Consider the following 44,157-nt stretch of genomic DNA (forward strand, 5'->3'; position numbering starts at 1 on the left):
GAGCGTCCCGTTGCGCCCGCTCGCCATAATGTAGGTCGCGATGAAGGCGCGATGGGTCGCCATACCGCCACGCTAACCCGCCCTCTCCCTTCCGTCATCCACGCCCCGCCCCTTGCTTTCGTCATCCTCCGGCGCAGCGAAGCGGAGACCGGGGGACCCAGCGGCGCCGAAGGCGATCTTCGGGCGGCCGCCGAGCGTGGATCTTTCGCGCTCCCGCGCGCCGCTGGGTCCCCCGGTCTGCGCCGCTGACGCGGCTTGCCGGAGGATGACGGAAGTCACTCGCCTAGCTTTCTATTGGGCACACCGTATTTCTAGGAACATCAACAGTAGCAAGAGCTGAGCATACACAGCTATCGAACTGCCGGGTCGCAGTCTCCCACTTACCATTTAGGTCGTCCTGGTATCTTGTATAATTTTTCCTAAATTCTTGAGATTTTTGCTCAATATCAAGACGCCAGATTGTCATGGACTCCTCCCGATCCGCAGCACTTTGGAGAAGCCGAGATGGAGGAGCGCTATAGTCCACGTCAGCTGGAGGGTTTGGAAATGTGATACTCATGGAACGGAAGGCCGGGCAAACCTCATCAAATCTTGACTGCAAATCGGGCAAATACCGCAGAAGGCGTTTATCAGTCAGATGCAAAGTCATCAGCGCTTGTCGGAATTCTGCCCCTAGCATCCGAACCCCCGGGGTCGAACGTTCAAAGCCTGCCAACGCATTCATCCTCAAGAAAAAAGCGCGACTTGAAACCATCCCGTATAACTCTTGGCGCGACATAACCTCCAAGCTTCTTATTTGTTCATTGAGCTCAGCCTCTACACGACGCTTATCGGAAATTGCGCCTTCCAATTGCTCATTTATGTTATGGGCCTCCAATCTCAACACAGCCAAATCTGCTGTCGCTTTCGAGAAAGCCAGCCTCTGCTCCTCGTTCAGAAGATTTAATTGTTCAGCCGAGGAAGAGATCTGATCCATTCGAGTCTCTCGAGCAGACAAGCGAATTTCCGCCATCCTAGAACGGGCTGACAAGTCACCTATTTCTTCGTTTCGACGAGAAATTTCAGAGCGAAAATAATCTTCAAGCCCAGACACCTGAATAGTTGTCCAAAGACTAACAACGCCAAGACATAGCGTTGCTACTGGCAAGACAACGTCTATCCAGTCCTTGAACGTCCGCCGCGATCTCGCAGACTGGCTCTTCCTTCGAATGATAGGCCGCATACTCCCCCTTTTAGCTTTCATACTCCCCCCTTTTAGCCTCAGTGCACCCGCGCCTTCCCGATCTCCAGCCCTTCGCTACCCGCTGACACGCCCACCACGCTGCCGTCTTCGATCTCTCCGGCCAGCAGTTTCTTGGCCATCGGGTCGACCAGCTCCTTCTGGATGACGCGCTTCAGCGGCCGCGCGCCGTAGACCGGGTCGTAGCCCTTGTCGGCGAGCCAGTTGAGGGCGGTGTCGTCCAGGGCCAGGCTCAGGCGACGGTCGGCCATCAGCTTTTCGAGACGCGCCAGCTGGATGCGGACAATGCTGCCCATCTGTTCGCGGCCGAGGCGGTGGAACAAGATGATCTCGTCGATGCGGTTCAGGAACTCAGGCCGGAAGTGGGCGCGGACCTGTTCCATGACCAGAGGACGCACGGCCTCGACGTCCTCGCCCTCAGGCTGGTCGGCCAGATACTGGCTGCCGAGGTTGGAGGTCATGATGATCAGGGTGTTCTTGAAGTCGATGGTCCTTCCTTGCCCATCAGTGAGACGGCCGTCGTCCAGCACCTGAAGCAGGACGTTGAAGACGTCCGGGTGGGCCTTCTCGACTTCGTCGAACAGGACGACCTGATAGGGGCGGCGACGCACGGCCTCGGTCAGGGCGCCGCCCTCGTCATAGCCGACGTAGCCCGGAGGGGCGCCGATCAGGCGGCTGACCGAGTGCTTCTCCATGTATTCGCTCATGTCGATGCGGGTGATGGCGTTGTCGTCGTCGAACAGATAGCCGGCGAGCGCCTTGGTCAGCTCGGTCTTGCCCACGCCCGTGGGGCCGAGGAAGAGGAAGCTGCCCAGCGGCTTGTTGGGGTCGTTCAGACCGGCGCGGGCGCGGCGCACGGCGTCGGAGACGGCGGCCAGGGCCTCGTCCTGACCGACCACGCGGCGACCCAGTTCGTCCTCCATCTTGAGCAGCTTCTCGCGCTCGCCTTCCAGCATCTTGTCGACGGGCACGCCGGTCCAGCGGCTGACGACGGCGGCGATCTGTTCGGCGTCCACGACCTCAGGCGTCAGGGGGGCGGCGACCGCCGCCGGGGCTTCGTCTTCGGCGAGCTGCTTCTCCAGCTGCGGGATCTGGCCGTAGGCGATCTCTGACGCGCGGCCGAGGTCGCCGGCGCGCTGGGCGGCGGCCAGTTCGGCGCGCAGGCGGTCTAGGGTCTCACGCAGCTGGGCGCCCTGCCCCACCTTGTCCTTCTCGGACTTCCAGCGGGCGGTCATCTCGTCCGACTGGCCCTGCAGGTCGTCGATCTCGTCTTCCAGTCTCTCAAGACGGTGCTGGGAGGCCTGATCGCTCTCCTTCTTCAGGGCCTCGCGCTCAATCTTCAGCTGGACCAGGCGGCGGTCGATCTCGTCCAGCGCCTCGGGCTTGGAGTCGACGGCCATGCGCACGCGGCTTGCGGCCTCGTCGATCAGGTCGATGGCCTTGTCCGGCAGGAAGCGGTCGGTGATGTAGCGGTTCGACAGGGTGGCGGCGGCGACGATGGCGCTGTCGGAGATGCGCACCCCGTGGTGGACCTCATACTTCTCCTTCAGGCCGCGCAGGATCGACACCGTGTCCTCGACGGTGGGTTCAGCGACGAAGACCGGCTGGAAGCGACGGGCCAGGGCCGCGTCCTTTTCGACGTGCTTGCGGTATTCATCCAGCGTGGTGGCGCCGACGCAGTGCAGTTCGCCGCGCGCCAGGGCGGGCTTGAGCAGGTTGGAGGCGTCCATCGCGCCGTCGCCCTTGCCCGCCCCGACCAGGGTGTGCATCTCGTCGATGAAGAGGACGATCTGGCCCTCGGCGGCGGCGACCTCGTTCAGCACGGCCTTCAGCCGCTCCTCGAACTCGCCGCGGTATTTGGCCCCGGCGATCAGGGCGCCCATGTCGAGCGCCAGCACCTTCTTGTCCTTCAGGCTTTCCGGCACGTCGCCGTTGACGATCCTCAATGCGAGTCCTTCGACGATGGCGGTCTTGCCGACGCCTGGTTCGCCGATCAGGACGGGGTTGTTCTTGGTGCGACGGGCCAGCACCTGGATGGTGCGGCGGATCTCCTCGTCGCGGCCGATGACGGGGTCGACCTTGCCGTCGCGCGCCGCCTCGGTCAGGTCGCGGGCGTAGCGTTTCAGAGCGTCGAAGCTGTCCTCGGCGCCCGCGCTGTCGGCGGTCTTGCCCTTGCGGATTTCGGCGACGGCGTCGTCCAGTTTCCTGGCCGTGACCCCGGCGGATTTCAGCGCCTCGGCGGCGGCCCCGCCCTCCTTGGCGATGGCGGCCAGCAGGCGTTCGGTGGTGACGAAGGCGTCGCCCGCCTTCTTGGCGGCCTCTTCGGCGGCGCTGAAGACGCGCGCGGTGTCGCCGTCCAGATAGAGCTGGCCCGAGCCGCCCTCGACCTGAGGCCGCTTCTTCAGCAGGCCTTCGGTGACCAGCTCAACGGCGGACGGATCGCCGCCCGCCTGATCAATCAGCTTACGCGCCAGGCCGTCGCGCTCCTCAAGCAGCACCTTGAGCAGGTGCTCGGGCGCGAACTGCTGGTGGCGGCGAGCCAGGGCCAGAGACTGGGCGGACTGGACGGCCTGTTTGGCGCGGTCGGAATAGACGTCGAGATTCATGGTGTTCGGTTTCCCCTCAGGAGGCGGAGTTGAACTCAATGCGCCCTTATCTGAAGCGACGCCTTGAGCTGTCGCAAAACAGGTGGGTGTGGCCGATCAGACACGCAAGGGCCCAAGCGAGAACGCCCGCCGCCACAGGGGCGACGGGCGTCGGGCGCAGCCTGACGACAGGGCTCAGCCGCCCGTCGGTCCGGTGGAGAAGTCGAACTGTTCGGGCTGACGGCGCGGCCCGCCGAAGGACCAGCTCAGCCCCAGATAGAAGGCTCGCAGGTTCAGGTCCTGACTGGAACGGTCGCGGAACAGGGGCGTGTCGTAGACGGTGTCGCCGCCGAAGGAGTTGAGGATGTCGCGGGCGGTGAACTGCAGCGACAGGGTGTCGTTCAGCTTGCGCCGATAGCCGAAGTTCACCATGCCGCCGCCCTCGCGCTTGCCTTGCGCCAGCAGTTGATCGCCCTGCCAGAAGCCCATCAGCTGGACGAAGTCCTTGGGCGTGGCCTGCCAGTTCAGGCTGAGGCGACCGCTCACCATCTCGCCCTCGCGGTCGCGCCCGCCGGGGATGCCCGCCGCGTCGATCTCCTGACGGAAGGCGTTGACGCTGGCGTTGTAGCGCAGGGTCGGGTGCAGGCGGCCGCTGGCGGTCAGCTCGATCCCCAGATCGCGGCGGGCGCCCAGATTCTCGGGCCGGGTCAAAAGCACGCCGCCGCCCACGTCCGTCGCTACGTCGGTAAAGGCCTTGGTCGTGTCGCGGTAGTAGGCCGTGGCCTGATAGAAGCTCTGGCCGCGCCGCATCTGCCACATGGCCTCGAAGCTGTCGGTCTCCTGCGGTTCAAGGTCCGGGTTGCCCGAGCGCAGGTTCAGCGGATCGCCATAGATGATGAAGGGGTTCAGCTGCGACGGCTGGGGCCGCTGGATGCGCCGCGAATAGCTGCCGCGCAGGGTCTGGGTCTCGGTCAGCTGATACTGCAGGTGGAAGGTCGGATAGGCGCGGAAATAATCCTGAGACGCGCGCACGGCGTTGGTCACGTCCTCGACCTCGATGTCGGCCTGTTCCAGCCGCAGACCGAACTGGCCGGACAGCTTCTCGCCGAACGGGCGTTCATAGGTGGCGTAAAGGGCATGAACCGTCTGCTCCGCCTCGAAGCGGTTGCTCTGCGACGGCACGAGCGCCAGGGCGTTCTCGGCGGGACCGCGCCGGACCTCATTGTCCTGATCCGGCCGGGTGAGGCTCAGCTCATAGCCCGCGCGCAGCTTGGCGCCCTCGCCTATCGGCCGGGTGTAGGCGCTGGTGAAGCCGATGGTCTCCTGCGCGGTCAGGCCTTGTTGGGCCTCATATACCGTCGGCTCCGTCGGTATGCGGAAGACGTTGGCGGCCAGGGAGTCGTTCTCCTGATCGTTGCGATCATAGCGCAGCTCGTTCGACCATTCGTGCCCGGACGTATCGAACTGGTGCAGCACCCGACCGGTGACGCCCCAGCCCTTCATGGCGAAGCCGCCCGAGCCGTCGCGGGTATAGGCGCGCGTCAGGGCGCCCGAGGCGTCGCGCGTTTCGAACACGCCGCGCACATCGCTGTCGATGTCGAAGCGATTGGCGCGCGCCTCGCCGGTCAGCATGGTTTTTTCAGTCAGCCGGTATTCAGCGGCGACGCGGCCGAAGAAGCCGTCCTGAGTCGATTCAATGTCCTGAATCGTCGTCGTGGCGCCGGTAGTCGCACCGGTGGCGTCCAGCTGTTCGCGCAGACGCCCGAAGCTCAGGCTCTGCTCGTCGTGGCGATAGCTGAGATCACCGGTCAGGGTCAGCTTGCCCTGCTGGCGCGAGCCGCTGGCGCCGACATTCCAGCGTCCGTGATCGCCCACATTGGCGCGCAGCGATCCGGTCGTGACAGCCGCGCCCGGCGTCCCTGCGGCCGCAGCGGCGGCGACCGCCGCCGGAACCGGCTTGGTGATCAGATTGATGACCCCGCCCGAGCCCTCTGGGCTGTAGGCGGCGGACGGATTGGTCATCACCTCGATACGGGCGTAGCGGTCGGCGGGCAGTTGCAGCACCGCATCGGCACGGTTCGGTCCCGACAGTATGGCCGACGCGCGGCCATCCACCAGCAGCGTGACATTGCCGTCGCCGCGCAGGGAGACGTTGCCCTGAGGATCGACATCGACGGAGGGCACATTGCGCAGGGCCTCGGCCAGCGTCCCGGTCGCCGCCTGAAGATCGTCGGCCAGACTATAGCTGATGGAGTCGATCGAGGTCCGCACATCATTGGCGCGGGCGCTGACGACGACATCGCCCACGGCGGCGGGCTGATCGTCCTTGTCCGCCTTCTGCGGCGGAGTCTGAACAGGAGCGCTCTGGGACGGCTGCGTTCCAGGCGAAGGCGTCTGCGCCAGAACCCCGGCTGCGGGCAGGGCCAGAACCACCCCCAGAAGGGGCGCGAACTTATATTTTGTCATGATGGGCGTCCTCGCACGGACGTCCCTCAACGTCCTGTTTCGCTGATATCAGCGTCCCGACGCATAACCGAGTTACATCTTTTTCATCCCCGAGGCGGGTCTGTGGCCAAGCCTGATTTCATTACAGCTCCGTAAGGTGCGCGGCGGCGCTTCGTCCTGTTAGGTTTTCAGCGCCCGTTTCTTCGACTGCGGGTGTTGGAAAGCCGCCCTCATGAAGAATCGTCTGATCCTGACCGCCTGCGCCTCGGCGCTGCTGCTCGGCCTGCCCGCCGCCGCCCCCGCCTGGGCCAAGGCTCCGCCCGCGAGCGCAACCGCGATCCAGGGCGGCGTCCAGGTGCCGCCGCTGGGCTTCCACAAGCGGGTGCTGGCCAACGGAATGGAGGTCTATACAGCGCGCGACGCCTCGACCTCGAACGTCACGGTGCAGGTCTGGTATCGCGTGGGATCAAAGGACGATCCGGCGGGCCGCTCGGGCTTCGCCCACCTGTTCGAGCACCTGCTGTTCAAGGCGACGAAGAACATGCCGTCCGAGACGTTCGACCGTCTGACCGAGGACGTCGGCGGCATGAACAACGCCTTCACCGCCGACGACGTGACCGCCTATTACGAGGTCGTTCCGGCCAACCACCTGCAGCGCATCCTGTTCGCCGAGGCGGACCGCATGGGGTCTCTGGTCGTCGACCAGAAGACCTTTGAATCCGAGCGCGACGTGGTGAAGGAGGAATACCGCCAACGGATTCTGGCCAGCCCCTACGGTCGCCTGTTCGGCCTGTTCGCGCCCGAGACCATCTATCAGGACCACCCCTATCGCCGTCCGGGCATCGGCTCGATCGAGGAACTGGACGCCTCGACGCTGGACGACGTGCTGCGCTTCCACGCCACCTACTACCGGCCGGACAACGCCATGCTGATCGTGGCGGGCAATTTTGATCAGGCGCAGTTGGACGGCTGGGTCGACGAGTATTTCGCCCCGCTGAAGCGGCCATCGACGCCCATGCCCGCCAATGACGTGAAGGAGCCCGAGCCCGCCGGCCCGCGCACCGCCACCTTCTATGCGCCCAACGTGCCCCTGCCCGCCGTGGCGCTGGCGTGGAACACCGTGGCCTATAAGGACGCCGACCGCGCGGCCCTGACGGTGCTGGACGGCATCCTGTCGACCGGCGAGAGCAGCCGCCTGTACCGTTCGCTGGTCTACGACAAGCAGATCGCCGCCTCGGCGGGCTCCAACCCTGATTTCGCCCAGCAGGCGGGCAATCTGGCCGCCTACGCCATCATGGCCGACGGCCAGACGGTCGAGACCGGCAAGGCCGCGCTTGAGGTCGAGATCGCGCGCCTGCGCGACGAGCCCGTCACCGCCGCCGAACTGGCCGAAGCCAAGAACGAACTGGTCGCCGACGCCCTGCGCGGCCGTGAAAGCATCGACGACCGCGCGACGACCCTGGGCATGGCGCTGATCATGACCGGAGACGCGACCGCCGCCGACCGCGAGATCGCCGAGATCCAGGCCGTCACCGCCGCTGACGTGCAGCGTGTGGCCCGCCGCTATCTGACGCCGCAGCGCCAGATCACCATCAACTACCTGCCCGCCGACGAGGCCAACGCGCCCAGCGAGCAGAAGAAGAACGTCGACGCCCCGGTCACAGTGGCGTCTCTGGCGCCAGCCGGTCCGGTCGCCGTCCTGCTGCCCGAAGCCGAACGCGCCCGCCTGCCTCAGCCGGGACCTGAGGTGTCGCCCGCCACGCCCGCCATCGCCGACTTCCGTCTGGACAACGGCCTGCGCGTCCTGGTCGCCCCGACCAAGGGCCTGCCGCTGGTTTCGGCGCGCCTGAACTTCAACGCCGGCTCGGCCCACGATCCGGCAGGCAAGCCGGGCGTCGCCTCCATGACCGCCAGCCTGCTGACTCAAGGGACAACGACCCAGTCGGCGCCGGAAATCGCCACCGCCATCGAACAGCTGGGCGCCAACATCGGCGCGGGCGCGGGCGCCGATTTCACCAATGTCTACGCCAATGCGCCCAAGGACGTGTTCGGCCGGACCCTGACCCTGATGGCCGATCTGGTGCGCAATCCGGCCTTCGCCCAGGAAGAGCTGGAGCGGCAGCAGTCCCAGACCCTGGACGGCCTGCGCGTGGCGCTCAGCCAGCCGGGGGCCATCGCCGGCCAGTCGGTCGGCCGCGTGATGTACGGCGCGGCGCCCTATGGCGCACCCGGCTCAGGCACGGTGAACAGCATCCCCGGCCTGACGCGCGACGACATGGCCGCCTTCCACGCCGAGCGGTTCCGGCCCTCGCAGGCGACCCTCGTCTTCTCGGGCGACGTGACCCCGGCCGAGGCGCGCGCCCTGGCGGATCAGGCCTTCGGCGACTGGCGCGACGCCGGTCCCGCCCCGGCCGCCATCGACAAGGCCGGTCAGGCGCTGGCGCCGCGCGTCGTCGTCATCGACCAGCCTGGCGCAGGTCAGGCCGCCGTGGTCGCCGCCATTCGCGGGATCAGCCGCACCGACGCCGACTACTTCCCGCTGACGCTGGGCAACACCCTGCTGGGCGGCGGCTTCTCGTCGCGCCTGAACCAGGAGATCCGCATCAAGCGCGGCCTCAGCTACGGCGCCCGCTCCTCGGTCGGCGCCCAACAGCAGACCGGCGTCTTCTCCGCCTCGACCCAGACCAAGAACGAGACGGCGACCGAGGTGGCCGACCTGATCCTTGAAGAGATCGGCAAGCTGGGGACCACGGCGGCGACCGAGGCCGAGCTGGCGCCCCGCCGCGCCACCCTGATCGGCGGCTTCGGACGCTCGCTGGAAACGGTGGACGGTCTGGGCGGCCTGGTCGCCAACCTGGCCCTCTATGACCTGCCGATGAGCGACCTGGCCGACTACGCCGGGCGGGTTCGCGCCGTCACCGCCGAACAGGTTGAAAACGCCTTCGCTCGGCATCTGCCGACCGACCGGGCCAGCCTCGTCATCGTCGGCGACGCTTCCAAGTTCATCGACGGCCTGCGAGCGAAATACCCCAACGTCGAGGTCATCCCCCTGACCGAACTCAACCTGGACAGCGCGACGCTGAAGTAGGGGCGGCTTGCCACGGGCTCCGATTTCCGGCCAAGCTGGAAATCGGAGAACCGTATTATGCTGAAGACCGGATACGCCACCCTGCTGGCGGTCGGAACGATCTGGCTGGCCGGGTCGCCCGTACAGGCGCTCTCGCCCGCGCAGAACCCTCTGGACGACGCCTTGGCGCTGCTCCAGACCGATCCCTCTGCAGCCATCGCCGCACTGGAGCCTCTGGTCGCCGCTGGCGATCCCGAGGCGGCTGCTTCCCTGGCTTCCGCGCTGGAAATCACGGGAGGCGACCCCGAACGGTCAGAACGCCTCTGGGCGCAGGCTCTGCGGGACGGATCGCAGAACGCCCGCCTGAACATCGGCATGCGGCGATTGATGAACGATGACCCTGCCGACGATGCGGAAGCCATAGCCTGGCTCAATGGTCTGGACGCGAAGTATCAGCCGGCCGCCGCCTATCCCCTGGGCCGGGCCTATCTCTTCGGCGCGGGCGTCCAACAGGATCTGAAAAAGGGAACCCGGCTGATACAGACAGCCGTCAGGACGGACCCCGGCAATGTCGACGCCCAGTTCCTATTAGGACGCGCCTATCAGAACAGCTGGGGCGTGCCGGTCGACGTCGACGCCGCCCGCACCCACCTGACCCTTGCTGCGGACAGCGGCGATCCGCGCGCCCAATGGAACCTCGGCATGCTGCTGCTGGACGGCGGAGCGCCCTCCGAGCTTGCGACAGCGTACCGCTACGTTCGTCAGGCTGCGGAACAGAATTTCGAAAGCGGCATGATCTCATTGGCGGTCATGCTGGCCGTGGGACAGGGCGTGACGCCCGATCCCGCCGAGGCTCGTCTCTGGTATGCGCGGGCGGCGCAGAACGGCTCGGCCCACGCCCTGCGTGCTCTGGGCATGATGATCCTCGTCGGCGAGGGCGGCGCCAGCGACCCGGTCCAGGGCGCAGCCTATGTCGAGTTGGCCGCAGAAGGCGGCGACGCCAACGCCGCGATCCTTCTGAGGCAGTTCGCCAAGCCCCTGTCTCAACTTCCCCGTGCCGACATCGACGCCGCCAAGGCGAAATGGGTCAAGGATCACGGCGCGCCGCGCTAGGCTCCATTCACGTCGTCAGACACACCACCTGGGCGACGCGCAGGTCGCGGCGCAGGCGGTCAGACACGGCGCCGTAGTTCTGGGTCGTCACCGCCTGACCCAGGGCCGCTTCGTCGGCGCGCTGCTGGGCGCCGACCGCAGGGACGAAGGTGTCGGGCGCCGTGGTGTAGATGCGGCCTCGCCGGGGCGACTCGGCGATGGTCACGCCCAGCACCCGGCCGCGCCGGTCCAGCACCGGCGCGCCCGACAGGCCCGACAGCGTGCCCTTCAGTCCCCGCGTGCGACCGGCCTCGGCCCAGGCCAGGACCGGCTCGTCATAGGAGCGATGGCCGCGGATCTTCAGCGTTTCGCGACCGATCAGGCGCGAGGCGACCTCGCCCGGCTGGCCCTGCGGGAACCCCGGATGGAAGGCGCGCTGGCCCTTGTACAACGGCGCCTCGGCCGCGATCGGCAATGCGGGCGGTCCGCCGTCGGTCAGCAACAGGGCCACATCCGCCCGCGCCGCCAGCCGCACGTCAGCCGCCAGAGCCCGAGTCTTGTCGATCACCAAAGCGGGCTTGCGGCACCCTTCAACCACATGGCGAGCGGTGATCCAGCGACCATCCCCGGCGATGGAGAAGGCCGTGCCGGACACCGGCTCATGCTCGTCGGACGTGTCGACGGTGACGGAAGGATCGAAAGGCGTGATTGGTCCCAGCAGGGGACCGGACGCCTCATCTGCGTGTTGATCATGAGGGGCGTCGGCGCGCTCGCCCCGGTTCAGAGAGGCGATCAGGATCACCGCGATGACGGCTGCGTAGATCGTCCAGTCGGGAAGGTGGGGAAAGCGCAAAGCCGCCCCCTCAGCCCGTCAGGGCGGCCGCCAGGATCAGGGCGGTCGACAGCTTGGCCCCGGCCAGGACCACGGCGGCGGAGACTTCGCCCTTCTCTATCCGTTGCGGCAGGCCGTGCAGCAGGAAATCGACGACGCGGAAGGCCAGCAGTTGCAGCACCACCGTCGCTACCCCCCATATGGCGATGTCGCGGATCGAGTTCGACACCGAAAGGGACACCGCCAGCGGGACCGCCAGCCCGACCAGCACCCCGGCAAAGGCCACGGCGGCGGCCGGGTTGCCCTGGCGGATCAGGGCGATCTCGCGCCACGGCGTCAGCAGGGCGTAGACCGCCGCCCCTGCCGCCAGAAGGCCGAAGGTCACGGCCAGATGCAGCATCAGGATCGGAAAGCCCGTCGCAAAGGCCTGGAGTTCAGGCGTCGACAGCACGCCCGGCAACGACGAGGTCTCCATCACGACGAACCCTAGCCTCCCGATCTGAAGAGGAACGAAACCAAAACATCCTTGCCCGAAAGCTTGACCCTTCCGCTAGGGCGCCCGCGCCACAGTCGGCGGACAAAGCGTCTGGGCGGGCGATGACCTCAAGCCGCGTCGACCGCGTCGCGTTCGGCCTTCAGACGCGCCGAGGCCCGCAGCTTCTCGCTCTCGGACTTCAGCTGGCCGCAGGCGGCCAGGATGTCGCGGCCGCGCGGCGTGCGGATGGGCGAAGCGTAACCCGCCTTGTTCAGGATGGCGGCGAAGGTCTCGATCGTCTTCCAGTCCGAGCACTGATAATCCGTGCCCGGCCATGGGTTGAACGGGATCAGATTGACCTTGGACGGGATGCCCTCGATCAGCTTGATCAGGGCGCGCGCCTCGGCTGGGCTGTCATTGACGCCCTTCAGCATGACGTATTCGAACGTCACCCGGCGCGCGTTGGACAGGCCGGGATAGGCGCGGATGGCGGCCATCAGCTGGTCCAGCGGATACTTTTTGTTCAGCGGCACCAGCTGGTCGCGCAAGGGGTCGTTGGTGGCGTGCAGACTGATCGCCAGCATGGCCGCCGTGCGTTCGCCCAAGGCGTTCAGTTGCGGCACCACGCCCGAGGTCGACACCGTGATCCGCCGCCGGGACAGGGCGATGCCCTCATTGTCGGAGATGATGTCGATGGCGTTGGCGACGTGATCCAGATTGTAGAGCGGCTCGCCCATGCCCATGAAGACGATGTTGGACAGGCGACGGTCTTCCTTGGGCGAGGGCCACTCGTCCAGATCGTCTCGCGCCACCTGGACCTGGGCCACGATCTCGGCCGTCGTCAGGTTACGGACCAGCTTCTGCGTGCCCGTGTGGCAGAAGGTGCAGTTCAGGGTGCAGCCGACCTGGGACGAGACGCACAGGGCGCCCGCCCGGCCCACGTCGGGGATGTAGACGGTCTCGATCTCGATGCCCGGCGCCGTGCGGATCAGCCATTTGCGCGTGCCGTCCTTGGACACCTGACGCTCGACGATCTCGGGGCGGGCCAGGGTGAAGGCCTCAGCCAGCGCCGCGCGGGTGTCCTTGCCGATATCGCTCATCAGGGCGAAGTCGGTGGCGCCGTAGTGGTGAATCCAGCGCCACACCTGTGAGGCGCGCATCCGTGCCTTCTCCGGCGGACAGATTCCGGCGTCGATCAGGGCCTGGCGCAGTTCGTCACGCGTCAGACCGCTGAGGTTGACGGGCGTCTTGGCTGAAGCGCTGGCGCGCGAAAGATCGAGCGTGATGCTCAAGGGCGGATGTCCTGCGGCGAAGAGTTGAGGCGGCGGCGTCTATCACAGATGGGGCGTCTTGTCGCCTTTGGCCATTCGGGGCCATGTGCGGGTTGATAGACGGCGAACGAGGCGCTAGAGGGGCGGCCGTTGGGGAGTAGCTTCCGACATATCCCAGTCGGGATCGCGTCAACATACTTGCCTTAGGGCATGGCGCGATCAGCGGATTTTGTTTCCGCCTAGCGAGACCAGCATGCTGCACCCGTGGGGCCGGCCCGCGCGTGGAGCGTGCTGTCATACGCCCGGCCGAGTTCCCGTCTCCATCATGATGTCCCCGTTCGCTATCGCCGTGCTGTCGCTCAGCATGTCCGCCGACGCCTTCGCCGCCGCCATCGGTCGCGGCGCCCAGCATCGCCCAACCCTGCCCCAAGCCCTGCGGTCCGGCCTGGTGTTCGGCGTAGTCGAAGCGATCACCCCCCTGATCGGCTTCGCCCTGGGCGTGGCCGCCGCAGGCTTCGTCGAGGCGGTCGACCACTGGATCGCCTTCGGCCTGCTGGGCGCGGTCGGCGCCCGGATGATCTGGGAGGCGCTGAAGCGCGACGAGGATGCGACAGAGGCGACCGCTCCCGTCGGCAAGGCGGCGTCGCGCGGCCTGCTGGCCTTGGTCGCCACCGCTGTAGGCACGTCGATCGACGCGGGCGCCGTAGGCGTGGGCCTGGCCCTGCTGGAAGCCAATATCTGGCTGATCGCCTTCTGCATCGGCTTCACCACATTCGTCATGGCGAGTATCGGCCTGTTGATCGGCAAAGCGGCGGGAACGCGGCTGGGCAAGGTCGCCGAACTGCTCGGCGGCCTGGCCCTGATCGCCCTGGGCAGCAAGATTCTGTTGGAACATCTCGGCGTTCTGGCTGGTTAGATCAGCCAGGAACCGGCTTTGCGCTTGCCGCCCGCAGACATTAGCGGAACCATCGGCCCTGACGCCCCAAGGCCGCACCAAAGGAGACGCCCATGCGCCCGCCCCTTTTGCTCATCGCCGCCATCGCAGCGCCTCTGGCTCTGGCCGGATGCGCGACCGGCCGTGGCCTGCCGACCTATCAGGAAGAAATGACCAAGCTCGACGCTGAATGCGTGGCGCGCGGCGGCATCCTGACCCCCAGCGGCATGCAGACGGGTCGCCCTCAGACCGACTATCTGTGCAAGATCACCGGCGGCGCATCGAGGCTTCCACATAACTGAACCCCGGCCTTGAAGCCCGCACGCGCGGCACGCCAGACCAGCCGCAATCCAATATCCTGAAGATGAAGAATCCGTGGTGGTTGGAGGCGGGATCGAACCGCCGACCTGTGGGTTATGAATCCACCGCTCTAACCATCTGAGCTACCCAACCCCATACGGAGCATCTCGCCGGATCGAAACGACCCTGAGCGCGAGAGGGGTGCGTATATCGCCGCCTTTCGTCCGGTTCAAGCCGCTTCGACATGGATTTCGAGCGGGACCATCGGTCGCGGCGTCTTTCGGCTCGCGTAATGCGTTGCGAGCCTGCATCTTCGCCGTCCAAAGCCACGCTGTTCAGGAGCCGCCATGCGCCCCGCCCTCTTCGCCGTTTCCGCCGCCGTCCTGCTTCTCGCCGCCTGCGGCGCCAATGGACAGAGCGAGGCGCAACCCGCCGCCACCGGCGCCCCGGTCGAGACGCGCCCGCCCAACAACCCGGATCAGAAGCCCGCGCACGAAGGCCAGACGCGCGCGCCGTCGGTCAGCACCGCCATCGCCATGCAACACGCCGTCGTCGCAGAGGGGCTGGAGCATCCCTGGGGCCTGGCCCTGCTGCCGGACGGCCAGTGGCTGGTGACCGAACGGCCCGGCCGCCTGCGCGTCGTCAGCGTTGAAGGCCAGATCGGGTCTCCGATCAGCGGCCTGCCTGCCGTGGCGGCGCGCGGACAGGGCGGTCTGCTGGACGTGATCCTGAGCCCGACCTTCGCTCAGGATCGCACGATCTACTGGTCCTACGCCCAGCCGCGGAACGGCGGCAATGGCACGGCCGTAGCGCGCGGCCGCCTGTCGGACGACCTGAGCCGGGTCGAGAACGTGCAGGTCGTCTTCCAGGTCAAGGACACCTACGACGGCGACAAGCATTTCGGCTCCTCCCTGGTCTTCGGCCCGGACGGCAAGCTGTACATCACCATCGGCGAGCGTTCGGACAAGCCGATGCGGCCGACCGCCCAGAGCCTGGCCTCGCACCACGGCAAGGTCATCCGCATCAACGCCGATGGCTCGGTCCCGTCCGACAACCCCTTCGTCGGCCGCGAGGGCGCCCTGCCCGAGATCTGGTCCTACGGCCACCGCAACCCGCAGGGCATCGCCGTCCAGCCGGGAACTGGCGCGGTCTGGAGCATCGAGCACGGCACGCGCGGCGGCGACGAACTGAACCTGGAAAAGGCGGGCGCCAATTTCGGCTGGCCCGGCGCGGCCTACGGCATCGAATACAACGGCGACGCCATCCCCGGCGCTGCGACGACGCAGGAAGGCACTGTCCAGCCCATATACTACTGGGACCCGGTGATCGCGCCGGGCGGCATGGTCTTCTACGACGGCGCCATGTTCCCGGATTGGAAGGGCAACGCCCTGATCGGCGGTCTGGGCAGCAAGCACCTGGTCCGGCTGGTGCTGCGCGACGGCCGCGTGGTCGGCGAGGAGCGCCTGCTGACCGGTCTGGGCGAACGCATCCGCGACGTGGCGGTCGGGCCCGATGGCGCCGTCTGGGTCGTGACAGACGAGGAGAACGGCAAGCTGGTGCGGCTGGCGCGCCGCTGAGGCTGAAATGACAGGGCGGGCCGCATGAAGCGGCCCGCCCTTTTCACATCTGGCGACCTCACGCGCCTTGTTACTTGACGTTGACGTAAACGTCGGCTTTCTAGCGACCTGAGTTTCAATTCCAGACGCGATGATCGGACCCGTCCGCCCACCGCCTCCCAACCAAGACCCAACCGTCCCTACCGTTCGCTGCCGCGCAGCGAACGGTAGGGACATCAAAGAAGAGAGACGCTCCATGGCCGACGCCTATATCTACGACGCCGTGCGCACCCCGCGCGGCAAGGGCAAGAAGGACGGCAGCCTGCACGAGATCACGGCCCTGAGCCTGGCGGCGCAGGTCCTTGAAGCGCTGCGCGACCGCAACGGGCTGGACACCTCCAAGGTCGACGACGTCATGCTGGGCGTGGTCTCTCCGGTCGGCGAACAGGGCGCGGACATCGCCCGCACCGCCGTTCTGACGGCGGGCTGGAGCCAGGAAACGGCGGGCTATCAGTTGAACCGCTTCTGCGCCTCGGGTCTGGAGGCCGTGAACGTGGCCGCCGCCAAGGTGAAGTCGGGCGAGGCGAACATGGCCGTCGGCGGCGGCGTCGAGGCCATGAGCCGGGTGCCGATGGGTTCCGACGGCGGCGCCTGGCCGACCGACCCGTCCTCGGCCTTCCCGACCTATTTCGTGCCGCAGGGCGTCTCGGCCGACATGATCGCCACCAAATACGGCTTCAGCCGCGATGACGTGGACGCCTATTCGGTCGAAAGCCACAAGCGCGCCGCCAAGTCGTGGGCCGAAGGCCGCTTCGGCAAGTCAGTGATCGCGGTGAAAAACCAGCTCGGCCTCGTCCAGCTGGATCGTGACGAAACCGTTCGTCCGAACACGGACATGCAGACGCTGGCGGGCCTGAACCCCTCGTTCGCCATGATGGGCGGCATGGGCTTCGACGCCGTGATCGGCCAGCGCTACCCCGAGGTCGCCAGCGTCAACCACGTCCACACCCCCGGCAACTCGTCCGGCATCGTCGACGGCGCCGCGGGCGTGCTGATCGGCACCAAGGAAATGGGCGAAGCGCTGGGACTGAAACCCCGCGCGAAAATCCTGGGCGGCGCCTCGATCGGCTCTGAGCCGTCGATCATGCTGACCGGCCCCGAGCCCGTCACCCGCAAACTGCTGGGCAAGCTGGGCATGCAGCCGGGCGACATCGACCTGTATGAACTGAACGAGGCCTTTGCGGCCGTAGTGCTGCGGTACATGCAGGCGCTCGACATCCCGCACGACAAGATCAACGTCTGCGGCGGCGCCATCGCCATGGGCCACCCGCTGGGCGCCACCGGCGCCATGATCCTGGGCACGGTGCTGGACGAGCTGGAGCGCTCGAACAAGTCCACCGCCCTGGCCACCCTCTGCATCGGCGCCGGCATGGGCACCGCCACCGTCATCGAACGCGTCTGATCCGGGAGCATATGACCATGGAAAACTTCAAGATCGACATCGACGCTGACGGCATCGCCACAGTCGCCTTCGACGTGCCGGGCCGTTCGATGAACACCCTGACCAGCGCCGTCATCGCCGAGATCCCGGCTCTGGTGGAGAAGATCAAGACCGACGACGCCATCAAGGGCGTGGTCATCACCTCAGGCAAGCCGACCGGCTTCTGCGCCGGTGCGGATCTGGGCGACATGGCCTCGGGCATGCTGGCCGGCGGCGGCGACCTGCAGAAGGCGTTCGACACCGGCTGGGCGCTGAACGGCGCCTTCCGCGCGCTTGAAACCTCGGGCAAGCCGGTGGCGGCGGCCATCAACGGCCTGGCGCTGGGCGGCGGGCTGGAGTTCACCCTGGCCTGCCACTATCGCGTCGTCGAGAACGACCCGAAGATCCAGCTGGGTCTGCCCGAGATCAAGGTCGGCCTCTTCCCCGGCGGCGGGGGCACCCAACGTCTGACGCGCCTGATCGGGGTGCAGAACGCCCTGATGCAGATGGCCGAGGGCAAGTCCTGGCGCCCGAACGACGCCAAGGGCGCCGGCGTCGTCCATGAGGTCGTCGAAAAGGGTCAGTCGGTCGCGGCCGCCAAGGCCTGGATCAAGAACGGCGGCAAAGCTGTTCAGCCGTGGGACGATGCCAAGTTCAAGATTCCTGGCGGCGGCCCGCACCATCCGGCGGGGATGCAGGTCTTCGTCATGGGCAACGCCATCCTGCGCAAGCAGTCCTATGGCAACTACCCGGCTGTGCTGAACATGATGAAGGCCGTCTATGAAGGCGTTCAGGTGCCGATCGAGGCGGGCCTGCGCATCGAGACGCGCTACTTCATCAAGACCCTGATGACGCCGCAGGCCCAGGCCATGATCCGCAGCCTGTTCCTGTCCAAGCAGGAACTGGACAAGGGCGCCGTGCGCCCGGCGGGCGTGCCCAAGTCCGACCCCAAGAAAGTCAGCGTCCTGGGCGCCGGCATGATGGGCGCGGGCATCGCCTATGTTCAGGTCATGGCCGGCATCGAGACCGTGCTGATCGACCAGACGCAGGAAGCCGCCGACAAGGGCAAGGCCCACGTCGAGGAACTGCTGAAGAAGCGGCTGTCTCGCGGTCAGATGACGCAGGAGAAGTATGACGCCACCCTGGCCCTGGTCACGGCGACGACGGACTATGACCTGATCAAGGGCTCGGACCTGGTCATCGAGGCCGTCTTCGAAAACCGCGAGATCAAGGCCGACGTCACCAAGCGCGCCGAGGCCCAACTGGCTGAGGGCGCCGTGTTCGGCTCCAACACCTCGACCCTGCCCATCTCGGGTCTGGCCGAGGCCAGCGTGCGCCCCGAGGACTTCATCGGCATCCACTTCTTCTCGCCCGTCGACAAGATGATGCTGGTCGAGATCATCATGGGCGAAAAGACCGGCGACGCGGCTCTGGCCAAGGCGCTGGACTATGTCCTGAAGATCAAGAAGACGCCGATCGTCGTCAATGACTCGCGCGGCTTCTACACCTCGCGCTGCTTCTCCACCTTCCTGATGGAAGGCATGGCCATGCTGGAAGAGGGCTATTCGCCCGTGCTGATCGACAACGTCGGCCGCATGACCGGCATGCCGCGCGGCCCGCTGGAGATGCACGACGACGTGGCGCTCGACCTGTCGTACAAGATCGCCAAGCAGACCCGCGAGGATCTGGGCGACAAATACGTCCCGACCGAGGGCGAGCAGATCGTCGCCACCATGGTCGAACAGGGCCGCTATGGCCGTAAGAACGGCAAGGGCTTCTACGACTATGATCAGAAGCCCAAGGTCATCTGGCCGGGTCTGGCCGAACTGGCCCCGACCACCAAGGGCGACGCCTTCGGCGAAAGCCCCGAGGCCCTGGCCGCCATCGACGAACTGAAGACCCGCCTGCTGTATCGTCAGGCGGTGGAAGTGGCCCGTTGCTGGGAAGAGGGCGTCATCGACGACCCGCGCGAAGGCGACCTAGGCGCCATCCTGGGCTGGGGCTTCGCGCCCTGGACCGGCGGCCCCATCACCTTCATCGACCAGACGGGCCTGAAGGCCTTCGTGGCCAAGGCCGACGAACTGGCCGCCAAATACGGCGACCGCTTCAAGGTTCCGCAGCTTCTGCGCGACATGGCCGCCAAGGACGAAACCTTCTACGGCCGCTTCGCGCCGGAGAAGAAGGCGGCCTGAGGCTCAGGCACAGACTGAAACGACAAAGGGCGGCCTTCGCGGGCCGCCCTTTTTTGTTGGCGCTCTCAAAGCCCTCCCTTGCGAGGGGAAGGGAGATGCGTCGCTCAAGCAGCGAGCCGCCGCGCGGCGAGCGATAGCGACACTAACGACTCCGAAACACCCGCGACGCCGCATAACCCGTCATCGCCGCCAGGATCACGCACAGCACGCCATAACTCCACGGGCGGCGGTGGGCGAACTCATAGATGTCGCGCTCCAGTCCCACCTTCTCGACCGTCAGGGTCAGGTTGGACACCGACACCGGCGCCCCTTCCTGAAACAGCCAGACCTCGGCGTAATACTTCCCCGTCGGAGCCACGGCGGGCAGTTTGACCTCGGCGCGGAACAGGCCCCGGTCAACGAACTCCACCCCCTTGGGGTCGGTGTCGTAAAGGGCCGCCGCCTCCTTCAGCCGGATGACGGCGCGGCGCCAGTCCAGATAGTCTTCGCCCAGACGGCTGACGACCACGTCGCGCACGCCGTAGCGGGTGACGGTGCGGGCCTCTTCCGGCGCGTCGATGCGCAGGTGGTCGACGCCCACGCCCAGGCGGCGCAGCTGGCCGAAATCGGCGATGTCGCTCAGCGGCCGCGTCGAGGCGGTCATGTAGAAGCCGGGCGCCCCCTCGAACAACACCGGGCGGCTGTTCAACCAGACCCCCATGTTGCGCGCCTTCTTGACCAGACGCACCGGCGCGTCGGGCCCGCGCACCACCACCACCACGTCGGCGGGCGTGTCGGTCGGGTTGAACACGGCGCCGTAGAGGACGATGGACGCCCCCCGGAAACCAGAGTCCACATCCACCCGTGCGTCGGTCAGGGCGGCGGCGACGCGCACCTCCTCGGTCGTGGCGGCCGAGCGTTCGATGATGATCTCGGGCGCCGCAATCTGGGGCGGCGGTTCTGGCGGCAGAACCTGAAACATCAGTCCGCCACCCCCGGCGCCAGCAGGAACAGATCGCTGGGCCGCACGAACAGTTCCAGCCCCATCTGAATGCCGACCAGCAGAACGATCAGACCCAGGGCCGCACGCATCTCTTCGGCGCGGAACCGGCCCGACAGGCGCGCGCCGTACTGAGCCCCGACGACACCGCCCAGCAGCAGGATGGTCGACAGGACGATGTCCACCGTCTGGTTGCGCCCGGCCTGAAGCACGGTGGTGATGGCGGTCGTGATGATGATCTGGAACAGGCTGGTGCCGACCACCACGCTGGCCTTCATCCGCAGGACATAGAGCATGGCCGGCACCAGGATGAAGCCGCCGCCCACCCCCATGATGGCCGACAGGATCCCGGCGAACACGCCCAGTCCAAACGGCGGAATGGCGCTGATATAGAGGCCCGAGCGCGGGAAGCGCATCCTGAACGGCAGGCCGTACAGCCACATGGGGCGGCGGCGTTCCTTGCGCGGCGGGGTCTCGCCCCGGACGCGATGCAGGATCTGCGTCAGGCTCTCGTACAGCATCATGCCGCCGATGGAGCCGAGGAACAGCAGGTAGGACAGCGACACCACCAGGTCGGCCTGACCCAGCAGACGCAGGTAGCGGAACAGTTCGACTCCGGCGAGCGCGCCCAGCGCCCCGCCCACCGCCATGATGCCGCCGATGCGGTAATCGACCGCCTTCATGCCGGAATAGCGGATGACGCCCGAGGTCGAGGAGGCGACGACGTGGCTGGCCTGGCTGGCCACCGCCACCGTCGGCGGAATCCCCAGAAACACCAGCACCGGCGCCATCAGGAAACCGCCGCCGATGCCGAACAGGCCGGACACGAATCCGACCAGCGCCCCCAGCATGACCAGAAGCGGCCAGTTCACCGAGACTTCGGCGATCGGCAGGTAAATATCCACGGCACGCGCCTTCGGCTGGAAGGACAGGCAATCGGCGCCGGAAAGGCGACTAGGCCTCTGGTCTTAGCGGCCCCTGCGGCGAACCGCCACCCCCGGCCGCGCCTGTTTGCGCGCGGCCTCTACGCCAGCGGCGGCGCGGTGAAGGCGTCGGCGGCCTCGCGGGCCTTGCGGCGTTCGACAGCCGACAGGGCGGGCGTCAGGCGCTGCACCGAGGCCAAGGCCTGCTGATCGCCGCGACGGGCCGCGATCATGTACCATTTGAAGGCTTCGGTGCGGTTGGCGGCGACGCCCTGATCGCCCTGCTCCAGCATCTTGGCGACGTTGTACTGGCTGTCGACGCGTCCGGCCTCGGCGGCCTTCTTCAGCCAGGTCAGGGCGTCCGGCCCGCTCTTGGCGCCGCCCACCCCGTCATAAAGCTGCATGGCGTAATGGTGCATGGCCTTGGCGTCGCCGCCCTCGGCCGCACGACGGGCCCAGGCGCGCGCCTCGGCGTCATCGACCGCCAGCCCGGCCTGACCTTCCTGATAGAGCATGGCCAGACGCAGTTGCGCCGGCGCATAGCCCAGATTGGCCGCACGCGTCAGCGGTTCGACGCCCGCCTCGTCGCCGTTGTTCAGCATCAGACTGGCGCGAGCGAACAAAGAGGCCCCCTCCGTCGCAGCCGCCTCGGGCGACGGCACGGCCTCGGTCGGCACGGCGTCCAGCGCCACAGCGGCGATAGGCGCATCCAGCCCGGCTTCCGCATCCGCTGTACCCGCCGCAACGCCGGGCACGCTCACGCCGGGGAAGCGCAGGCCCGCGCCTTCGGCCACCTGCAGGCTGGCGTAGCCGCCGCCGACCACCAGGGCCGCCACGGCCGAGGCGCCCATGGCCTTGCGCATGGTCGAGCCCTGACGGCCCGCCTGCTTGTCCAGACGCTCCTGCAGCTTGGACTTGCCGCCGCGCTTCTTGAGACCGAAGCCGGAGCGGGCGCCGTCATCGGCGGCCTCAGGCGCCATCGCGGCGCGCGCCGCGTCCAGCACGTCGCGCGTCGTCGTCGGCTCCTCGGCGACCGTCGCACGCGGCGCGGGATCGACGAACTCCAGTTCCGCCGCAAAACCGTCGTCATCGTCCAGCGTCAACGGACGGTCACCCGCCGTCGCGGCGCCCGTTTCGGGACGGGCGAAGACATCGGCCGCCGGGTCTTCGAACGCCGCCAGAATGTCGCTGATGTCAGCGCCGCCAAAGGCGTCCGGCGCATGGAGCGAAGATGAGTCCGATGCGGTCTCGGCGGGCGCTCGTCCGAACGGCGCCGCGCTCTGTCCCGGCTCCAGGAAATCGGCTTCGAACGGGTCGGCGAAGACGCCGTCGTCCGGATGGCGTTCAGTCTGGGTCGGGAAGGGTTCGGCCTGAACGGCGCCCGCCAGCGGGTCCTGCGACCAGGGCTCGACCGGGTCGGAGAAAGCGGCCGCGCGCCAGTCGCCGCTGGGGCTCTCAGCGGGGGTCCAGGGCGCGGGTTCAGCGCTTTCCAACGGAACGTCGCGGCGTTCGGTGCGACCGGCGCGCTGCTCGATGCTGTCGCGAGCCTCGGCCAGCAGGCGCGCCGTGCGCTCCTCGCTCTGACGCATCCGTTCAGCCAGGTCGCCCGAGGCGCGCTCGTGGCGCTGATGCATCTTGTCGGTGCTTTCGGCCAGACGGCGGCCGATGTCGTCCAGCGCCTGGGCCGAGCGACGTTCCGACTGGGCGATGCGTTCGCCGAGCCTGTCGGAAATACGGGCGATCTCTCCGCCCAGACGTTCCAGCGCCAGAGCGTGCTGATCGTCAGCCTGGGTCAGGCGCTGATCAACCGCCTGGGCGTGGCGGGCCAGATCGCGCTCCAGCTTCTGCTCCAGCGCGGCGACGCGCGTGTCGGACGCCCCTGCGCCTCCCGCCTCTACCTTCTCGACCCGACCGTTGAGGTTGCGGGCGATGCGCATGATCTCGCGGCCCATGCCCTCGACGGCGACGACCGAGCGCTGCTCGGCGGCGCGGGCCTGATCGCCAATGGCGGCCAGTGCGCGCTCGATCCGTTCGACGCGTCCTTCGGTCTCGGCCGCATCCAGACGGCGCATCATCTCGGCGCGGCTGGACTCGACCTGTCGGCTCAGGCTCTCGGCCAGCTTTTCAAAGCGCGAGCCTTCGCGCGCATGATCCGGCTCGATGCGGCGCTCGGCGTCGCGCATCCGCAGGTCCAGCGCGGCGAACGACCGCTCCAGCCCCTTCAGGGCTTCGGAGGTCTGCGACTGGGCGTCGTCCAGACGCGCGCCGACCTGCGACAGCAGCGAGGTTCCAGCGCCCGGCCCTGCCGCCTTCTCGACGGCCTCGATGCGGTCGCGCAGTTCGCTGACGCCCGCTCGCTGGCGCTCGTCCATTTCATACAGGCGGGTGGAGACGGCGGTCAGGGCCGCGTCCAGCCTGTCCAGCCCCTCGCGCGCCTCGGTTCCGGCGTCCTGCTCCAGACGGCGCAGACGACGATGACCTTCGCGCAATTCCTCGGCGATGTCGTCGATGCGGCGCGCCTTGACCGCCTCGGCCTCGTCCTGCGTCTCCAGCCGACGCACCAGACCGGCCACAGCCTGATCAATGCCCTGGATGGCCAGCGTCGAGCGGCGTTCGGCCGCCTCCAGACGCTCGGCGATCACTTCCAGCGAAGCGCCCATCCTGCCCATGCTTTCATGGCGGCCTTCATCGCCATAGACGTCGTCCAGACGGCGCGAGCGGCTGCGGCGGTCGTAAGGGTCCGGAATGGGCGACCGGCGCGGCAGGGTGGCGACCCCGTCGTCCTCGTCCGGCTCGTCCATGATCATGGAATTCAGCCACTCGCCCAGGGTCATGCCCGAGCGACGCGCCAGATCCTTGGCGATCTCGCGCGCCTTGGGGTCGATGCCCTTCACGCTCCACGGCGCCGCTGCGGTCACTGATTCGCCTCCCGACCCATGGCGCGAACGGTATCCTTCCAGATAAAGCGTGTAAACGTGTCGTTAACCGCAAGATGTGGCGCCTCGTTACGAAACGCCGACGGCAGCCGACACGGCGCTGATGCGCCTGACATGGTTAATGCCGCGTTTAGATTAACCGCGCATCAAGAAATACGGCCAAGCTGCAGATCGTGGACAGCGGGACGCTTGCATCCCGCCCTCGGGCGCCCCAACTGCCGCGGTCATGGACGCCACGCTCACCCTGATCCTGCTGATCGCCTCCTTGGCGGTCGTCGTCTTCGCCGGATGGCGCGGAGCGCGACCGACAGACATCACGCGCGGCCCGCGCATGATGCCGTGGCGATTCATCATGCTGCTGGCGGCTGCGCTGGTCTTCTTCCTGCTGATTCATCTGATGGCGGAGCTCAGCGGGCGTCCCCTACCCGCCGCGCCGCCTTTCTAGCGGAACGCTACGACCCCTGGCTGGTTGTCTTGTCTCCCCCGCCGACAGACAGGAGACGAGCGTGACCGACAGGGAACTGACGCCCCACGAAGCCGAAGAGGCCTTCTGGAAAAGCCTGAAGTCCAGCAATACGGGCATGCTGGGGCTGGACCGTCCCGGCTATCACAGCCAGCCGATGACCGCCTTTCGCGAAGCCGAAACCGGGACCATCTGGTTCTTCACCCGCGACGACACGGACCTGGCGCGCGACGCGGCCGCGCCGGGACAGACGGCCATGTTCAGCTATGGCGCGAAAGACCAGAAGGTCTGGGCCTGCATTCACGGCGCCCTCTCGGTGCACGGCCACGACCGCGAGGTCATCGAACGGCATTGGAACCCGGTGCTGGCGGCTTGGTATCCCGAGGGCAAGGATGATCCGCGCCTGACGCTTCTGCGCTTCGACGCGGACGACGGCCGTATCTGGGTCAGCGACGGCGGCCTGATGAAGTTCGCCTTCGAAATCGCAAAGGCCAATCTGACCAAATCCTTGCCAGACGCTGGAGACGTGGTCGACGTCAACCTGAGCTAGGCGCCGGGCCCGCCCTCAAGCAGCGCGAAGCGCGTTAAGGCTTCCTAAAAAGCTCCGAAACACCAGGCCAGGACCGCCTTCTGGGCGTGGAGGCGGTTCTCGGCCTCGTCCCAGATCAGCGACTGCGGACCGTCGATGACGGCGTCTGTCACCTCTTCGCCCCGGTGGGCGGGCAGGCAGTGCAGGAAGACGGCGTCGTCGGCAGCCTCGGCCATCAGGGCTTCGTCGACGCTATAGGGCTCGAAGGCCGCCAGCCGGGCCTCATAGTCCTGATCCCCCATCGACACCCAGGTGTCGGTGACGATGACGTCGGCGCCCTTGACCGCCTCGCGCGGGTCGCTGGTCAGGTGGACGCGGGCGCCGCCCTTTTCCAGATCGCGCAGGTCGGGGTGGTATTCCGCCGGGCAGGCGACGTGCAGGTGGAAGCCGAACCTGGGCGCGGCGTGCATGAAGCTGTGGCAGACGTTGTTGCCATCGCCGATCCAGGCGATCGTCTTGCCCTCGATCGGGCCGCGATGCTCCTCGATGGTCATCAGGTCGGCCAGGATCTGGCACGGGTGGCTGCGGTCGGTCAGGCCGTTGACGACCGGCACGGTCGAGACGCGGGCGAAGCGCTCGACGTCCTCATGGTCGTTGGCGCGGATCATAACGGCGTCGACCATGCGCGACAGGACGCGGGCGGTGTCCTCGACCGGCTCGCCCCGGCCCAGTTGCATGTCCGAGGCGGTGGCGATGATGGACGCGCCGCCCAGTTGGCGGATGGCGGCGTCAAAGCTGAAGCGGGTGCGCGTCGAGTTCTTCTCGAAGATCATGGCCAGCACGCGATCCTTGCCCGGCGCGTCGGCGTCGGCGCGGCCCTGAGGCCAGCCCTTGCGCGCGCGCTTGCGGGCGTGGGCGTCGTCCAGAATGGCGCGCAGATCAGCCGCGTCCAGGCGGTGGATGTCGAGGAAGTGACGAACCATGACCAAGCCTTCTCCCTCCCCGTCATGGGGAGGGTGGTCCCGCAGGGACCGGGTGGGGGCGGCCCTGCGGAAATCTGGATGTAGAATAAAACGGCCCCACCGGCCCTCCCCATGAAGGGGAGGGAGAAGCAACGTCAGCCCGAGACCTTGGTGCGGGCGAACTCGCAGGCCTTCTCGAACTTCTCGACCGCCTCGCGGGCTTCTTCGAGGGTGATGTTCAGCGGCGGCAGGACACGGACCAGATTGTCCCCGCCGCCCGCGACCAGCAGCTTGGCCTCGTCGCGCGCCCAGCCCATGAACTCGCGGTTGTTCGGGACCAGTTTGACGCCCAGCAGCAGACCCTTGCCGCGCACCTCGACGATCACGTCGGGGAAGCGTTCAGCCAGACCATGAAGCTGCTGCTTCAGATAGCCGGCGACCTCATTGACGTTGTTCAGGATGGCGTCCGACGACACCTCGTCGAAGGCCGCCTTGCCGACCGCCATCGCCAGCGGGTTGCCGCCGAAGGTCGAGCCGTGAACGCCGACCGTCATGCCCTTGGCCGCCTCGGCCGTAGCCAGGCAGGCGCCGATGGGGAAGCCGCCGCCCAGAGCCTTGGCGATCGCCATGATGTCCGGGGTCATGCCGGCCCATTCGTGGGCCCACAGCTTGCCGGTCCGGCCCATGCCGCACTGGACTTCGTCGAAGATGATCAGGACGCCGTGCTTGTCCGCCATCTCGCGCATCCAGCGCAGATCTTCCTCAGGCGTGGCGCGGCACCCGCCTTCGCCCTGAACCGGCTCAAGAACGATGGCGGCGGCGTTCGGGTTCTCGAAGGCGGCGGTCAGGGCGGCCTTGTCGCCCCACTTCAGCTGATGGAAACCCTCCATCTTGGGGCCGAAGCCTTCGGTATAGCTGGGGTTGGCGGCGGCGTTGATGGCGCCATAGGTGCGGCCGTGGAACGAGCCGTCGAAGCCGTAGATGTCGATACGCTCAGGCTGGCCGTTGGTGACGTGATATTTGCGCGCCGTCTTCAGGGCGCACTCGATCGCCTCGGTGCCCGAGTTGGTGAAGAAGACGACGTCTGCGAACGACTTGGCGCACAGATCGTCGGCCAGGGCGTCCTGCCCCGGAATCTTGAAGATGTTGGAGACGTGCCACAGCTTCTCGGCCTGATCCTTGACCGCCTGCACCAGCTTGGGGTGGGCGTGGCCCAGGGCATTGGTCGAGATGCCCGAGACGCAGTCCAGATATTCGGTCCCGTCAGTGGACCACAGGCGGACGCCCTGGCCGCGCTCCACTTCCAGCGGCGCGCGATTGTAGACACCCATCAGATGACCGGACACTTGGCAGACTCCATAAAGCGAGACGGCCCCGGCACGACAGCGACGGGACCGCTTCAGAAAAGGGCGACGAACTTGTCAGGCTCTATTTCCCCTTAGTCAACACCGCGAGCGGCGCGAATTCAGCGCAGATGCGCATCCAGTTTCTGGATCAGGGCCGCATAGGTCCGGCCCGCCAGGTCGACAGCCTCGCCCTCGACCGCCTCCATGGCGTCGTCCTTGGAGTGGATCAGGCGGAAAACCTGCGGGACGAAGCCTTCGGCCAGGCCGTTGGCCTCGCCGCCGTTGAAGGCCAGCCACATCTGATGGGCGCCGACCTCGTCCTGAAAGCCCAATGAGACCACCGGCGCGCCCGCCGCCGAGAAGGCCCGGTCGTCCGACGGCGGATAGACGGGGAAGCCCACGCACTGCATGGCCCGCTCGGCGCACAATTCCTGCACCGCGCGGGTGACGAAGGCCGACTGCGGCCCGTTGTTCTGACCGTACATCATGGTGTCGCCATAGGCGGCGATATCGGAGTTCACCACGGCGGCGACGTTGGCGATCCCGTGCGCCTCGATCCACTTCCTGGCGCCGATCAGGCCCAGCTCTTCCTGATCGAAGAAGATGATGCGGATGCGGTGCGACAGAGGCGCCTCGCGCAGGATCTTGGCCGCCTCGATCAAGGCGACCACCGAACCGGCGTTGTCGATCACGCCCTGCGACATCGTCCCATCCCGCAGCTTCACCGCGTCATAGTGGGCGGTCAGCAGGATTTCCTTCGGCCCTTCGCCCAGGGTGACGACGACGTTTGAGCCCTGTATCGGCTCGCCCCGCCCGCCGCCTTCAAAGGTCTCGACGCTGGGCGTGAAACCCTCATCGCGCAACTGGCGCAGCAGCACCTCCAGCCGCGCAGCGTTCGAGGGCTTGACATAGGCGCCGACCTGCTCGCGCAGATCAGCGGCCCGGTTCTGCGCCAGCGACGGCGCGGCGCTCAGGCAGGCAGCGGCCAGGCAGGCGCCGCTGACAGCGGCTTTCAGACGAAGATGAAACGACATGGCGGGGCCCCTTTCGCGAAGCCCCTCGCCTCGCGCTGAACGCCCTGCTTAAAACGTCAGCTCTTCAGCCGCCAGCCCGAACGGAACACCAGCCAGCAGGCCGCGCCCATGACCACGGTCAGCACGGCGCTCATGACCACGCCGACCATCAGACTGCCTTCCGCGTGGCCGATGAACCCCGCCCTGAAGCCGTCGATCAGGTAGAAGAAGGGGTTGAACTTGCTGATGCTGGCGAAGGGCTCGGGCAGGCTGTCGATCAGGTAGAAGGTGCCCGACAGGAAGGTCATCGGCATGACCACGAAGTTCTGCACCGCCGACAGATGGTCGAACTTCTCCGACCACAGACCCGCCAGCACCCCCATCATGCCCATCAGCAGGGAGGCGATCAGGCCGAACCAGACGATCAGGGCGATGTTGGCCAGACCCAGCTTGGCAAACGGCATGACGCAGATCGCCGTCACCAGGCCGACCGCCACCCCGCGCGTCGCCGCCCCCAGGGTGAAGCCGATGGTCAGTTCCAGCGGGCTGAGCGGCGGGGTCAGGAAGTCGGTCGCCGTACCCATGATCTTGGCCTGAATCAGGCTCGACGAGGCGTTGGCGAAGGCGTTCTGAAGGATGGCCATCATGATCAGGCCCGGCGCCACGAACTCGGCGAAGGGCGTGCCGTGCAGCGGCGGCCGGGCGCCCTTCAGCGCCACCACGAAGACCATCATGTAGAGCAGGGTCGTCACCACCGGCGCCGCCACCGTCTGGGCGCCCACTTTCCAGAAACGGCGGACCTCCTTCAGGTAGAGGGTGCGCAAGCCCACCCAGTTGATCCCGTCGTAGCGGCGGGGCTGGGGGAGGCCATGAGGGGCGTCGGAACCGGCGGTCAGGTGCGTCATGCGGCCTCAGATGCGACAGGCGAAGCCGTTTCGCAAGGCGCCCGCCCTGTGGATGAAGGCCAAGAAACTGATTCAAATCGGGACATTAACCATACTACATATAGTTTCTGTGGACAGGTGAATTCCCACATATTGCGTGTTTTAAGAGGTGATTTACGATTAGAGGCGTGATGAGGGGCCGAAATTCGGACTCCGACACAAGATATTGAATCTGACGTCTCCGCAGGAGGACGACATGAACCCAGGTTGGACCGAAGACCGCGTCGGCGCGCTGAAGAAGCTGTGGCTGGAAGGCCAGTCAGCGAGCCAGATCGCCAAGGCCTTGGGCGGCGGCGTGACCCGCAACGCCGTGATCGGCAAGGTGCACCGCCTGGGCCTGTCGGGCCGGGCCGCTCCGTCGCAGCCCGCGCGCACGACCTTCCGCCCCGCCCGTCCCCGCGCCGCCGCCCCGGCCGCGCCGGTGCAGGCCCCGTCGGCCCCGCGCCGCATCGAGGCCGTCGCCCCGCGCCCGATCGCCGCCGCCGCTCCGCAGGCGCCGGCCCCGACGCCCACGCCGGAACTGCCCGGCACCGCCACCGTGCTGACCCTGGGCGCACACATGTGCAAATGGCCGATCGGCGATCCCTCGACCAGCGACTTCAGCTTCTGCGGCCGTCGCGCCTCGGAAGGCGTCTATTGCGTCGAACACGCCCGCGTCGCCTACCAGCCCCAGGTCCGCAAGAGCGCCAGCAAGGACGCCTCCTCCGACCTGGCCCGCAGCCTGCGCAGGTACATCTAAGTTCGCTATCGCTCGCGACGCGGTCGCTCGCTGCTTGAGCTCATTAAGCACGCTATCGCTTGCGACGCGGTCGCTCGCTGCTTGAGCTTTTAGGCCTGCTACCGCTCACCGCGCGGTGGTTCGCTACCTGAGCAGCCGCCGCGTCGTCGCCTTTCGGCCCCACGGCCGACACGAACGCCCCCTAGAGGGGCCGCCGTCCGCCCCGCCGGTTTCCTGCGGGCTCCGGGGCGGGACTGCGGTTCTCCGGGTTGACGCAGTCCCATCCCCCTCGCCTCTGGCGAGGGGTTTTTTGTTTGGCCCTACCGCGCTTCGCGCTGCTTGAGGGCTTGATAGCGCCCTACCGCGCTTCGCGCTGCTTGAGGGCCCAGTTAGGCGCCCCTGCCGCGCCCCTCGCTCTAGTTCAGCACCCTTCGCGCATCGGGCACGTCCAGACTGAAGGCGGGAATGGCGGCCTCAAACATCCGCCCCTCTGCGTCCTGCATGAAATAGGCGCCGACCATAGAGCCGGATGGCGTCGTCAGCGGACAACCCGAAGCATAGGCGTAGCTGTCGCCCGGCTCGATCACCGGCTGTTCGCCGACCACGCCTTGACCGCGCACCTCTTCGACCCGGCCCAGCGCGTCGGTGATGGTCCAGCGCCGGGCCACCAGTTGCACCGGGCCGCCGCTCAGATTGACGATCTCGACCTGATAGGCCCAGACCCAGCGCCCCTCGGCCGGATCCGACTGGCCCGCCAGATAGGAGGGGCGGACGCGAACGACGACGCCTTCGGTCTCGGCGGAGTAGGCAGGAGCGGAGTGCATGCGCTATATGCAGCCCGCCGTGCGCGGGGTTCAAGCGTCTGTCGTCGCCGACAAGCTACACAGACGGGAAAATCCGTGTGAGAATAGGACGGCATGACCAGCTTTCAGATTCCCGACCAGCCCGGCATCCTTCCCTTCCAGGGTATTGAGACCCTGATCGCGATCGGCGCCATCGCCTCCGACACCCCCTTCGACGTCGATCAGGTCCAGCCCGCCAGTCTGGACCTGCGGCTGTCGAACCAGGCCTGGCGCGTGCGCGCCTCCTTCCTGCCCGGCCAGCGCAAGGTTGAGGAACGCATCGCCGACGTCGCCATGCACGCCATCGACCTGTCCGACAGCGGTTATGTGATGGAGAAGGGCTGCGTCTACATCGCCCGCCTGCAGGAGCGTCTGCACCTGCCCAAGGGGCTGAACGCCCGCGCCAATCCGAAAAGCTCGACCGGTCGCGTCGATGTCTTCGTGCGCCTGCTGACCGATCAGGGCGGCAGCTTCGACGACGTGGACGAGGGCTATGACGGCCCCCTCTATCTCGAGATCGCCCCTCAGACATTCTCCATCCTGGTCAAGCCGGGCACCCGCCTGAACCAATTGCGCCTCAAGGCGGGCGAGCCGCCCAAGCTGGAGACCCGCAGCGTCGGCGTCGACCTGCGCGCGGGCGACAACGGCGTCGTCGGCTATCGTGGCCGTCGCCACGCGGGCGTGGTCAACATGGACCACATCGACGGCCACGACCCGCGCGACTTCTGGGAGCCGCTGACCCTGCGCCGGGGCGAGCTGCTGCTGGATCCGGGCGAGTTCTACATCCTGGCCTCGTCGGACGATGTAGAGATTCCCGTCGATCAGGCCGCCGAGATGACCCCGATCGACCCCTCGGTCGGCGAATTCCGCGTCCACTACGCCGGCTTCTTCGACCCCGGCTTCGGCACGGACGAGGCGCACGGCGCGGGCTCCAAGGGCGTGCTGGAGGTCCGCACCCACGACACCCCCTTCCTGCTGGAACACGGCCAGATCGTCGCCCGCCTGGTCTATGAACCGCTGACGGAACGCCCGTCGCGCCTCTATGGCGAAGGCGGCAGCCACTACCAGAGCCAGGGGCTCAAGCTGTCGAAACACTTCCGCCCCTGGGGGTGACCGCCAGAGACATGAAGGCCCCGAGATCAGAGGATCACGGGGCCTTTTTCTTGCGGTTCTAGGTCAGCTTGTTCGCCTTCCTCAGATCAGGAAAGACCTTGGCCCAGACACCCGTCGCGGCCAGCGCCCCGAAACCACCGAACACCGCCGCGCCGATCGGTCCGAGCAGGCGCACCATGACGCCGGAATAGGCCTCGCCCAGTTCATTGGACGCGCCGATGAACAGCATGGACACCGACGACACCCGCCCGCGCATGTGATCCGGCGTGGCCAGTTGGATCAGGGTCTGGCGGATGTTGACGCTGATCATGTCAGCCGCCCCGCCCAGAAACAGCACGGCCCCTGACAGCCAGACGCTCTTGGACAGGCCGAAGATCAGGGTGCAGACGCCGAACACGGCCACCGCCCCGAACATCCAGCGCCCGCCGTGTCGCACGATAGGGAAGCGGCTGAGATATAAGGCCATAATCAGCGCCCCCACCCCGAACGAGGCCCGCAGCAGGCCGAAACCGATGGCCCCGACATGCAGGATGTCGCGCGCGAAGATCGGCGTCAGCAGCGCCACCCCGGCCAGCAGGACGACGACCAGATCCAGCGAAATGGCGCCCAGCACGATCTTGGTCTTCCACACATAGGCCAGGCCTTCGCGGACCTGCTGCACCGGGCCCAGCTTGGACGGATCGACCTGAGGCTTGCCCTTGGTGCGGATCAAGATGAAGCAGGCGATTGCTGCCAGAAACAACGCCATCGCCGAGGCGTAGGCCAGCGGCACGTTCACGCCGACGATGACCCCGCCCAGCGCTGGCCCCGCAATGGCGCCGGTCTGGAAAGCGATGGACTGGGCGGCGATAGCGGGCGGCAGGGCCTTACGACCCACCACCATCGGCAGGAAGGCCTGGCTGGCCGGAGCAAGGAAAGCGCGCGCCGCGCCGAAGACGGCGGCGACCGCCAACAGGCCCCACAGAGGCGGCGATCCGTGCAGCGCCATCATCAGGAAGGCGCCCGCGCACATCCCCTCGACGATGATCGACAGGGTGACGGTATGCTTGCGGTCGCGCCGGTCGGCCATCGCCCCGGCCGGCAGGGTGAAGGCCAGCAGCGGCAGGAACTGGCACAGGCCCACCAGCCCCAGATAGAGGCTGGCCTCCTCGATCGGATGGTCGCGCCGGGCGATCTCATAGACCTGCCACAGCAAGGCCGAGGACTGGATCTGAATGCCCAAGACCGCCACCATCCGCCCCAGCCACAGCAGACGAAAGTCGCGAATGCCCCACGGACTGGACGGCTCGCCGTCATGAGAGGAACCGGACGGGGGGCCAGGCGGCAGAGGCGGCTGGGGCGGAACCGTCGGGGCGGAATCTATGGTTTCAGTCGTCACGTTCGTCTGGGCGTCTTCGGATAGGGGGTTCCGTCGCGGCGGCGATAACCGTCCTCCCCCTTGGGGGCGATCATGTCGATATCGGGATAGTCGCAGGCGTCCTCGGCGGGACGGCGCGAACCGACCTCCAGCAACACGGCCTCGCGATCACTGCGGTTCTCGATCTTGTGGCCATTGGGCACGCCCGCCTTGAAGCCGGCGCAGTCGCCGGGGCGCAACAGGGTTTCGCCCTCGTCCTCGACCAGCACCACCTCGCCGTTCAGCACCCAGACGAACTCGTCTTCCGCGCTATGCCAGTGGCGCTGGCTGGACCAGGCCCCGGCGGGCAGGCGCAACAGATTGACGCCGAACTGATCCAGGCCGACCGCGTCGCCCAGCCGCCAGCGGCGACGCGGCTTGCAGGGACCGGCGAATTCTTCCGGATATCCCGTTCCGTGGATGGTCGGGGTGGCGGCGATGTCGATCTTGGGCACGGTTTTCGGGCCTTCTCGCGGGTGCGCGATATGCCTAAAGCATAGCGGCATGAGCGCCGCATCACATTCCGTCATCGATCCTGTCGAACTGACCCGCGACCTGATCCGCATCCCCTCCGTCACGCCCGCCGACGAAGGGGCGATGGACGTGCTGGAGCGCGCCCTGACCGGCCTGGGCTTCACCTGCCGCCGCATGGTGTTCGAGGGGCCGAGCGGCGTGGGCCACGACGCCCGGATCGAGAACCTCTACGCCCGGCGCGGGACCGCCTCGCCCAACCTCTGCTTCGCCGGCCACACCGACGTGGTGCCGATCGGCGACCTGAAGGCCTGGAGCGCCGGTCCGTTCGAGGGCGAGACCCGCGACGGCGTCCTCTATGGGCGAGGCGCCGTGGACATGAAGGGCGGCATCGCCGCCTGGGTCGCCGCCGTCTCGCGCGTGCTGGCGGAAGGCGAGGTCCCCGGCTCCCTGTCCTTCCTGATCACCGGCGACGAGGAAGGCCCGGCCCTGCACGGCACCAAACGCGTGGTCCAGACCCTGGCCGCCGAGGGCGAGGTCATCGACGCCTGCGTGGTCGGAGAACCCTCCTCGGCTCACCACCTGGGCGACATGATCAAGGTGGGACGGCGCGGCTCGCTGAACACCTGGATCACCGTCCACGGCAAACAGGGCCACGTCGCCTATCCCGATCGCGCCGCCAACCCGGCGCCGGTGATCGCCCGCCTGCTGGCCCGGCTGGACGCCCATGTGCTGGACGATGGCTACCCCGAGTTCCCGCCCTCGAATCTCGAAGTCACCACCATCGACGTGGGCAATCCAGCGACCAACATCATCCCGGCCGAGGCCAGGGCGCGGCTGAACATCCGCTTCAACCCGACCCACACCGGCGACGGCCTGATCGACTGGCTGAACCGCGAGGCGGGCATGCTTCAGGCCGAAACAGGTCTGCGGATCGAGCTGGAGCACATGTGCTCGGGCGAGGCCTTCCTGACCGAACCCGGCGTCTTCATCAGCGCCGTGCAGGACGCGGTCGAGGCTGTTTTGGGCCGCCGCCCCGAAGCCTCGACCACCGGCGGCACCTCCGACGCCCGCTTCATCCGCGCCCTGTGCCCGGTGCTGGAGCTGGGTCTGGTCGGCCAGACCATGCACCAGGTCGACGAGCGCGTGCCCGAGGCCGAACTGCGCGCCCTGACCGACGCCTATGAGCGCGTCATCATCACGGTGCTGGAACGACTGGCCGCCTGATCAGGCTCAGCGGCAGGCGTCGACCCATTGCGCGCCTGTCAGCTCGGCCATGCGTTCAGGGCTGATGCGGACGGCCGAGTGGATGGCCCCGGCCGCCGGGATCACCACGTCCCAGGCCTTCAACGACGCATCGCAATAGACCGGCAGGGGCGTCGCCAGACCGAAGGGGCAGACCCCGCCGACCGGATGGCCGGTCACGCCCTCGACCTCGGCCAGGTCCAGCATCCTGACCTTGCCGCCGAAGGCCGCCTTGGCCTTGGCGTTGTCCAGCCGGGCGTCGCCCGTCGTCACCAACAGCACGATGCGGTCGCCCGCACGCAACGACAGCGTCTTGGCGATCTGTCCAAGGCTCGACGCCATGAGCGGCCGCCGCCTCGGCCACGGTGGCGGTGCTGACCTCCAGCTCGATAATGGCGATGTCCGGCGCCGTTTCCGCAAAGAAGGCGCGGACGCTGTCCAGGCTCACGCCTCGCCTGCCGCTTCCAGCCGGGCGATGCGGCGGTCCATGTCGGCGACCTGATCTTTGAGGCGCTGCGCCTCGGACGCCATGTCGACCGGCGTGCCGTCCTCATAGGTCAGCTGCGCCCCCTTCTCGATCAGATCGAGACGGTACAGGGCGGTGACTCGGGTCGCTTTGAACCGTTCCAGCTCGCTCTCGTTCGAGATGACGCGCGCCATGTCAGCGCGCCGCCACGACGACGACCTCGACCCGATAGTCGGGCGCGGCCAGCTTCGCCTCGCAGGTGGCGCGGGCGGGCGGATTGTCCGCATCGACCCAGGCGTCCCACACGCTGTTCATCGCCGCGAAGTCGGCGATATCGGCCAGCCAGACCTGGGCCGAGAGGATCTTAGACTTGTCGCTGCCGCACGCGGCCAGAAGGGCGTCGACCTCCGCCAGGGCGGTGCGCGTCTGGGCGACGACGTCCTCGCCCGGCTCGCCGACCTGACCGGCCAGATAGATGGTGTCGCCGTGGATCACGGCCTGGCTCATGCGACGTTCGGGCTGGATGCGGGCGATCATGACGGCTCCTTGCTTCGGCCTCGGCCTTAACGCGACGGCGGCGCCGCTCCAAGGACAAACGCCGCTTCGACTGAAAGCTCAGGCCCGCGCCATCTTCCTAAACCGAAAAAGCCATGTCACAGGGAGCGCATGGAAACGATCCGCATCGAACACCGCATCGGCGTGCGCGCCACGGCTGAACGCCTCTGGGACGTGCTGACGGACTTCTCCGGCTGGGAGCGCTGGAATCCCCATGAGGTCGAGGTTCAGGGCGCCCTGGGCTATGGCGCGCCGATCAACCTGACCGAGCGGCTGCCGGATCTGGGCGAGCGCCAGGTGCAGGCGCATCTGGGCGAGTGGGAGCCGAACGCCCAGCTGGTCTGGGTCGAGCGCCGCGGCTTTCTGTTCCGCACCCTGCGCTACTATGAGATCGAGGAATTGGATCGCGGCGCCTGCATCGTCTCGCACGGCATGGCCTTCACCGGGCTGCGGGCCGAACTGTTCCACGACAAGCATCGCGGCCGCATCCGCCCGGCCTATGAGGCCATCAGCGAGAAGCTGAAACAGGTCGCCGAACAGGGCTGACGGACGCGCCCCGTCGGCCACCAGACGTCAGCCGCCCTTGATCGTATCGGTGATGTTGATGATTGCCGGTCCCAGGATGACGACGAACAGAACCGGCAGGAAGAACAGGATCATCGGCACGGTCAGCTTGGCCGGAAGCGCGGCCGCCTTCTTCTCGGCGGCGGCCAGACGCAGGTCGCGGTTTTCCTTGGCCATCACTCGCAGGGCGCTGCCCAGAGGCGTGCCGTAGGTCTCGGCCTGGGTCATGGCTGTCGCCACGGCGCGGATGCCCGGATGCTGCGTCCGCTTGGCCATGCCTTCATAGGCCAGGCGCCGTTCCGGCAGATAGCTCAGCTCGGCTGACAGCAGGGACAGTTCCTCGGCCAGTTCGATCGACTGGCCGCCGACCTCCTGACTGACCTTCTGGATCGCCGCCTCGATGGACATGCCGGATTCGACGCAGATCAGCAGCAGGTCCAGCGAGTCGGGAAAGGCCGCGACGATCGACTGACGCCGCTTGTCGATCAGGTTCTTCAGATAGACATTCGGCGCATAGAAGCCGACGCCCGCCGCCAGGATCACGAAGGAAAACAGGGTGAAGCCTGGCAGGTCCGGCTTGATCACCACAAACAGATAGAAGGCTGTCAACGCCATCAGGATGAACGGCAGGGCGAAGCGGAAGAAGTAGAAGGTGTTCACCGGCCCCGGCCCGCGAAAGCCGGCCTGGGTCATGTTTTCGGCGACCTTGGGGTCTTCCAGCAGCTTGACCAGATTCAGCCGCGCCACCACCCGGCTGCGGAAACTGTCGTCGGTGCGGCGCAGCCCGCCGCCGGTCTCGCCCCCGCCGCCGCGCAGGGCCTGACGCGAACGACGGCGCAACTCCTCGCGTCGTTCGGCCACGGCCTTCATCCGCTTGTCCAGCCGCGGCCCGCCGCCGACGAAGGACGACAGCAGCGTCAGGACGCTGGCGAAGACGGCGACGCCTACGCCGATGCTCAGCAGGTTCTGCGGATCGGTGATGAAGCGCATGAAGGCGTTCACGGTCCTGGCCCCTTCCTCAGAACTTGAAGTTGATCATGCGCTTCATCACGAAGACGCCGGTGGCCATCCACATGACTGCGCCCAGCAGCATCACGTGGCCGCGCACGTCGGTGAACAGCAGCATCATGTAGCTGGGGCTGGTCAGGGTCACCATGATCATGACCGCCGGCGGCAGGGAGCCGATGATGGCCGCCGAGGCCACGGCTTCGGACGACATGGCCTTGATCTTCTCGCCCATCATCCGCCGGGCGCGCAGCACCGAGGTCAGGTTGCTCAGGGCCTCAGCTAGGTTGCCGCCCGACTTCTGCTGGATGGCGATGACGATGGCGAAGAACTTCAGCTCCGGCGTCGGCATCCGCGTGTACATCTTGTCCAGGGCGTCGGCGAGCGTCAGCCCCACGCCCATCCCCTCGACCAGAAGGCGGAACTCGCCCGCCAGAGGCTCAGGGCTTTCGCGGGCGATGACCTTGAAGCAGTCATGGACGGGCAGGCCGGTCTTGATGCCGCGCACCAGCACGTCGACCGCATCGGGAAAGGCCAGGGCGAATTTCTTCATCCGCGCCTTGGCCTTCATGTTCACGACCCAGCGCGGCAGGCCCAACCCCATCGCGATCCCGACTCCCAGCACGATCAGGATGTTGCCGCCCAGGACAAAGGCCAGAAGGGCGCCGATCAGCCCCATCGCCACGCTGATGATGACGAAAGTCCGCAGCGACAGTTCCAGCCCCGCCTGCTTCAGCTTGGCGCTGGTGGTCATGCGCGCCTTGCGCTCGCGACGATCGACCTCGCGCAACTGGACCATGATCTGCTTGCGTCGGGCCTCGGGCGTATTGGCCGCCGCCGCCCGCTTGGCCGCCGCCACCGACTCGGTGCGGCTGGTCGCCAGAACCTTGGCGCGCTTGACCGCCTGACCCGAGGAATCGTCGCCGCCAACCAGCACCCAGCCGACGCCGCCGATGGTGATGAAGGCCAGAACCGCCGCAAGCACAGGAAGCAGCATCCGCCCTACTCCGCCGCGTCCAGGGCCTCGGCCAGTTCGCGCTCCAGACCGTAATAGCGGGCGCGGTCCCAGAAGCGCGGGCGGGCGATGCCGGTCGAGCGGTGGCGCCCGGTGATCTTGCCGTGCGCGTCCTCGCCGGTGATGTCGTAGACGAACAGGTCCTGGGTGACGATGACGTCGCCTTCCAGCCCCACCACCTCGGTGATGTGGGTGATCCGGCGACTGCCGTCGCGAAGGCGCGCGGCCTGAACGATGACGTCGATCGAGCCGACGATCATCTCGCGGATGGTCTTGGACGGCAGGCCGTAGCCGCCCATGGTGATCATGGATTCCAGACGGCTGATCGCCTCGCGCGGGCTGTTGGCGTGCAGGGTGCCCATCGACCCGTCGTGGCCGGTGTTCATGGCCTGCAGCAGGTCGAAGGCCTCGGGCCCGCGCACCTCGCCGACGATGATGCGTTCGGGGCGCATCCGCAGGCAGTTCTTCACCAGGTCGCGCATGGTGATCTGGCCCTGCCCTTCCAGGTTCGGCGGGCGGGTCTCCAGACGCACGACGTGCGGCTGCTGCAGTTGCAGCTCGGCGGCGTCTTCGCAGGTGATGACGCGCTCGGTCGGGTCGATGAAAGCCGTCAGGGTGTTCAGCAGCGTCGTCTTGCCCGAGCCGGTGCCCCCCGAAATGACCAGGTTGCATCGCGCCGCGCCGATAACGCCGAGAACGCGCGCGCCCTCGGGGCTGATGGAGGCGTACTCCACCAGATTGCGCATCGTCAGCTTGTCCTTCTTGAACTTCCGGATCGTCAGCGTTGGCCCGTCGATGGCCAGCGGCGGAGCGATGACGTTGACACGGCTGCCGTCGGGCAGACGGGCGTCGCAGATCGGCGAGCTTTCATCGACGCGGCGGCCGACCTGCGACACGATCCGCTGACAGATGTTCATAAGCTGAATGTTGTCGCGGAAGCGAACGTTGGTCAGCTGCACCTTGCCGCCGACCTCGATGAAGACGCGTCCTGCGCCATTGACCATGATGTCGGCGATGTCGTCGCGCGCCAGAAGGGGCTCCAGCGGCCCATAACCCAGCACATCGTTCAGGATGTCCTGAACCAGGTGCTCCTGCTCGGCGACCGACATGGAGACGTTCTTGATCGCCACCAGTTCGGCGACGATATCGCGGATTTCCTCGGACGCCGCCTTCTGATCCAGCTGCGCCAGCTGGGCCAGGTCGATGGTGTTCATCAGGGCGTTGAAGATGGTCGTCTTCGTCGCGTGATAATAATCGCTCTGCTCGCGCACGATCTCGGCGACGGCCTGGGCGTTCTTGAGCTGAGCCAGGCCGGCGGTGGCGCGCGGCCCGGCGCCGCCCGCCGCCGGACGCGCCGACTGATCCGACTGTCCCAGCGCGTGCTCGAACGGATCGGGACGCCTGGGCGTCGTCGGCGTCAGAGGGTCCAGTTCTTCAGGCGAAAAGCCGTCGACAGGATCCAGCGCCGGACGCCGGGACGCAGCCTCGGCCAGACTGGGGTCCGGCGCCACCGTCGGGCGCGGGGCCGCCTGAACCGTCGCCGGGGCTGACCGCTTGCCGAACACCTAGGCCCGCTTCCGGCTGAACAGACCGGCGAACAGCGACGAACCGCCCGCTACGACCTTCGCCCGCGTCTGCGTTCCAGCGGTCGGCAGTTCGCGATGAGACACGATCTGGGCCAGGGTCTCGAACGCCTCGGCCGGTTTGGTCTTGGCCGCCGAGTCGATGATCATCTGGCCGTTGTTGGCCGCCGTGCCGAACACCTTGGCGTCGAAGGGGATGATCAGACTGGGATGCACGCCCAGCGCCGCGCCGAAATCCTTGACGGGGATCTCGGGCCGTCCCGGCAGGCCGACCTGATTCAGCACCAGACGCGGCGGCGCGTCGTTGGGTCGCCCCTGTTTGATCAGGTCGATCATGTTCTTGGCGTTGCGCAGCGAGGCCAGGTCCGGCGTCGCCACCACCACCACTTCGTCCGCTGAAATCAGCGCTCGCCGCATCCAGCCCGACCACAGGTGCGGCAGGTCCAGAACGACGAAGGGCGCCGTGGCGCGGATACGCCCCGTGACTTCCTCGAACACATCGGGGCTGAAGTCCCAGTCGGCGTCCAGGGTGGCGGGCGCTGCGAACAGGCTCAGCTTGTCGGTACAGCGCACCGTCATCCGGTCCAGCAGGGTGGCGTCCAGACGTTCAGGCTGTTTCAGGGCGTCGGCGACCCCGCCCAGCGGATCCTGGTTGAAGTCCAGCCCCGCCGTGCCGAACGGCAGGTCATAATCGACGATGACGGTGTTGACGCCGATCCGCTCGCTCATCGCATAGGCGGTATTGTGCGCCACGGCCGAGGCCCCGGCCCCCCCGCGCGCGCCGACAAAGGCGATGGTGCGACCGACGAAGGGCTGAGCCGGATCAGCAAACAGGCCGCCGATCGCCGCGATCAGCTGCAAGGGCTGGATCGGCGCCACCAGATACTCGCTGACGCCGCGCCGCATCAGTTCGCGATAAAGAAGGATGTCGTTGGCCGCGCCGATGATGACGACCTTGGTGCCGGAATCGCAGACCTGGGCCAGTTGGTCGATCTCGGCCAGCAGGCTCTGCGGGTCCTTGAGGCTTTCGACGATCACCAGGGGCGGCGTCGGCTCGTTCTGATAGGCCTCGATGGCCGCCTGCACCCCGCCCAGACGGATCTGGGTGGCGGCGCGGGCCATGCGCCGGTCCTGACCGGCGCGCTCGCCGGCGGCGGCCGTGTCCTGCCGCTCGGCGAAGATATGAACCGCGATGCGCGGAATGGCGACTTCCACCGCCCCGCTCACCGGGCTGAGGGCCGAAGGCGTCGCAACGGCGGGCGGCGTCGCCTCCACGAACGCGCCTTCAACAGGGGCGGACATGGGCGCGACGGCGGGAGTGGGCATCGGCGCCGGAACGGGCCGACCGTCATCAAGATCCAGAAACTCGTCGTCCAGATCAAAGCCGTCCAGGGCGTCGAACCCGCTCGAATGGGTATCGGCCAGCTTGCTCATTGAATGGCCTGTGAGATGCGCATTTGCGACAGCAGGGGTTCACGCGCCGCCGAGGTCGCCGTTCCGGCGCGATAGGCGTCGAACACCACCGCCCGTCGCCCGGCCTCGGACGGCGTCATGCCGCGCGGCGCCACGATATCGCGCGGATCGGCGATCTGGGCGGCCAGGTTGGCGTTGACGGCGCAGCCGAAGTTGGAGGCGGACTGATTGTCGCCGCTCCGGCCCAGATTGCCCCATTGCGTTCCGCACTGAGGCACCACCGCACGGACGGTCTCGAACCCGACCAGCACGGGCGCGCGCGGATCAGGCGCGACATAGGCCGCGACCTGGATGCGGTTCTCCGGCACCCCCGCCTGTTGCAGGATCGCCCGGACGCCCCAGGCCGCTTCGGCCGCCACGGGGTCGCCGCCGGACGGGGCTTCGATGACCAGGACCGACGCCCCCTCCATGGCGAAGCGGTTGACCAGATCGCCCAGGGCCGCGCGCTGATTGGCCGAGACGCCCGTCTCATGCACCGCCAAAGCGATGCGCTCGAGTCCCGGCTCGACCTGGAGGGAATAGCGCGACGTGGGCGTCAGCGGCGGTTCGCCGCCCAGGCTCGCCGGGCCGCCGACGCAGGCCGACAGGGCTAATCCGCCCGCCGTCAGAGCAATCAGGGGAAGATACCGCGAAGAAAGTCGGGTCATGGCGTTCACTCGATCACATAGCCGACGGGGCCGCGCCAACCGGGGCCCGCCTGGGCGGTCGGCGCGGGCGAGCCGTAGACCTGATTCAGCTGGCCGAAGAAGATGGTCTGGGCGTCATGGGCGATGCGCAGGCCGTCGGCCGGCGTCTGCATCCGCCCCGGCGCCGTCGGCGTGACGACATAGGGCTCGACGATGACCACCAGTTCGGTCTCGCCCATCAGATAGTCGCGTGAACGGAACAACTGCCCCAGCACCGGGATGTTCGTCATGCCCGGCAGGGAATCCACCGCCTGACGCGTGCTTTCCTGCAACAGGCCGGCGATCATCATCGACCCGCCCGAAGGCAGTTCGATGGTGTTCTCGCTGCGCCGCACGGTCAGGCCCGGCAGGGTGATCGACGACGGCGTTCCGGCGCCGATCGTCAAACCGCCGCTGGGCGTCAGCTCCGACACCTCGACCTTGACCTGCAGGCTGATGCGCCCTTCGGACAGCACGACCGGGCGGAAGCCCAGCGCCACGCCATAGGGTTTGTACTGCACCGTGACCTGACCATCGCGATCGCGGCCGGTGGGCACAGGAAACTCGCCGCCCGCCAGAAAGCTGGCGGCCTCGCCGTTGACCGAGGTCAGGTTGGGCTCCGCCAGGGTGCGGACCAGACCGACGCGCTCGAACGCCTTCAGCGTCGCCGAGCCTTTGTTCAGGCCGTCGGAGCCGGGACCGGTGCCCGGCTGTGCGGTTTCCCAGTTCGGAGGATCGCCCGGACTGCCATCGACAATGACCGGGCATAGGGCCCCTTCCGGCCACCCCGGCCCGATGCAGGGCGCCTGCATCTGGAAGTTCTTGGTCGTGTCGCGCGCGATCCCGCCCGCCAGCCCGCCAAGCAGCGAGCCGTTGACGCCCCAGGTGGCGTTGTTGCCCAACAACCACTGGGTGTCCCCGACACGGCCGATCACCGCCTGGGTGTCGAAACCCAGTTGCTTGATGACGTTGCGCTGCACCTCAACCACGCGGACCTTCAGCGTCACCTGGTCCGAACCGGCGACCGAGATCATGTTCATGACCTTTTCGGGCGCGCTGACGAAGGCGCGCGCCACCTGGGCGGCGCGGTCGGCGTCGGCCGGGCTGGCGGCCAGACCGCTCAGGATGATGCTGTCGTTGACCGCTTCGGCCCGCAGGTCCGAGCCGGGCGCGATGCGGTTCAGCGTGTCCTGCAGGGCGCTGACGCCCGCATCTACTCGCACGCGCAGCGCCAGAATAGTGCGGCCTGCGGCGTCCAGGAACACGGCGTCCGTCTCGCCCCCCTCCAGGCCGATCATGGTGATGCGGCGCGGCGAATGCAGCATGGCCTCGGCCACGCGCGGGTTGGAGATGATGACGTCGCGCGCATCAGACGGCAGGTCGACCGCAAAGGAGGTCCCGCGCGGCAGGTTGACCAGCTGCGGCGCCGAGCCTGCGGTAATGGCTGCGCGCGTCGTCTGGGCGCCCGCCTGATCCATCGGC

Annotated in this window: 39 protein-coding genes, 1 tRNA gene and 1 riboswitch (1 of these 41 cut by a window edge); of the genes, 13 read left to right on the forward strand and 27 right to left on the reverse strand. The window is 67.3% G+C overall.

Annotated features, from left to right (window positions below):
* The 4 genes from D1604_RS13610 to D1604_RS13620 all read right to left on the reverse strand — a co-directional run.
* On the reverse strand, window positions 1-63 hold the beginning of the coding sequence (locus D1604_RS13610; RefSeq protein ID WP_306460740.1) for a GIY-YIG nuclease family protein. It extends 186 nt beyond the left edge of the window; the window shows 63 of its 249 coding nt (coding positions 1-63); the start codon lies at window positions 61-63; its stop codon lies beyond the left edge, outside the window.
* Between the two features lie 220 nt (window positions 64-283).
* On the reverse strand, window positions 284-976 hold the full coding sequence (locus D1604_RS15685; RefSeq protein WP_147399929.1) for a hypothetical protein: 693 nt from the start codon (window positions 974-976) through the stop codon (window positions 284-286).
* A gap of 284 nt (window positions 977-1,260) precedes the next feature.
* A complete protein-coding gene (gene clpB, locus D1604_RS13615) occupies window positions 1,261-3,846 on the reverse strand; it encodes an ATP-dependent chaperone ClpB (protein WP_119413728.1) in 2,586 nt (861 codons plus the stop codon).
* A 174-nt stretch (window positions 3,847-4,020) separates the two neighbouring features.
* The gene (locus D1604_RS13620; RefSeq protein ID WP_119413729.1) at window positions 4,021-6,291 is read right to left on the reverse strand and encodes an outer membrane beta-barrel family protein; all 2,271 of its coding nucleotides are present in this window, start codon (window positions 6,289-6,291) and stop codon (window positions 4,021-4,023) included.
* Between the two features lie 211 nt (window positions 6,292-6,502).
* Between D1604_RS13620 and D1604_RS13625 the strand changes: the two genes are divergently transcribed.
* Entirely contained in the window at window positions 6,503-9,358 is a 2,856-nt protein-coding gene (locus D1604_RS13625) for a M16 family metallopeptidase (RefSeq protein WP_119413730.1), read from the forward strand.
* 57 nt (window positions 9,359-9,415) lie between these two features.
* Window positions 9,416-10,450, forward strand: coding sequence for a tetratricopeptide repeat protein (locus D1604_RS13630; RefSeq protein ID WP_119413731.1), 1,035 nt, complete (start codon window positions 9,416-9,418; stop codon window positions 10,448-10,450).
* A 7-nt stretch (window positions 10,451-10,457) separates the two neighbouring features.
* On the opposite strand, the gene D1604_RS13635 is transcribed toward D1604_RS13630, so the two are convergent.
* The 3 genes from D1604_RS13635 to rlmN all read right to left on the reverse strand — a co-directional run bounded on the left by D1604_RS13635 (window position 10,458) and on the right by rlmN (window position 13,028).
* Complete coding sequence (locus D1604_RS13635) at window positions 10,458-11,282, reverse strand: S1 family peptidase (RefSeq protein ID WP_024354959.1); 825 nt, start codon at window positions 11,280-11,282, stop codon at window positions 10,458-10,460.
* A gap of 10 nt (window positions 11,283-11,292) precedes the next feature.
* Window positions 11,293-11,736: a DUF350 domain-containing protein gene (locus D1604_RS13640; RefSeq protein ID WP_119413732.1), complete on the reverse strand. Its 444-nt coding sequence runs from the start codon at window positions 11,734-11,736 to the stop codon at window positions 11,293-11,295.
* 128 nt (window positions 11,737-11,864) lie between these two features.
* Window positions 11,865-13,028 carry a 23S rRNA (adenine(2503)-C(2))-methyltransferase RlmN gene (gene rlmN, locus D1604_RS13645; RefSeq protein ID WP_119413733.1) on the reverse strand — a complete coding sequence of 388 codons (1,164 nt, stop codon included), beginning with the start codon at window positions 13,026-13,028 and terminating at the stop codon, window positions 11,865-11,867.
* Window positions 13,029-13,142: 114 nt separating this feature from the next.
* Window positions 13,143-13,323: riboswitch (yybP-ykoY riboswitch) on the forward strand.
* A 9-nt stretch (window positions 13,324-13,332) separates the two neighbouring features.
* Between rlmN and D1604_RS13650 the strand changes: the two genes are divergently transcribed.
* Both D1604_RS13650 and D1604_RS13655 read left to right on the forward strand, forming a co-directional pair.
* Window positions 13,333-13,923 carry a manganese efflux pump MntP gene (locus D1604_RS13650; protein WP_119413734.1) on the forward strand — a complete coding sequence of 197 codons (591 nt, stop codon included), beginning with the start codon at window positions 13,333-13,335 and terminating at the stop codon, window positions 13,921-13,923.
* A 92-nt stretch (window positions 13,924-14,015) separates the two neighbouring features.
* A complete protein-coding gene (locus D1604_RS13655) occupies window positions 14,016-14,243 on the forward strand; it encodes a hypothetical protein (protein ID WP_119413735.1) in 228 nt (75 codons plus the stop codon).
* A 74-nt stretch (window positions 14,244-14,317) separates the two neighbouring features.
* Here D1604_RS13655 and D1604_RS13660 read toward each other — a convergent pair.
* A tRNA-Met gene (locus D1604_RS13660) sits at window positions 14,318-14,394 on the reverse strand.
* 194 nt (window positions 14,395-14,588) lie between these two features.
* Between D1604_RS13660 and D1604_RS13665 the strand changes: the two genes are divergently transcribed.
* The 3 genes from D1604_RS13665 (at window position 14,589) to D1604_RS13675 (ending at window position 19,469) form a co-directional block, all read left to right on the forward strand.
* On the forward strand, window positions 14,589-15,818 hold the full coding sequence (locus D1604_RS13665) for a PQQ-dependent sugar dehydrogenase (protein WP_119413736.1): 1,230 nt from the start codon (window positions 14,589-14,591) through the stop codon (window positions 15,816-15,818).
* A gap of 235 nt (window positions 15,819-16,053) precedes the next feature.
* Window positions 16,054-17,259, forward strand: coding sequence for an acetyl-CoA C-acetyltransferase (locus D1604_RS13670; protein WP_003168446.1), 1,206 nt, complete (start codon window positions 16,054-16,056; stop codon window positions 17,257-17,259).
* 17 nt (window positions 17,260-17,276) lie between these two features.
* Window positions 17,277-19,469, forward strand: coding sequence for a 3-hydroxyacyl-CoA dehydrogenase NAD-binding domain-containing protein (locus D1604_RS13675; RefSeq protein ID WP_119413752.1), 2,193 nt, complete (start codon window positions 17,277-17,279; stop codon window positions 19,467-19,469).
* Between the two features lie 142 nt (window positions 19,470-19,611).
* Here D1604_RS13675 and D1604_RS13680 read toward each other — a convergent pair whose 3' ends face one another.
* The 3 genes from D1604_RS13680 to D1604_RS13690 all read right to left on the reverse strand — a co-directional run bounded on the left by D1604_RS13680 (window position 19,612) and on the right by D1604_RS13690 (window position 24,289).
* Window positions 19,612-20,430 (reverse strand): TIGR02186 family protein, encoded by an 819-nt coding sequence (locus D1604_RS13680; protein ID WP_024354967.1) that lies wholly within the window; start codon window positions 20,428-20,430, stop codon window positions 19,612-19,614.
* Window positions 20,430-21,353 carry a sulfite exporter TauE/SafE family protein gene (locus D1604_RS13685; protein WP_024354968.1) on the reverse strand — a complete coding sequence of 308 codons (924 nt, stop codon included), beginning with the start codon at window positions 21,351-21,353 and terminating at the stop codon, window positions 20,430-20,432. The genes D1604_RS13680 and D1604_RS13685 overlap by 1 nt, the downstream gene beginning before the upstream one ends.
* A gap of 119 nt (window positions 21,354-21,472) precedes the next feature.
* Window positions 21,473-24,289 carry an SEL1-like repeat protein gene (locus tag D1604_RS13690; protein ID WP_233552099.1) on the reverse strand — a complete coding sequence of 939 codons (2,817 nt, stop codon included), beginning with the start codon at window positions 24,287-24,289 and terminating at the stop codon, window positions 21,473-21,475.
* A gap of 244 nt (window positions 24,290-24,533) precedes the next feature.
* On the opposite strand from D1604_RS13690, the gene D1604_RS13695 reads away from it, so the two are divergent.
* Both D1604_RS13695 and D1604_RS13700 read left to right on the forward strand, forming a co-directional pair.
* A complete protein-coding gene (locus D1604_RS13695; RefSeq protein ID WP_119413737.1) occupies window positions 24,534-24,752 on the forward strand; it encodes a hypothetical protein in 219 nt (72 codons plus the stop codon).
* Window positions 24,753-24,813: 61 nt separating this feature from the next.
* Window positions 24,814-25,320 (forward strand): pyridoxamine 5'-phosphate oxidase family protein, encoded by a 507-nt coding sequence (locus tag D1604_RS13700; protein WP_024354971.1) that lies wholly within the window; start codon window positions 24,814-24,816, stop codon window positions 25,318-25,320.
* A gap of 44 nt (window positions 25,321-25,364) precedes the next feature.
* Here D1604_RS13700 and argF read toward each other — a convergent pair whose 3' ends face one another.
* From argF to D1604_RS13720, 4 genes are all read right to left on the reverse strand, one after another.
* Window positions 25,365-26,282 (reverse strand): ornithine carbamoyltransferase, encoded by a 918-nt coding sequence (gene argF, locus D1604_RS13705; RefSeq protein ID WP_119413738.1) that lies wholly within the window; start codon window positions 26,280-26,282, stop codon window positions 25,365-25,367.
* A gap of 134 nt (window positions 26,283-26,416) precedes the next feature.
* Window positions 26,417-27,592 (reverse strand): aspartate aminotransferase family protein, encoded by a 1,176-nt coding sequence (locus tag D1604_RS13710; protein WP_119413754.1) that lies wholly within the window; start codon window positions 27,590-27,592, stop codon window positions 26,417-26,419.
* 134 nt (window positions 27,593-27,726) lie between these two features.
* Entirely contained in the window at window positions 27,727-28,641 is a 915-nt protein-coding gene (locus tag D1604_RS13715; RefSeq protein WP_119413739.1) for a M28 family metallopeptidase, read from the reverse strand.
* A 56-nt stretch (window positions 28,642-28,697) separates the two neighbouring features.
* Window positions 28,698-29,525, reverse strand: coding sequence for an ABC transporter permease (locus tag D1604_RS13720; RefSeq protein WP_024354975.1), 828 nt, complete (start codon window positions 29,523-29,525; stop codon window positions 28,698-28,700).
* A 235-nt stretch (window positions 29,526-29,760) separates the two neighbouring features.
* Here D1604_RS13720 and gcrA point away from each other — a divergent pair, with 235 nt between their 5' ends.
* Window positions 29,761-30,303, forward strand: coding sequence for a cell cycle sigma 70 cofactor GcrA (gcrA, locus tag D1604_RS13725; RefSeq protein WP_119413740.1), 543 nt, complete (start codon window positions 29,761-29,763; stop codon window positions 30,301-30,303).
* 395 nt (window positions 30,304-30,698) lie between these two features.
* Here the strand turns inward: gcrA and apaG are convergent, their stop codons facing one another.
* Window positions 30,699-31,106 (reverse strand): Co2+/Mg2+ efflux protein ApaG, encoded by a 408-nt coding sequence (gene apaG / locus D1604_RS13730; protein ID WP_024354977.1) that lies wholly within the window; start codon window positions 31,104-31,106, stop codon window positions 30,699-30,701.
* Between the two features lie 93 nt (window positions 31,107-31,199).
* Here apaG and D1604_RS13735 point away from each other — a divergent pair, with 93 nt between their 5' ends.
* Entirely contained in the window at window positions 31,200-32,237 is a 1,038-nt protein-coding gene (locus D1604_RS13735) for a 2'-deoxycytidine 5'-triphosphate deaminase (RefSeq protein ID WP_119413741.1), read from the forward strand.
* A gap of 58 nt (window positions 32,238-32,295) precedes the next feature.
* Here the strand turns inward: D1604_RS13735 and D1604_RS13740 are convergent, their stop codons facing one another.
* Both D1604_RS13740 and D1604_RS13745 read right to left on the reverse strand, forming a co-directional pair.
* Window positions 32,296-33,564, reverse strand: coding sequence for an MFS transporter (locus D1604_RS13740; protein WP_119413755.1), 1,269 nt, complete (start codon window positions 33,562-33,564; stop codon window positions 32,296-32,298).
* A 47-nt stretch (window positions 33,565-33,611) separates the two neighbouring features.
* Complete coding sequence (locus D1604_RS13745; protein WP_119413742.1) at window positions 33,612-34,088, reverse strand: cupin domain-containing protein; 477 nt, start codon at window positions 34,086-34,088, stop codon at window positions 33,612-33,614.
* A 49-nt stretch (window positions 34,089-34,137) separates the two neighbouring features.
* Between D1604_RS13745 and dapE the strand changes: the two genes are divergently transcribed.
* A complete protein-coding gene (gene dapE, locus D1604_RS13750) occupies window positions 34,138-35,331 on the forward strand; it encodes a succinyl-diaminopimelate desuccinylase (RefSeq protein WP_119413743.1) in 1,194 nt (397 codons plus the stop codon).
* A gap of 6 nt (window positions 35,332-35,337) precedes the next feature.
* Here the strand turns inward: dapE and D1604_RS13755 are convergent, their stop codons facing one another.
* The 3 genes from D1604_RS13755 to D1604_RS13765 form a co-directional block, all read right to left on the reverse strand.
* On the reverse strand, window positions 35,338-35,691 hold the full coding sequence (locus tag D1604_RS13755; protein WP_233552101.1) for a YbaK/EbsC family protein: 354 nt from the start codon (window positions 35,689-35,691) through the stop codon (window positions 35,338-35,340).
* Between the two features lie 102 nt (window positions 35,692-35,793).
* Window positions 35,794-36,009, reverse strand: a complete 216-nt coding sequence (locus D1604_RS13760; protein ID WP_024354982.1) for a hypothetical protein — start codon at window positions 36,007-36,009, stop codon at window positions 35,794-35,796.
* Between the two features lies 1 nt (window position 36,010).
* The gene (locus tag D1604_RS13765) at window positions 36,011-36,352 is read right to left on the reverse strand and encodes a RidA family protein (protein ID WP_119413744.1); all 342 of its coding nucleotides are present in this window, start codon (window positions 36,350-36,352) and stop codon (window positions 36,011-36,013) included.
* 129 nt (window positions 36,353-36,481) lie between these two features.
* On the opposite strand from D1604_RS13765, the gene D1604_RS13770 reads away from it, so the two are divergent.
* The gene (locus D1604_RS13770; RefSeq protein ID WP_119413745.1) at window positions 36,482-36,916 is read left to right on the forward strand and encodes an SRPBCC domain-containing protein; all 435 of its coding nucleotides are present in this window, start codon (window positions 36,482-36,484) and stop codon (window positions 36,914-36,916) included.
* Window positions 36,917-36,943: 27 nt separating this feature from the next.
* Here D1604_RS13770 and D1604_RS13775 read toward each other — a convergent pair whose 3' ends face one another.
* The 6 genes from D1604_RS13775 to D1604_RS13800 all read right to left on the reverse strand — a co-directional run.
* On the reverse strand, window positions 36,944-37,936 hold the full coding sequence (locus D1604_RS13775) for a type II secretion system F family protein (RefSeq protein WP_024354985.1): 993 nt from the start codon (window positions 37,934-37,936) through the stop codon (window positions 36,944-36,946).
* A 16-nt stretch (window positions 37,937-37,952) separates the two neighbouring features.
* Window positions 37,953-38,936, reverse strand: coding sequence for a type II secretion system F family protein (locus D1604_RS13780; RefSeq protein WP_119413746.1), 984 nt, complete (start codon window positions 38,934-38,936; stop codon window positions 37,953-37,955).
* 5 nt (window positions 38,937-38,941) lie between these two features.
* Window positions 38,942-40,519, reverse strand: coding sequence for a CpaF family protein (locus D1604_RS13785; protein WP_119413747.1), 1,578 nt, complete (start codon window positions 40,517-40,519; stop codon window positions 38,942-38,944).
* Window positions 40,520-41,971, reverse strand: coding sequence for an AAA family ATPase (locus tag D1604_RS13790; protein ID WP_119413748.1), 1,452 nt, complete (start codon window positions 41,969-41,971; stop codon window positions 40,520-40,522). It lies immediately after the preceding gene.
* A complete protein-coding gene (locus D1604_RS13795; protein WP_119413756.1) occupies window positions 41,968-42,657 on the reverse strand; it encodes a CpaD family pilus assembly protein in 690 nt (229 codons plus the stop codon). The genes D1604_RS13790 and D1604_RS13795 overlap by 4 nt, the downstream gene beginning before the upstream one ends.
* Window positions 42,658-42,662: 5 nt before the next feature.
* Window positions 42,663-44,157, reverse strand: a 1,495-nt coding sequence (locus tag D1604_RS13800) for a type II and III secretion system protein family protein (RefSeq protein WP_147399930.1), incomplete at its 5' end; no start/stop codon positions are given.

The organism is Brevundimonas sp. LPMIX5, from assembly GCF_003576505.1.
GTDB lineage: Bacteria > Pseudomonadota > Alphaproteobacteria > Caulobacterales > Caulobacteraceae > Brevundimonas > Brevundimonas naejangsanensis.

What these genes read in the sequence shown, in the direction of transcription:
- D1604_RS15685 (WP_147399929.1), bottom strand. Translation starts at nt 976, where the DNA reads ATGGATCAGATCTCTTCCTCGGCTGAACAATTAAATCTTCTGAACGAG.
- clpB (WP_119413728.1), bottom strand. Translation starts at nt 3,846, where the DNA reads ATGAATCTCGACGTCTATTCCGACCGCGCCAAACAGGCCGTCCAGTCC.
- D1604_RS13620 (WP_119413729.1), bottom strand. Translation starts at nt 6,291, where the DNA reads ATGACAAAATATAAGTTCGCGCCCCTTCTGGGGGTGGTTCTGGCCCTG.
- D1604_RS13625 (WP_119413730.1), top strand. Translation starts at nt 6,503, where the DNA reads ATGAAGAATCGTCTGATCCTGACCGCCTGCGCCTCGGCGCTGCTGCTC.
- D1604_RS13630 (WP_119413731.1), top strand. Translation starts at nt 9,416, where the DNA reads ATGCTGAAGACCGGATACGCCACCCTGCTGGCGGTCGGAACGATCTGG.
- D1604_RS13640 (WP_119413732.1), bottom strand. Translation starts at nt 11,736, where the DNA reads ATGGAGACCTCGTCGTTGCCGGGCGTGCTGTCGACGCCTGAACTCCAG.
- D1604_RS13650 (WP_119413734.1), top strand. Translation starts at nt 13,333, where the DNA reads ATGATGTCCCCGTTCGCTATCGCCGTGCTGTCGCTCAGCATGTCCGCC.
- D1604_RS13655 (WP_119413735.1), top strand. Translation starts at nt 14,016, where the DNA reads ATGCGCCCGCCCCTTTTGCTCATCGCCGCCATCGCAGCGCCTCTGGCT.
- D1604_RS13665 (WP_119413736.1), top strand. Translation starts at nt 14,589, where the DNA reads ATGCGCCCCGCCCTCTTCGCCGTTTCCGCCGCCGTCCTGCTTCTCGCC.
- D1604_RS13670 (WP_003168446.1), top strand. Translation starts at nt 16,054, where the DNA reads ATGGCCGACGCCTATATCTACGACGCCGTGCGCACCCCGCGCGGCAAG.
- D1604_RS13675 (WP_119413752.1), top strand. Translation starts at nt 17,277, where the DNA reads ATGGAAAACTTCAAGATCGACATCGACGCTGACGGCATCGCCACAGTC.
- D1604_RS13680 (WP_024354967.1), bottom strand. Translation starts at nt 20,430, where the DNA reads ATGTTTCAGGTTCTGCCGCCAGAACCGCCGCCCCAGATTGCGGCGCCC.
- D1604_RS13695 (WP_119413737.1), top strand. Translation starts at nt 24,534, where the DNA reads ATGGACGCCACGCTCACCCTGATCCTGCTGATCGCCTCCTTGGCGGTC.
- argF (WP_119413738.1), bottom strand. Translation starts at nt 26,282, where the DNA reads ATGGTTCGTCACTTCCTCGACATCCACCGCCTGGACGCGGCTGATCTG.
- D1604_RS13710 (WP_119413754.1), bottom strand. Translation starts at nt 27,592, where the DNA reads ATGGGTGTCTACAATCGCGCGCCGCTGGAAGTGGAGCGCGGCCAGGGC.
- D1604_RS13715 (WP_119413739.1), bottom strand. Translation starts at nt 28,641, where the DNA reads ATGTCGTTTCATCTTCGTCTGAAAGCCGCTGTCAGCGGCGCCTGCCTG.
- D1604_RS13720 (WP_024354975.1), bottom strand. Translation starts at nt 29,525, where the DNA reads ATGACGCACCTGACCGCCGGTTCCGACGCCCCTCATGGCCTCCCCCAG.
- gcrA (WP_119413740.1), top strand. Translation starts at nt 29,761, where the DNA reads ATGAACCCAGGTTGGACCGAAGACCGCGTCGGCGCGCTGAAGAAGCTG.
- apaG (WP_024354977.1), bottom strand. Translation starts at nt 31,106, where the DNA reads ATGCACTCCGCTCCTGCCTACTCCGCCGAGACCGAAGGCGTCGTCGTT.
- D1604_RS13735 (WP_119413741.1), top strand. Translation starts at nt 31,200, where the DNA reads ATGACCAGCTTTCAGATTCCCGACCAGCCCGGCATCCTTCCCTTCCAG.
- dapE (WP_119413743.1), top strand. Translation starts at nt 34,138, where the DNA reads ATGAGCGCCGCATCACATTCCGTCATCGATCCTGTCGAACTGACCCGC.
- D1604_RS13755 (WP_233552101.1), bottom strand. Translation starts at nt 35,691, where the DNA reads ATGGCGTCGAGCCTTGGACAGATCGCCAAGACGCTGTCGTTGCGTGCG.
- D1604_RS13760 (WP_024354982.1), bottom strand. Translation starts at nt 36,009, where the DNA reads ATGGCGCGCGTCATCTCGAACGAGAGCGAGCTGGAACGGTTCAAAGCG.
- D1604_RS13765 (WP_119413744.1), bottom strand. Translation starts at nt 36,352, where the DNA reads ATGATCGCCCGCATCCAGCCCGAACGTCGCATGAGCCAGGCCGTGATC.
- D1604_RS13770 (WP_119413745.1), top strand. Translation starts at nt 36,482, where the DNA reads ATGGAAACGATCCGCATCGAACACCGCATCGGCGTGCGCGCCACGGCT.
- D1604_RS13780 (WP_119413746.1), bottom strand. Translation starts at nt 38,936, where the DNA reads ATGCTGCTTCCTGTGCTTGCGGCGGTTCTGGCCTTCATCACCATCGGC.
- D1604_RS13790 (WP_119413748.1), bottom strand. Translation starts at nt 41,971, where the DNA reads ATGAGCAAGCTGGCCGATACCCATTCGAGCGGGTTCGACGCCCTGGAC.
- D1604_RS13795 (WP_119413756.1), bottom strand. Translation starts at nt 42,657, where the DNA reads ATGACCCGACTTTCTTCGCGGTATCTTCCCCTGATTGCTCTGACGGCG.